The following is a 57671-nucleotide window of genomic DNA, read 5'->3' on the forward strand; positions in this document are numbered from 1 at the left end:
CAAACAATCTGGGTATACTGATAGTAGACATCGGGTCATCTCCTTTTGGTTGTTATCTTATTAGGAGTATTACCCGGTGTCCTTTTTTTACTCATTTTGGTCAACACTTACGGAGATGAACCTTCATTCTTAATACGCGATGGGCGAGTCCCGGACCGTCAGCCCAGTCTCCAATAGTTCGCTTGGGTCTGTGTAAAGAATAACCTGGGTGCCAATGGGTACATAGACATCCGATAGTGGAATCTGGTCGGTAACTATAGGTCCAGTGCCTACAACAGTAAAGGATAGTCCCGCTTGGATCACTTGGCTTTGGGCTTCAGATAGCGGAAGACTGACTACCTTTGGTACTTTCACTTGTTTTTCCTCTTTGCTATCCTCTAGTTTTTGCTCAACGTTCAGGTATCGAAGCATCGGCAGAGCAAAGACAGCAAAAGCGGGTGCAGCGATCACACCACCGTAGTAAGCCCCCGTGGGCTCCCACAGTACAATCAATGCGGCAAATTGGGGGTCATCCATGGGGGCAATGCCAAAAAACGAAGCGATTACCTTAGAACGGCTGTAGACGCCTCCTTCGGCAATCTGAGCAGTTCCGGTTTTTCCACCAACCCGGTATCCCGGAATATCCGCGTGACGGGCTGAGCCGTTGGCCACCGCGGAGCGGAGCATGATAGAGGCCTGACGTGCCGCTTCTACCGAGACGGGTTGCCTACGTACTTGAATATCTGTCTCCTCAATTACATTACCGTCATGATCTACAACCGTCTTCACATAGAAGGGTTTCATCAGGTTTCCGCCGTTGCTTACGGCACACATGGCGTTTAGTAGCTGTAAGGGAGTTACACTAATGCTTTGACCAAAGCCCATATTTGCCCAGGAAACCGCGGGAACATCAGGGCTAGGCGAGTACAAGATTCCAGAGGCTTCCCCTGGAAAATCAACCATGGAGAGTTCCCCAAAGCCGAAGTCTCTAATATATCGGTAAAAGCCCCTGCCTTCTTCTAGTTCGGCCAACTGCATACCTAGTTTCGCGTAGACTGGATTGCATGAGTTTTCCATTGTCTCAATGAAGTTCTGAGAACCATGGCCTGCGCTGTACCAGCATTTGATTGTCCATCCGGAGACTCGAATAAAGCCAGGATCAAAGTATCTAGTCTCAAGAGTGGTAATACCTGCATCCAAGGCAGCAGCAGCAGTCACTGCTTTGAATGTTGAACCAGGTTCATAATTATCGGTAATAGCTACATTTCTTCTGTTTCGATCCGGGTATTTCCAGTAACTTGCAGCATCGAAGGATGGGTAGATCGCTGTGGCAAGGATCTCCCCGGTGTTGGGCTCCATCACAAGGATCAATCCTTGTTTTGACCCAGTCTCTTGGGTAACCCGAGCAATTTCCGATTGGGCCATCAACTGAATGTTTCGATCAATCGTGAGATAGATATCATACCCGTCGATGGGTTTGATGTAGCTATGCACACCATGAGGGATTTCCCTTCCCATGGAATCTCGCTCTACTAGAACGGCGCCCGGTCGGCCCCGTAAGAGTGTGTCGTATTGCAGCTCGATCCCCTCTAATCCCTGGTTATCAATGCCAACAATACCGAGTACCTGGGGAGCAATTGTACCATCTGGATAATACCGTACGGGATTTTCCACAATCCCAATTCCGGGTAAGTCGAGACTTCGAACGGACAAGACTTCTTCATCGCTAACACGTTTCTTGAGCCATTCGGCAGCGGTTCTGGCCTTCAATCGCTCAAGCACGAAGTCGTAATCTAATTCGAGTACATCGGCTAAAAGGCGAGCGCTTTTCTCCGGTTCTTCTACTTCCACAGGTATGGCATACACCGACGAGGCACTAATGCTTTTGGCTAGGACATAGCCGTTACGATCATAGATTGTGCCTCTTTTGGCATCTACCGGAATTGGTCGCAGACGTTGCTTTAGTCCTTCAGCTTGAAAAAACTGATACTGTAGGAGCTGGACATATAGCAGTCGACACACCGCTATGGAAAAGAAGAGGAAAATGGCACAAAACAGCCAAATGATCCGCTTCCTGCTAACTAGGAGTATATCTTGATACAAGAACGGTTCCTCCCACTACGGTTTACTTCCAAACAAACTAAGTACCCAGCCAATGATCCTGGTTACAACATTAGATGTACCTACGCCGTGTTTTGCCACCACCGTAATTGAGCCGATTGGCTCATCATCTCGATAGAAGACTAGCTTGCCAAAGGGATGTCCTGGATCTATTGGAGCTTTCGGTGCGGGGTCGAGTTCTAGTTTCGTCACCAAGGGCGGCCCTTCGTAACCAGGGGGGATATGCGCTTTAAAGGGGGATCCAGCCACCAAGGGCACACCTTTGCGTGCACCACCACTGATGATCCCCTGACCCACTTCTTCACCCTTTCTGATCACTAACTGCAGATTCTCAAATCCATAGTTTAGAAGACCCCTCGTCTCTTGGAAGCGGGTTTCTCGATTGGCCGCACCTAGTACTACCGTGACAAGACGCCATCCGTCAAGACTGGCGGATGCTACCAGACTGTGCCCGGCAGGGGTTGTAAAGCCAGTCTTGCCCCCTTCAGTACCAGGATACTGACCTAGAAGAGGATTAGAATTGGCAATTTCAATCCCTAGGGATTTGACATAATATTTTTCTGTTCTCACTACCTTGGCAAACACGGGGTTCTGCATCGCGACTCTAAATAACTGTGCCAAGTCGTAGGCTGTTGAGTAGTTTCCCTCCCAACTCGGCTTAAGTCCTGTGGCATCAGCAAAACTTGTGTTTTGCAGACCTAGCTCAGCGGCCCGTTTGGTCATCATTTCCGCAAAGGCATCCTCCGAACCAGCCTGATAAACCGCCAGCATGTATGCCGCATCATTGGCAGAGATCAAAGCAGCCGCGTACAAGAGCTCCTCAACAGTATATTTCTGGCCTTTCTTAACACCTAGTTCCGTTCCTTCCAAGGTTTGGGCACCGGCATCAGCAGTAACGACGTCTGTAAGGGAAATCCTTCCTGCTTGAACGTTTTCTGCTGTAATGAGCAGAGTCATCGTCTTGGTGAGGCTAGCAATAGAACGTTTCTCCCAGGCGTTTTTCCCATAGAGCATCACGCCGGTCTGACCATCTACGAGTACAACTGCCGCAGATGAAATGCTAGGTTCTTGTGCCTTCACCACGTCCGTTCCAAGGCATAATGGTGCAATAAGACACCACAGGAGGAGACATGCTATGTTTTTCAGCACATTGCATCACCTGCGATTAGCTTTTTGTAGATCATATTGTATCAGTAGGGCCTTTATGCCCCAAAGTTAACATCTCCAACTACTACGCATACACTGATTAGGTAAAGGGGGCTTTAGTCTATGCGCGCCAAGCTTCTACATACACAGGAACGGGAGTTATTCAATGCCTTTGTCCGATCCCAGAATGGTAGTTTCCTGCAGTCTTTTGAATGGGGAGAGTTGAAGCAGTTTACCGGTTGGCAGCCACTTAGACTGGTCTTGGAGGATGGAGGACAAATCCACGCCGGCATATCCATACTTATCCTGCCACTGCCGATGGGGCGAAGCATCCTCTATGCTCCCCATGGCCCAATAATCCCCAACTGTAATCAGAGACTACTGCATCTGTTGCTGCAGGAGATCGAACCCATTGCAAGGGAGAATAGGGCTATCTTCCTCAAAATTGACCCACCTATTCCTTCCACACAGACTCAGTATCGTAAAGCGCTGCTGGAAGCGGGTTTGAGGCTTGTGGATAAGGGGAAAAACTTCGAAAATGTTCAGCCCAAGTACGTCTTCCGCTTGGGTATTGAAAAAAGCGAAGAGGAGCTCCTAAATGATATGAAGTCCAAAACCCGCTATAACATCCGATATGCCCTACGAAAGGGTGTGAAGGTGCGGTGCTCAATGGACAAGAGGGAGCTTGAGGGCTTCTACACTCTCCTCCTTGAGACCTGCAAGAGAGACGGCTTCTCCGTTCGCTCCTTTGCATATTTTTCTCGGATGTGGGACATTTTTGTCCCCCGAAATATGGCCCGATTATTCCTTGCTCACTATGAAGGTCAACTCCTATCCGCAACACTGCTGTTTCTCTTTGGCAAACAAGCCTGGTATGTCTACGGTGCATCCAGTAATGAGCACCGCAATCTACAACCAAATTACGCCATCCAATGGGAGATGATCCGCTATGCTAAGCAGAAAGGATGTACCGTTTATGACTTTCGTGGCATTAGCGGTGATCTAGATCCGGAAAACCCCCTCTACGGACTATATCGTTTCAAAGAGGGGTTTAACCCTACCCTCGTTGAATACATCGGGGAGTTCGATCTGCCATACAATGTCCTGCTATGGCAGCTATATAACAAAGGAGAACCTTTGCTCCGACAAATGATGTTAACCAAGGAACCTTTGAAACAAAGGATAAAGGGACTTCTCTTCCCAAGGAGCAGTTCCTAATGTACCCATTGCCACCAGTCTGGGTTGAAGTAGATACAGATAAGCTACGAAGCAACTTTTCCAAGGTAAAGGCCACCGTTGCCACACCTATCGCAGCGGTGGTAAAGAACAATGCCTACGGCCACGGACTAATAAGAACCAGCCAGTTCTTTGCTAAATGGGGCGCCAATATGCTTGCCGTAAACAGCCTCGAAGAGGCCCGCGCACTCCGTAAAAGCGGTATTAACAAACCAATCCTAGTCCTTTGCCCAGGGCTACCCTTTCAAGCGGAACAGGTGGCGTTGCTCGGTCTTACTCAGACCCTATGTACCTTACCTATGGCTAAGGCATTGATTCAGGCGGGAGATAAGTATAATCGGCGCATCAAGGTGCATCTGAAAATCGATGTCGGCATGGGCAGAATAGGTCTTAGACCCGATGAGGCCATTGAGTTTGTAAGACAGACCCGCTTGCTTGATCCTAAGGGTATCCTGGTGTGGGATGGTATCTACACCCACTTCCCCTGCGCGAGCAATCTATCGAAGACAAGAAAACAGTTGAGTCTTTTTCTAGGGACCGTTGAAACCCTACGGAACCGTGATTCAGTGTTTACATATGTTCATGCAGCTAATAGTACAGCGGCTATGGTCCTCCCTGAGAGCAGATTGGAACTTGCCCGCATTGGCAATGCCCTGTATGGCCAGTGTACCGCAAGCTCCACAGAGAACACATGGTGCCTGAAGGCCTATGTATCCACTGTAAAACACCTATATAGGGGGGATACCCTCGGCTATGCAAGCACCTATAAGGCCACAGACACTGTAGCTATCGGTACCATTCCCATTGGATATGGGGACGGCCTGTTGCTAGAACCCCAAGGCTCTCCTCTTCAAGAAACACTAAAGGGACTCAATACCTGGCTTGCATCCATAGCCCGTAAAATTCTTCGTAGGGATCACCCCATGATCCACTACCGTGGCAAGCCCACCCGTTTTCTGGGCCGTACATCCATGGGAATGGCCACAATACAAGTACCCATGGATACAACCGCTACCATGCAAGATCCGGTGGAAATATATCAACGGTTCACTTCGATTCCTCCGCATATACCCCGGGTGTTTATGGGAAATGGTCGTCCCCTATGTGCGGAGATATCCTACCGGACCTATCCAATTGTCCTTAAAGAAGGCCATTGCTACTTAGTTGACTCTCATATCCTCCCCAGGCTTCGCATATGATGCCATAGACAGCTTGTGCGGGAGATGAACACCTTGATTAACATTATCTGGCTGATTTTAATTGTCCTTGGTGTAATTACTACAGCATACAAGGGCAACATAGAATCGATTACTTTAATCACCGTAGAAGCTTCCACTAATGCGGTCACCATCGCCTTTCAGCTGATTGGGCTAGTCGCTTTTTGGTCCGGTATGGCAAGAATCGCAGAGGAGGCAGGTCTTACCACCGCTTTAGCAAAACTAATGGGCCCTGTAATCCGCTGGCTGTTTCCGAGCATCCCCAAGGATCATCCCGCGCTTGCCGCGATTGCCATGAGTATGAGCGCTAACTTACTAGGGCTGGGTAACGCTTGTACTCCATTGGGTATCAAAGCTATGTCCGAATTACATACGTTAAACCCCGATCCAGAACAGGCCACCGCCGCAATGTGCACCTTTGTGGCTATTACGGCTTCAAGTCTAACGATTCTGCCCACCACCATTATTTCCCTCCGCGCGGCCATGGGCTCTATGAAGCCTGGGGCAATCATTGGACCTACCATGATTGCAACCTCCACATCAACCTTAGTCGCTATTGTCGCTGATCGTCTCATGGGGAGGTATCTACGATGATCGTTAAGCTGATGGGACTCATCTCAACCTGGACAATTCCCGTAATTCTCCTTGGTCTTCCCCTCTACGGCCAATACAAGGGAGTTAAGGTCTATGAAGCCTTTATTGAGGGCGCCAAAGAAGGCTACCAAACAGCTGTGCGCATTATTCCCTATCTGATAGCCATGTTTGTGGCGATCCGGATCTTCCAAGATTCCGGAGCTTTGCAGTTGATCTTGGCGCCCCTCCTTAGACCCATAGTCAGGTTCATGCAGATCCCTACAGAGGTGGTACCCTTGGCAATAGTAAGAACCCTATCCGGCTCGGGTGCCTATGCTCTCCTTTCGGAGTTGCTTCGTAGATTCGGGCCGGATTCGTTTACCGGAAGCCTTGCTTCAATCATGCAGGGTAGCACGGAAACCACTTTTTACGTATTGACAGTATATTTTGGTGCCGTTGGGGTAAAAGCGACCCGTCACACCCTTTCTGTAAGTCTGCTCGCGGATCTAGCTGGTTTTCTTGCCGCGGTTGTGGTCACCCACCTGCTCTTTAGTACCCAATGACCCGGTCCTCTTGCATATCCAAAAGTGCTCCGAAACGCTCATAGGATGATTTCAGCCTAGGCATTATTTCCCCAAGACTTGCGACCTTCTCTGGTTTGCGCAACTGCATGAATTCCCCGAGCCAGAAATCAATCTCACTATACACCCGACGCAACTCCTGTTTCTCATCGTTGTTCCTCGCCTCAAGGACCATCAGTTTTTCCCTCAACAGTTGGTTTTCCTCCTTGAGTTTCTCAAACTCATTGAGCACTTGAGCCCGGTTATGGAATAAATTGCACACATTAGCGAGTCCCCGGGTAAACTCGCCTAGCAGTTGCTTCACAGTGCTGTTTAGGCTAGCCATTTCTGCTTCAAGCACCTTAATCCTTTGATCCAATTCAAAGGAACGGCTGGGAAATTCCTGGAGAGCTTCCAGAAGGTCATCGCTGCTCTGCTCAGATTTACCCATGGTTGTTGAAACCATCCCATGTTGCTTCAGCAATGACTCGTAATGATTCTGGCACATTTCTGGTGTTGTCCCTGGGATTTTGCTCGCTAGAGTCTGCCAATCCATACCTTGTTTGGCCCACCGCCATAGATTCATCTCCGCCTCACTATTCCAGGTGAAGTCGGGGTTAGCTTTGCCAAGAAGCTTACGCACAGCACCTTTTTTGTCTTCCTGTTGTTTCATCTGCTTTCTATATACTTTCGGATCGATTTCATACTGTTTCAGCAATGCATAAAAACGTTGTGCAACAGCAGCTTTGCTTCTTCCTAGTTGCTTAATGAGATCATCTCTTTGTTTGAGGTTCCACCACGATTCTAGAATCAGCTCATCTTCAACTTCCGTATATTTGCGATTCATCCTGTTTTCCAATTCCATGCTCATACACACGCCCTCCATTCCAAATATTTCGGTCGCTCCCGTAACACAAGAGTTTCCCGTCATAGCGCTTTCTATACACCGACTGCACTGTTAGTATATGCAGCGGCAATTATTCCTGATAACCATGTATAATCCGCGCCCAAACTGCACATACTATGTATTAATCAGTATTAATGAAAGGAGCTTAAGGCTAATGAAACCGGACAAGGCGCAATCCCGCATTAATATGCTGCAGCAGGCAATCATATCTATTAAGCAGGATCCCAACCAAAATGAGCGGTTTAAGGAAAGAGGTCTGCGCGTTTTAGAGAAGGCCTATGAACAGGCACTAAGAGAGCTAGATGCCCGGTAGCCTACTCACCACCGAGCATAGAAAACATGTATTGGTCTCCTTCTTGTTACCCAAGCCCGGGGATTCACCCTTTGCTTGCTCCTGATCTGGTTGATTGGTAGAATAGAAGAAGTGTGAGCATAATAATACCAATCATCACCCACCTGTCTGGAGGAACTTGACACCATTGAACAACGTGATTTACTTAGATAATAGTGCCACCACAAGGGTTAGTTCTAAGGCTTTGCAGGCTGTGATCTCCGCCTTAGAGGTTGACTATGGAAACCCCTCATCGCCCCACGGGCTAGGCAGTAAAGCCGGTTCAATGCTTTCTGAAACTCGCCGCATATTAGCCTCAGCCATGGATTGCGCAGCAGATGAGGTGTTTTTCACCTCCGGTGGTACAGAAGCTAACAATCTGTGCATCAAGGGAGCGGCCCTTGCGCGCCGTCGCTTTGGTCAGCACATAATCACCAGCAAGATAGAGCACGCATCAGTGCTTGAATCTTGTAGATTCCTCGAGGATCTCGGGTTTACCGTTACATATCTTGATGTAGACCAAAACGGTCTTGTCGATTTAGACCAGCTCAAAGACGTTCTTACCGAGGGCACAACCTTAATAAGCATCATGTGGGTGAATAACGAGACCGGGGTCATCCAACCCCTAGAGGATATCTGCAAGATCCTAGAGCAAGTCGAGCCTGGGCCTTTACTGCATGTTGACGGTGTGCAGGCCCTTGGTAAGATAAGATTAAACGAGCTAGGTCCGGCCATTGATCTGCTCTCGATTAGCGGGCATAAGATCCATGCTCCCAAGGGAGTTGGTGCCGCAAAGATTAGGAAGGGGCTGAATCTAATACCCCTTCTCCATGGTGGCGGCCAGGAAGCGAAGCTACGTTCTGGAACGGAAAACGTACCGAGTATCCATGCCTTTGGTGTCGCTGCAGTAGAAGCCCTAGGGGATCTGGAGGAGAACAACCAAAGGATCCTGCGCATGCGAAACCGTTTGGTTGATCATCTGCAGGAGATCCCAAGGTGTAGGATTAATACTCCGTTAGAGCTATCCGTTCCCCATATTCTTAACGTTTCATTTGTTGGCATCCCAGGGGAAATGCTGATCCATCACTTAGAAGCCAAGGGACTCTACATTAGTACCGGTGCTGCCTGCAGCTCCCGAAAAGCTGAGGGAAGCCACGTTCTTAGAGCTTTGGGTATGAAGGATGATGTTATTACAGGCTCATGTCGGATTAGCCTAAGCCGATATAATACTGAAAATGAAATGGACAAGGCCGCGCAGATTATTGCGGATACGGTAAAGGAACTATCATACTTTGTATAGTTTTGTGGGGGATGCTTAACTATGGAAGAACTAATTATGATCCGCTATGGTGAAATAAGCTTGAAAGGTGGTAACCGGCGTTTTTTTGAAGATAAGCTGGTTGCTAATATCCGATCTGCAATTGCTGATCTAGGGGATGTAGACGTTTATAAAACGTACGGTAGAATCTTTGTCCGAGGGGTTAGGCAAGTCAGTACCGCCATTCGTAGATTCCAGGGGGTCTTCGGGATTGTCTCCATTAGTCCCGTATTACAGGTCTCTAAAGAGGTAGACACCATTAAAACAGTTGGTCTGGAGCTAATCAAGAGACTTGACCCGGCCCCAGGCACCACCTTCCGTGTTGATGCCCGTCGTTCGGACAAATCCTTTCCCCTAACTTCGATCGAAATCAACCAAGAAGTAGCATCAACAATTCTGCCTCAATTTGAGGATCTTGTGGTGGACTTATCCAATCCCGAGCTGCGACTTAGCATTGAAATCCGAGAAAAGTCCGCATATATTTTCGTGGAAAGCTATCCGGGAATGGGCGGTCTACCCGTAGGCGTAACAGGAAAGGGCCTACTGCTCCTTTCTGGAGGCATAGACAGCCCAGTTGCTGGTTGGATGGTCATGAAACGAGGCGTTAGGGTCGACGCATTGCATTTCCACAGTTTCCCCTTTACCGGAGAAAAGTCGAAGGAAAAGGTCATTAATCTGGCCAATATTCTAGCTGACTATAACCAAGGCATGCGACTGTGGATCGCACCCTTTACCGAAATCCAAAAGACCATCCATGCCCATTGCCGGCCAGCTCTTCGGATTACCATCATGCGTCGCATGATGATTCGTATCGCTGATCGCCTCGCCCAAAGGATCGGTGCGCTAATTCTAGTTACCGGCGAGAGCATTGGACAGGTGGCAAGCCAGACTCTAGAAAGCATGACCACCATCAGTGCCGTCACCCCGAAGCAGATTATACGACCTTTGGCCGCCTTCGATAAACAAGAGATCATCACCCGGGCCAAAGAGATCGGGACCTACGAAACCTCGATCCAGCCCTATGAGGACTGCTGTACTGTTTTCGTCCCGAAACATCCTAGCACCAGACCGAGCATTGAGGAGGCCGAAGGGGCCGAGGCCGGTATTGACTGGGATTCCTTACTCGATAAGTGCCTTGCCGATATGGAGGTCATTGCCATTCCTTAAGCCACCTACAGCTTAAGGTAGATCAAATTCGTCGTCCTCCCAGAAAGCAGGAATTTGCTCTTTAGACTCATCCTTCTCCGCTGCGGTTTGGTCCTTGGCTTCGGAGAAGGCTTCGACGAAAGCCTCATCTACCATGCGTTTACGCTCCTCCAACTTCTGGAGGAGCTGTTCTCCTGAGAAACCTTCCGCCTCCAATTCCTTGATTAGATCTTCAATTATCCCCCGATAGGCATGGGCGGTTCTAACTGGTTCAATAATCAGCCGGCCTCCTTCAATATAGCAGCTGGCGTTTACTCCAAACCCTAAAGCATCATGAAAGTCCTTAGGGATCGTAAACTGCCGCTTCGATGTAATCTTTACGTACCGAACCGAATCCATGGCATAACCTCCTTAGGAGCCTCTGAAACCTTTGAGCCTATCATAAGATAATTGTCTTAAATTCACAAGTATAGCTTTTATTCCAAGAGGCTAACACGACCTTGAGGTCCGCGTACGGACACTCACCTCACCTGCATATACCGGTACAAGGTTACCGCCAGGCTCCTGCACCACCAAAGCCCCATCTTCAGCGATGTCAATAGCCCTTCCGACTAATTCACCCCGGGGGTTTTGGACCACCACGTCTTGGCCTAACGTGGAGCATTTTTCCTTGCATTGGGCCAGAACCGGAGCAAAGCCATCCCTTAGGAAGTGCTCATAGGTATGCTCCAAACTGGAGAGTACCCTCTGCAAGAGCTCGACTCGATCAGTCCTCTTCTCCAGACTAATTAATAGACTAGTTGCCGTCTCTTGCACTTCCGGGGGCAATTGGGATCTGTCTACGTTAACATTAATGCCAAACCCTACAATAACTGCTTTAACTAGGTCGGGCTCTGCATCAACCTCCACGAGAATACCACAGCATTTTCGGCCATCGATCAGCAGATCGTTTGGCCACTTGATGGTACTTCCTTCAATCACTTCTTGAAGGGCAACAGCGGTCATTAGCGAAATCTGCGGTACCCATTGCAGGGGTATCTGGGGTCGGAGAAGAACAGAGCAGTAAATCCCCGCATGGGCCGGGGAAACCCAGGATTTGCCCCGGCGCCCCCTCCCGGCGGTCTGCTCTTCACAGAGCACAACTAGCCCCTCTAGTCCGTTGTTTCTAGCAAGCTCTTTACATTTCTTGTTGGTAGAATCCAGTATGGGTTCATAGCAGAAATCCCGACCGATTATCTGTGTTTCTAATCCCCGGCGGACCTCCCAGGGGTAAAGCCTATCTGGTTTTTTCACCAACTGATATCCCCGACTTGGCACCGCATCAATAACGTAACCATCTTCACGGAGTTGCTCCATCCATTTCCAGATGGCACTGCGGGTAATACCCATTTCGGACCGTAAACTTGCTCCACTAACATAAGAACCAGGGTTTGCTTCCAATATGTCCAGAAGTCTTTCCTTCACGTTGTCACTTCCACCATTGCTATTTTTGCAACACTAGCTTTTTTGTATTATAATTAGTTTTAGACATCAAGGACTCACCTACCTTCTTTTCAGACTAGAGGAGGAATTTCTATGCAAAGACAGAGAACTTCTTTCTACGTTGTGATTGGATTGGTATGTTTTCTTCTTGGGGGACTCGCAGTATCGGTGCTGATTAAACAGCCCCTATTAGCCGATGTAGCCCAACCTGATAGCTTAGTACAGAACTATGATAGTATCGACGATAGTCCGAGAACGTCGGTGCCACTTTGGAGCGATACCTTTGCTAATATCGCTCAACAGGTCAGTCCGGCTGTAGTGTATATCAGTACTGAATTTCCCGAAGAACAACGTCAGCAAAGTATCTTCGACAATTTCTGGATGCCCTTCTTCTCCATTCCCGAGCTGAAGACACAACGAGCACCTCGCCTTGGAACCGGATTTATTATTAATGACGAGGGCTACATCTTGACTAACCAGCATGTAGTTGGGGACAAAGGGGACAAACAGACTATTACCGTGACTTTGTCCACCCCCGAATTCCAAGGACAACTTCCTGCAGTATTAGTCGGCTCAGATTGGACACTGGATCTTGCGGTCATCAAGATTGAGAAGCCAGAGGCACTAGACAAACTACCTTCAATCCCCTTAGGGGACTCTTCCGATACACGACAAGGAGACTGGGTCATGGCTATCGGCAATCCCTACGGTGATGCCCTCGATCATACGCTTACCGTCGGGGTCATTAGCGCTAAGGGTCGCAGCATCCAAATCCAAGATACAGAGACAAACAAGGTGCGAACTTACAGAGAGCTGATGCAGACCGACGCATCGATTAACCCAGGTAACAGTGGCGGTCCCTTGATCAATGTATGGGGTGAAGTCATTGGCATTAACACGGCCATTCATAGTGCCGCCCAGGGGATCGGTTTCGCTATTCCGGTTAACAAAGCCAAGGATGTCCTAGACATGCTAATTACTGACGGGAAGGTAACTAGGGCTTGGCTTGGAGTAACCCTCGTGAATATTACCCAAGAAATTGCGGATTGGGCCAGCCTTACTGATACCGATGGGGTCATGGTCTTCGATGTGGTACGGGGTAGCCCGGCGGCAAAAGCTGGCCTTCAAGTGTATGATATCATCCGTCGAATAGATGATATCCCGATTACCTCGGATCAGGATTTGGTTGATACGATTGCTAAAATGAAACCCGGAGATAAAATCATGGTTGCCATTGTACGTCAGGGAAAGGGAATGCTCATTCCAGTAACTCTGGAGGAGACACAATAGAAGAAATCCTTGTCTGTGGGAGGAGTATCCTTCCCACAGACAGGATCTATCGACTAGAAGGACTAGCGTGGGCTCACATAATGATAGTTCTTCTTTGTAAGCACTAAGCAGTTCACCCAGCGGCCCCATTTCCGGCAAAGGTACGCGCCATATAAGATGCAACTAGTATTATGCATTGACACCTCTCAGCGATGCTCCAAGCGCATTGAGATTACGAGGCCTACCCCTAAGATTGTTCCCCACAAATAGTGATTAAGCAACTGCCGTGCCCCAGTATGATCCCCTTGTTTAACTGACGGCCCATCCCCTCGTACCGGTAACCAACACTTGCGGTCCTGCTTCCCGTTTGCAGTCATGTATATCCTAAAAGGGAACCCGAAAGTCTCTTCACCCTTCTATGGGCGCTAGGGCTTTAGCCTTCCTCCTGGTGCCAGGACGGAACGGTTATAGACAAAGCAGCGGAGCGGTAGTATAATAAGCATACAATACGAGTATTATTATCCTATCACAAGAGGTGGTGCACATGATAAATATTAGGCCGTCTGCGGCTATACGGAAAAACTATAATGAGATCTCCGAGCTGTGCAAACGTACTGGAGAACCAGTTTATCTGACCAAAAACGGCGTTGGCGATCTCGTCGTGATGGATGTGGAGGCATTCGCCCGACTTGAAAGTATGCTGAAACTCAAAGAGAAACTACTGCAATCGGAAATTGACATCCAAAGGGAACGGACCTACTCCGTAGAGGAAACCGCCGTCGCTATGCGTAAGGCTATCTCGGAGGTTACCAATGTCACAACAGAGTAAGCCTTACACGGTGAAAATCACAGAAACCGCGTGGGAGATGCTCATTTCTCATACTCGGTTTTTTGCTAACGTCAGCACGCCGGCTGCAAACAGGCTGATTGAAGCCTTTGTTGAAGTGACTGACAACCTTGCCACGATGCCGGAGCGCAACCCATGGCTAGAACATGATTCGATTCCTTTTCGGAAGTACCGGAGACTGCTATTTCGCAAGCATTATATGGTCCTTTATCAGATACGGGAAAACGTTGTCTATGTAACGGCAGTGGTAGATTGCCGGGGAGATTATTGCTGGCTGCTATGACGCCGCCCGACTGTCAGAGCACGGCGGAATACCTCCGCCCGATCCCTTGGTTTGCTCTGCTCCTTGCCTCGCGTTCTTCAGCTCTCTCAAAGTTGTTCTTGGTTTTCAAGCCAAAGGATAGCCCCCCTTTACTCTATTACCATTGCAGTATCTAGCAATACCTCCGACCCTAATCTAACACTGCTAGTCTTTTTGCGGATCGCGTCTTTTCCTCTATCGCGGTCACCTGGGTTGGTGATTCGTGGGTTTGAAAATAATGGTCCTCGTATGCGGCGTGACTCAGGAAGTCCTAGGTGGCAGCGAACCTTCGTCCGTCCAACTTAAGCGCACTGTGTCAATAGGCCCATTGGGAATCCCAATGGGCCTATTAATTCGAGGAGATTAATTTACAATATCAATTCAGGGTCTTTGCTGCTACGCACAATCTCAACTTCAACGGAGCTCATTAAGCCTCCCACAGGCGGTTGTGGTTTGCGGACCCTCACCACTACACCATCTACACTCAAAGCTCCTAAGACCGTATCAGCGATAGACTCGGCCAGGGCCTCCAGAAGGTTATATTCCCCTTCTTCAACCAACTCCTTCACAATCGTGTAGATGTCGACGTAGTTGACGGATAACTCAGGATCATCGGTCCTTCCCGTGTTCTGTAGATCTAAATCGAGCTCTAGATCTACCTCCACCCTTTGCCCTAATTCCCTTTCTGCGGCAAAGGCTCCATGATAACCGTAGAAAACCATGTTGTTTAGCCTAATTCGATCGCTGGCCATACTACTCCTCCTTGAAGTGTAGTCGCAGCAGGACTAGTCTTCCCGAAATCCTGTCCCTTATGCTTTATTCTGCCTCAATTGCCGGAGAATGCTTCCTTTGAATCACTGGGGTTTGGTCTTTTGTTCCCCCACTAATCTTGGTAGCAGAGGGTTCCTGAACCGGGCTTGGTTGGGATTTGTCTTCGGGTATATTGGCACCATGCTCCATCGCCAATTCAAACTCCTGGCAATTTAGCGTCTCCCGTTCGAGCAATGCTTCCACAACATTATCCAGTTCCCGCTTGTGGGAGGTTAGAACCTCACCTGCGCGCTTATGGGCTCCTTCAACAAAACCTCTGACTTCCTGGTCAATTTGGGCTGCTACATTCTCACTGTAATCTCGGTCCCTGCCGAGATCCCGTCCAAGGAAAACCTGAGTCCCATCGGATCTACCAAAGGTTAGAGGACCAAGCTTCTCGCTCATACCCCATTCTGTCACCATTTTCCGGGCAAGTTTGGTACTCCGTTCAAGGTCATTCTGTGCGCCGGTGCTTACCTCACCATCAAAGGCGAGTTCTTCAGCGGCCCTTCCACCTAGTAATACCGCTAAGTCATCTAAGAGTTCCGACTTGGTAGTAACGTACCTTTCTTCCACCGGCAAGGTAGCCGTATGACCTCCAGTTCTCCCCCGCCCAATAATCGTGACTTTATACAGTGGATCGGCGTGGGGTAGACAATGGGCTAGCAACGCGTGACCAGCTTCGTGATAGGCAAAGACTAGCTTGTCCTTTTCACTGAGGACCCGTTTGCGATTCTCGGGACCCATCATCACTCGGTCCGTTGCCTCTTCGCATTCAGCCATGGTTACCTTCCGCAAACCCCGCCGGGCAGCAAGAATAGCGGCCTCGTTCATTAGGTTCTCCAGATCTGCCCCAGAAAAGTAGGGAGTGCGTTTAGCCAGCACCTTCAGATCGACATCCTCAGCCAGTGGTTTCCCGCGGGCATGAATTCTTAGAATCTCTTCTCTACCCCGGACATCAGGTACATCCGCTACCACCCGTCGATCAAATCGGCCTGGCCGCAGAAGTGCCGGATCGAGAACATCGGGACGGTTAGTTGCCGCCATAATGATAATCCCCGTATTGGACTCAAAACCATCCATTTCAACAAGGAGTTGGTTTAGTGTTTGCTCTCTTTCATCGTGGCCTCCGCCAAGACCCGCGCCTCGCTGTCTTCCCACAGCATCAAGCTCATCAATGAAAACGATGCAGGGACTATTTTTCTTAGCGGTATCAAATAGGTCTCGTACACGGGAGGCTCCGACACCAACGAACATCTCCACAAAGTCTGATCCACTAATACTAAAGAAGGGAACCCCAGCCTCACCAGCTACAGCTCTAGCTAGAAGCGTTTTACCCGTGCCGGGAGGACCAACAAGTAGCACCCCTTTGGGAATTTTGGCGCCCAAATCCACGAATTTCTTGGGTTGCCTTAAGAATTCGACAATTTCCAGTAGTTCTTGTTTGGCTTCATCCAAGCCAGCAACATCATTAAATGTCACCCGGCTTTTCTCTTCGGAATACATCTTAGCGCGACTCTTCCCAAAGGACATGGCCTTGTTACCGCTGCCTTGCATCTGATTAATCAGAAACAGCCACAACACCACAACGACTACGATGGTGAATACCGTTGGGAGAAACGACCACCACCAGGCCCGGTCCTTCTCCGCTTCAGCACTGACGGATATTCCTAATTCATATAATCTGTCGGCCAGATTTAGGGTGCCGTAGGGAATCTCCGCATAGATAACAGAGCCATCATGTAATTTCCCTTCTATGCGCTGCCCACCAATCATTCTCGCCGACTCTAATTGTCCTCTGTTAGCGTAGTCCATAAATTCTGTATAGACTACCTCTCGGGGACTAGCACTATCCCGGTAGAACATATTCACCATAAAAACAGCTACAATTGCAATTAAGAGGTAGACACTCAAACCTCTTAGAAACCTGTTCAAAAAATACCCTCCTTTCGGTGTTGACACCGGAACAAATGGGTAATGGAGGAGCTCATAAGCATAGTTCTCCTTATTCTTTGACATTATACCATAGGGGTTAGGTGATTACAATTGAAAATCGTGGACTTAAGCGCCCCATATCAGGGCTACACTAGTTGATGAAAGATCAGTGTTTACGCTGGCGTGGGGCCCCGCAAGAATAGTCTAGCATGAAACTGGGATGATTCATATACTTTGCCCCGTGTTTTCTAGTTGAAGTCTGAGAACTTTCGAGGTCCCCTTAGTTATTTTCACTCGCTCTGCAATGGTAAACCCCGGTATCCATACAACGCCCCGTTCATCACAGACTAGGGGAACTACATCACGCAGACTAAGGGGAATCTTTGCGTCAATGAAGATATCCTTAAGTTTTCGAGTACCAGGGTTGCCCAGAAGCTGCGCCCGGTCACCTTCTTTCCTTCCTCTTACAAGCAGCGAACCGTGACAACGATCAAGATCAATATGTTCCATAAGATGCACATGATCGCATTTGCCAAGGAGATAAGAAACTAGTGCCTCTCGGCTACCTTCTTTGGCGAGGCGAAGATCAGCGGGAAACTCATCCAGTATCGTCGCTGACACCTTCAGTCTAACGTCATCTAGGCGACACTCACCGGGGCAGTGAAGCAGGCAACTATGGATCGTCCTCTTCTTGCCGATACCCTGTCCTCTAGATAACCTAAGCCAAGCATCACTTGTTTGAACTCTACACCCGTTTGGCCAATCGATTCGTGTATCCTCACTTAAGTGCATGAGTAAATCCTCAACATGCTCAAAGGTCAATCCCCTTGTGTATCCTGTGAGTTCCCGGTATGCCTTACGAAGAAGCCTCCTTTGTACTGCTATGGGTAAATCCCGAAACTTGGCCATTGGAAAGGAGATCCTATTGCGATCCACAATCGCAAGCTGGCGGTAATACCGCGTCATCAAAGCGGCCATCACTGCTTCCTCGTGGTAGGTGATGCTAGCTAATTGGGCAAGGGAATGCGTGATCCTTGGATTGTACCCTTTTAACAGGGGCAAGAGTTCAAGGCGAATCTTATTCCTTAAGTAGATAGGTTGTCGATTCGTAGCATCTTCGTAATATGAGAGATTCCTCTCCGCGGCATAGGACAGAATATCCTCTCGGGTACAGTCGATAAGCGGACGAATATACTCGCCCCGTACCGGAGGGATTCCCGCGATACCTAAAGACCCAGTACCTCTTAAAAGGTTGATCAACACCGTTTCTGCTTGATCATCGGCATGATGTCCTAGAGCCACCCTTTGGGCATTAACCCCATTTAAGAGTTCTTTGAAAAAACCATACCGGGCTCTTCGTCCAGCTTGCTCGATGGATTGTTTCGCCGTCGCAGCAAGGTGCGCCACGTCCACTTCCCGATAGCTAAAGGGAATGCCATACTGTACAGCAAGTCTGCGCACATAGGCGCATTCCTCCCCGGCTTCCTCCCGCAGAAGATGATTGAGATGGGCCACATGTAAATCGAGGTTCCATCTATCTTTGAGGCGAACCAAAATATCCAGTAGGACCACCGAATCAGGACCGCCGGACACGGCTACGATGACTCGATCGTTAGGCTGCAACATATGATAACGCGAGATTGTTTGATCCACCTGTCGCACTAAGTCCATAGGGCACCTCAATGTCATATCCTAAGTTGATTATAGCATATCCAAAGAAGGAGTCACCGCTATTGACCCAGCCGGACATACAGAGGAATATCTTCACTAGGTAAATGATGTTTCGGCGTACATCGGGTAATCCTACTCACTACTATGGTCACATCGTCAGGTAGTTCCTCACCGACAATCTTCCTGATTTCCTCCAGGACTTTTCTTGCAATCTTGCCTGGGTCATTGGTCTTGATGTGGGCTAAGAGTTCCGCCACCCATTGTTCGGATGCAGCGATGTCATTTTGCGGATCGATTACACCATCGGTGATCATTACAAGAATATCACCATGCTCTAGTGTTCGAGTTTGACTGTGAATCTCTATATCGGGGAAGATACCAACAGGTAACGAGTTCGCACGGACTATTTCCACCTCGTCTTTTCTGACAATGAAACTTGGAGTAGAACCAATCTTAATAAACTCAGCCTGCCCTGTATACATATCAATTAGGGCAAGATCTATAGTGGCAAAGGTCTCTTTTGCGGATCGCAATAATAACACCGAGTTTACTGTCTGCAAAGCGAACTCCTTGTCGAACCCGTTTTCGAGCATTTTCCCCAACATATTTATAGTAGCCTTACTCTCCTTAGCAGCCTCAGGACCAATTCCCATTCCATCGCTGACCAGAAGGGCTATCTGACCATTGGGCAATGACAGCTTTGTCCATTCATCACCACTGACCGTATCCTTAGGAACATTTACAGCGATGGTCTCCAGACTGAATTCCCTGACAGGCAAAAATGTACATCGACATCTTGCCTCATTCACACAGCCCCGCTGCCAAACAGCATAGGATTCACCGGTAATCTGATTGATTAGGCCCGGGATCCTGTTGCTGCACAGATTCTGCCCATGGCAAAGTCTTTCTCGCTCCAAAGTGATCCTTCGTACTCCCCCTTCGTCGGTGACTAATACCTCAGTGGGAAGCAGACCGTGTAGGGTAAGTTGCTCCTTGAGGACCCTTTGAATGCCCATATCTGTACAGGCTCCTACCTCGAATTGTGCCGCCACTTCTTTAATGATACTGGATACACCAATAAGCTGCCTGCGCACAATCCCTCTGCTTTCGTTAACCCGCTGACCCCAGTAGTTGCTGATCCGGAGTCTTTCGACGGCTTCTTTTAGGGTGGAAGTAAGTTTGTGCGAATGGAGACAACACTTCTGTAGCCGCGGCGGCAGATCCCGAAAGGTGAAGTCATTCCTATTTTCAAAAGACGCTAGTAGCTCCACAAAGTCCCAGTAGGTTTGATAGAAGTTGGTCTCCCAGCAGTTGCGATAGCTAACACAAGAACAACAGGCCTTCTCCGAAATGTATTCACAGATCCTATTGAGTTTTGATTGCCTACTTTGCTCACTATCCCCATCGTCGGTAAAAGTAGAAGCAAGTTCCTCAAAGACCCGGGACATTCCAGACAGCTTATCGGTGAAACACTCCTTCAAAGCCAAGGTAGCCTCTGTAACGTTAACTTGCTGGTACTGAACAGGAAGAAAGCGTTGCATGCTATCTAAAGCCTTCCTGGGAATGAGGAGGAAAATGAGGCCAGCAATCAGACTGGCTGCCATTTCATCAATTAGAAGTGGAGCCAAGCAAAGATAGAGAATAGCTTGGCTTGTCAAAAACCCGAATACCATCCATCCCCGGGCTTTGTGTCGAAAAAGGCCAGCAATTGTCCCCGGAAAACCCAACGAACCGAGCAACAGGGTTGGAGTTGACAGTGGCAACATCAATCCAATTCCCACCGTCGTACCAAGTGCCGCGGCAGAGCCGGCTCCCCCAACGTAGGCAGCGGTCAAAATTGCTAAACCACTGATGACATAGACAATCTGAAACCCAAGGACCCGTACAGTACCGATGCCAATAATGGCTCCTAATCCGACTAGTGAAAGGCTAATAAACTCCTTGGAGGAAAAAGGTAGGGACTTACTCTTCAAGACTCCTACACCCGGAGCAAACAGTACACAACAAACCCCGGCCAGAGAGCCATAGATACTGATCGAAAGTAATACATAAGGTGGAGCACCGTTGGCCAGTGCCGGGATCCCTTTAAAGAGAATCGCTAGCACTGCAACACAGAAGGCATACTGCCCAATCTTCCCTTCCCAAGTCGCCTTAAGGACAACAACGCAAACCCATAGAAGGATCAACAAAACCAAGTACATGGGCATCAACATAGGCTCGATAAAAGCCAACACCCCCGCCACCCAACACATTATCCCCAGATTCAGAAGCGGATCCCGGAGCAGAAGACACGCCGCGGCAAAGCCAATCCCTAAAGGACGTAACCCGGGCATCAACTCTACTTGGGTTAGCAGAGCAACAAGAAGATAATAAGGCAACTTATCAAGGGCAAACAAAGCAGCGACGATCATTCTAATGTTTTTGGCAGCACTTGTATCCTGATATCTACGGGTGTTGCTTCGAGCTTGACGTTTATTACCGAGGGGAATACAATACGAACTGGCGTCGGATTGGTCGATCATCTTCAACATCCTTTCGATCCTTTGACTGTACGGACAAGCTACCAAGTTTAACCTTAACATAGGCACTGTCAATATGTTTGTCGACATGTGCCAGATATGATTCCCCATAATCCGACATTGATCCACCACGTTCATAACAACGTCAAACTTTGAAGGATTTTGGGGTTCTTTAGACCTTCACGGTCCCTCCCGGACTGTAGTCATTTACCACACTTGTTGGGTGAAGACTACCCTCTTCTCCAATGTTTCGCAACTTTGCACGGCACTTTTACTTTCCTTAGGCACAAGTTTGTCATCGCGCCTTGGTGGATTCATTACCTCTTTATCGCGGATGGAATGGCCGTCTCCTTCCCATTAACCTCCATATGCGGCAATCGGTATGAATTTCGATCTGTTTTGGAGGATTCCGTACTGCTTTCAAAGAAAATAAGAAGCACAACATCGAAACAAGAGAAACAACCATGCTACTATTCTGAACAAATATTCTTTTTTGTCTGGGGTTTGTTGGGAGGAGCAGAATATAGAAGGATTACGGCGCAAGCTGTAGAATACTGTATAATAACCAAATTGGGGTTAGCCCAAGAAAACCTTACAGGAGGTATTTATATGCGAAAGCTACAAGTATTGCTACTTACAGCGGTGGCAGTCCTTGTGCTGTTAGCTGTACCAGCACTGGCTGCCGTCGAGTATTCGACCAAAGGCCCAAATGCAGACGAAATCTACTTCATCATTATTACAGAAGATGAAGCCAGATTAAGGGCACTGCAGCTTGGGGAAATTCACATTTACCCAGGTCTCACAACACCAGAGACTATCGACACAATCTATGCAGATCTGAATATGGACATTACCTTTGATCTAGGATTTCACATGTTCTATACTGCACTAAACATGCGCAAGAAACCTCTAGATGACAAGGTAGTTCGACAAGCCTTGGCCCATGTGGTGGCCCGGGACAGGATCATCAACACCTTGTTTGCCGGATACATGCTGCCCTTAGAGAGCTTTGTACCCCAGTCCTCTCCTTTCCATCACGATGATGTAAAACACTATGAATATAGTCCGAGGAAGGCTGCGGCCATGTTGGATGCTGCCGGATATACGATGGGACCAGGGGGCATCCGGATCGATCCAGCGACCAATAAACCAATGGAAGAAATCGAGTTTCTTACGCCAACCTTTGAAATTGCTCCTTCCTCCGCTCAGATCGGTCAGCTGATCTGTGATGAGGCTAGAGCAATCGGTATCCCGGCAAAACACGTTCCTTTGGATTTCAACATTATGCTAGATCGACTGGATATTTTCGATTTTGACGCTTACTGCCTAGCCTGGGGACTAGACCGGGATCCGACTTTTCTATATCACTTCTTCCACTCCTCTATGGATGTAAAGAGTGGCAACAATACGCCTGGAATTAGGGATCCAGAACTTGATCAGCTGCTAGACACTCTCTATTACGCGGCAACCTATGATGAGGCTATGGAAGCGTCCAAGGAAGCTCAGGAGATGCTGTCCGACTTGTTACCCTATATCACACTTTATTCCCGTCCTTACATCGATGCCTTCCGCACCGATAAGGTTAAGGGCTACGTACCGATGTTAGGTTATGGTGCTGCTAACTATAGTAATAACTGGACTACGCTGAATATAGCTCCGGTAACTGATCAACCGATTCGTTGGTTACTACCAGAGGATGTCAAAACTCTAAACCCCACCGTCGCAAATAGCGCCTATGATTGGGAGATTCTAGGACGTACCACCGACAGTCTTATGGCCGTTGATCCCGAGACTATGGAAGATATCCCCTGGGTAGCGACTGGCTGGGAGATTGAAACCTGGAAACCAAATAGAGCTGAACTAGATCCTGAGTGTTTTGCTAACGTAGATGACGAGGCTACTAAAATTACCTTCCATCTACGGGACGATGTGAAGTTTAACGATGGTATGCCCTTTACCGCCAAAGACGTTAAGTTCTCCATCGACTACTACATTAAGCATAAGCTACAGGAACAGTACCAATATTTGGTAGACGTAGTTAAGGTTGAGACTCCCGATGACTATACGGTAGTAGTGTACATGTCCACTCTAAGTTACTGGCATCTTGGCAATTTGAACCGGTATTGGCTACCTGAACACATTTGGAAGAACGTTGAGGATCCAGAGCACTTCCAACCGTGGCTAGAGCCCCATCCAACTGTAGAAGGATTAACACAGCTTGTGGGTATCGGACCTTTCATGCTTGAATCCTTTGAGCCTGGTCAGTACATCCACATGGTGAGGAATCCATACTACTGGGCTGCTCAATAACAAAGACAGAAAAGGGGCCCGCGGGCCCCTTTTCCCTGCTGGAAGGTGGATTCACGTGCATTTTATACGATACATTCTAAAACGTCTGGTATATGCGGCAATCATTCTGTTCTTCATTCTGTCCTTCAATTTTTTGATCTTCCGCGTGATGCCGGGAAATCCGGTGGGGACCTTACAGTCACCCAACATGACACCGGAAATGAAACAGCTAGTCGCAGAACAGTACGGATTGGACAAACCCCTAAAGGATCAGTATTTTATCTACATCAAGAATCTGCTTAAGTTCGAGTTTGGTTATTCGTTCCAAACCCGTCGCCCTGTCAAAGACGAAATTCTTGAGCGACTTCCAAATACCTTATTGCTTTTAGGAACATCAACCCTTCTTTCTATGATTCTCGGCATACTAATGGGGATCTTTGCCGCAGCCCGCCGGGGTTCAGTTGCAGAGCATTTAACCATCGGGTCAGGCCTATTGGCTTACTCGGTCCCTACTTTTTTCTTACAGCTTTTGCTACTGTTGGCCTTTGCCTTTTTCTGGCCGATCTTTCCGATCAGGGGTACCATGAGTATACCTCCACCCACTGGCTTTTTCCCGCTGCTTGTAGACAGACTGCACCATCTTGCTCTTCCTGCGCTTAGCTTGACGATTATCGGAGCAGGATCGTGGGCTTTGTATACAAGAAACGCCATGAGTGATGCGTTATGCCAAGACTATATTCTTACTGCAAAAGCCAAAGGTCTTGCGCCTAGAAGGATATTATATCACCACGCCTTTCGTAGTATCTTGCCGCCTATTGTTACACTTTTCTTCTTGTCCTTACCCGGTATCATCGGCGGTGCAGTTGTAACCGAGTCAATTTTCTCTTGGCCCGGGGTCGGCAGATACTTGCTTTCGGCCACACTAGAAGCAAACTACCCCGCGGCACAAGGTGCTTTCTATCTTATTGCCCTTGCAACATTGATCTCCAACCTTGTGGCTGATTTAGCGTATGGTCTTGTAGATCCCCGCATTAGGGTCGGACAGGGGGGTCATTGATGACATTTCGTTCCTTTGCTAAACAATATCGCCAAAGCCGTCCAGGAATGGTTGGACTTGGTATTTTACTGTTTTTTGTTGTGATCGCCATATTTGCACCATTGCTTACTAGTTATGATCCACTAAAAGATATGAATCTAGCAAATAGGATGGCCATGCCCGCATGGTTTCGCATCTTTCCTAAATATCGTGATGCCCTGCAGGGAACAGCCTTTCATATTACGGCTGATGAATGGGATGTAAAGACTATAGAAGGGGAAATAGAAACCGCGTTTAGTGAACAGGAGGGAGATGACTACCTGCAGCTAAATTTCCCAGAAGGTGCAGGGAAAGTCTTGTTAACCCATACTTTTGGGTACCCTTCTGATACCGCAACCGTCTTTGAAATTGGCCTAATCTATGGTATTTCCCAGTTGGACTCGGGCAATGCTGCCCTCTCTTTTTCCATTGTTGATCCTAACGGCAAAACGTATTCCCCGTGGAAATCGCAGAATCATCGGTCCACCATGGAAGTGCGGAAATTTAGCATTGATTCTAGAGATATGCGGGTGAAAACAGCCTTAGGCTTAGGACCCTTTGGCGATGCAGCAAAAACCGTCTTCACATCAAGTGGAGAGTATAGTCTGAATATATTGATGGAGAAAACTCCAGAAAGTGGCCCGGTTACCATTGATCTTGGTAAGATGACCTTTGTGGTCCCCGGTGAGGTACACGGAGTATTGGGAGTTGATCATCTAGGTTGTGATCTGTGGAGCCAGTTGGCCTACGGTACCCGCTTTGCCCTTTTGATCGGTCTTTCCGCTGCATTTATCGCGGTAGTAGTTGGGACAACCATTGGGATTATTAGCGGATATGTAGGCGGGTTCATCGACGAGATCCTGATGAGACTGGCTGATATCATGCTCAGTGTTCCCCTGTTACCGATTTTGATTATCCTGGCCGCCTTCTTTGGCAAAAGCATCTGGAATACAGTAATCTTGATTGCTGTATTTGCATGGATGGGTACAGCCCGGATGGTTCGTTCCCAAACCCTTAGTCTGCGAGAGCAAACCTTCGTCGAAGCAGCCCGGGCTGCCGGAGCGTCCCAAACGTATATCATGTGGCATCATATTATGCCTAACGTACTGCCCCTGGTATTTGCATCTTTGGTACTGTTAATTCCAAGTGCCATTCTCTTCGAGTCTACTCTCAGTTTCTTAGGCTTTGGAGATCCTAGCACGCCAACCTGGGGAAATATGCTCCAAAACGCTCAGAACTTCGGCGCCTTTACTCGTCTAGCCTGGTGGTGGATACTTCCACCGGGGCTTGCCATTACACTATTGGCTATGGCCTTTGTCCTTATTGGCAATACCCTCAATGAAATTCTAGACCCCAGGCATCAAGAGAGGTGATTTGACGATGGCACTGCTTGAAGTAAATGACTTGAAAATGCACTACGATACCCGCCAGGGTGTTGTTAAAGCGATAGACGGCCTCACGTTTAGCCTTCCCGTACAGGGAACCTTAGGCATTGCCGGGGAGTCTGGATGTGGCAAGAGTAGCCTAGGGCTTAGTATTCTGCGGCTTCTGCCCCCTAATGCTCGCTTTGTAAGCGGTTCGATTCGATTTGATGGCCAGGAACTACTGGAGATGCCCGAGCCTGAGTTGCGCACCCAAATACGCTGGAAGCGCATCTCCATGGTGTTCCAAGGGGCAATGAATGCCCTAAACCCCGTATTAAAGGTTGGTGACCAAATTAGTGAAGCCATTATCCACACCGAGGGAGCACCGCCAAAGGAAGCCCACGATAGAACCATTGAGCTTCTTGAAATGGTTGGGATCAGCGCCAAAAGGGCTAGGGAATATCCCCATGAATTTAGTGGCGGCATGAAGCAACGGGCTGTAATTGCTATGGCCCTGGCCTGTCGACCGGATCTGATTATTGCTGATGAGCCCACCACTGCGTTGGACACATTGGTACGGGCCCAGGTAATGCAGACGTTAATCGATCTGCGAACAAGGTTTTCTCTGGCCATGATTCTCATCTCTCATGATTTGCCCATTATCGCTAAGACCTGTGACCAAGTAATGATCATGTATGCGGGCAAGATCATGGAAACCGGTGATACGGTATCTGTTTTCACCAAGCCACTACATCCGTATACCCAGGGTCTGATCACGGCTGTGCCCCACATTCGGGCGGAGCAAACAACAATTAAAGCTATCCCGGGGCATCCCCCAGATCTGCTGAACCCTCCATCGGGTTGTGTGTTCCATCCTCGATGTCCACTGGCGGATGATGAGTGTAGGAAGACGGTTCCCACACTGCGGTCCTTTGGCAAGCAAATGGTAGCATGCCATCAGCTAACCCCAAAGACAGCTGCGGAGGTGGTTTAAATGCAGGCCAAACCTATTATTGAAGCCAATCAGCTAATGAAACATTTTCCCGGTCGCGGCGGACAGGCACTACAGCGGAAAATGGTTAGAGCCGTGGATAATATTGATCTGCAAATTTTCCCCGGTGAAATTGTGGGGTTAGTCGGTGAGTCCGGCTGTGGTAAGACGACTACCGGACGATTACTACTCCGTTTGATTGAACCCACCAGTGGGGAGGTATTGTATAAGGGCGAAGACATTACGGGGCTACGGGGAAAAGACCTAAAGCTGATGCGCCGGAAACTGCAGATCATCTTTCAGGATCCCTATACGTCTTTAAATCCTCGGATGACCATTTCTCAGATCATAACCGAACCATTGAAAATTCAGGGGTTAATAGATAGCAGCGCCAATGCTACCAAGACAGTTACCTCTGTGCTAAAAGAAGTAGGGCTGACTCCGACGGATCAGTATTTATATCGCTATCCCCACGAGCTATCTGGCGGCCAGCGCCAAAGGGTGGCTATTGCCCGAGCTTTGGTGGTAAACCCCGACTTTATTGTGGCCGATGAACCGGTCTCAATGCTGGATATCTCCATCCGGGGTGGTATCCTAAATCTAATGCTAGACCTATCTAGGAAAAGGAATGTTTCCTTTTTATACATTACCCATGATCTAGCTACAGCTCGTCATATCTGTGACCGAATTGCCGTGATGTATTTAGGGCAGATAGTGGAACACGCCTCGGCGGATCTGCTAATTAATGATTCACTGCATCCTTATACTAAAGCATTAATCAACGCGGTCTTAGACCCTGACCCAACTGACCGGGAGATTCGGATTGACCTAGCCGGGGAAGTCCCTGATGCTACAAACCCACCGGCGGGCTGCCGCCTGCATCCAAGATGTCCCCATGCGACGGAACGATGTCACAGTGAAATTCCGCCTCTTAGGGAAGCAAAACCCGGACATTGGGTAGCATGTCACCTTGCTTGATTAATAGCTAACTCACTTGGTCTTTTAAGGATAGCGTAGTAGGCTTGGCTCTGCTGCGCTATCTCTTTTCGTTTTTTTCCAGGCTCTTGATGCTAAACGCTACTCTATTGCTCCTACGAACTTTTTGCGTTTACTTATTGACATCCCTTAGCAAACGTGATACCTTGTACATAGGAATGTTAGGTGTGCCTTACTTTCGAGTTAGGCGAAGGCCAAGGCATTCTAATTCCTCAAGGATTTGGTTCCTTAGCCAAGACTCTAAATGAGGTGACCGACAATGCCAGGCCCCATTTCGCCGTCATTAGAAGATTACCTAGAAGCTATTCTTGCGGTGGCGGATCCAAAGGAAGGAGCACGCACCACAGACATAGCGGCTAAACTACAAGTGTCTAAAGCAAGCGTCAACCAGGCGATGAGTCTATTGGCAAACCACGGTCTAGTGCAACAGGAGAAATACGGACCGGTTTACCTCACGAAGCAAGGACATACCAAGGCCTGTCTTGTCTATCGTCGTCATCAGGCGATTAAATCCTTTCTAGTGGCGGTACTCGGTGTGAGTGAAGATACCGCTGAAGAAGACGCATGCAAGATTGAGCATGTACTTAGTAAAGAAAGTATGGATTGCCTTTTGGATTTCATGGAAAGAAAGGACAACGACAGCTAGTACTGTCAGCGATAGCTGTTATTCTATACTGTATGAACGCCAATGTGCGTGAAAGGAGGTGTGGCGACTACCTCGCTTTGAGGTTTTGATCGCCAAGACACAATGAGTAAAAATCTTCCTACATCTTTAGATACACTCAGCCCCGGAAGTGGTGGTACTATTTCTACCCTCACCTGTTGTGGGCCCTTGCGGCGAAAGCTCATGGATATGGGGCTTACTCCCGGGACACAGGTAGTCGTTGAAGGAGTTGCTCCCCTCAAGGATCCGATTATTGTCTGTGCAAGGGGATGTCGCTTGGGGCTACGCAAAGAGGAAGCAGCTTCCATTGTAGTTACGGACCAGTCGCTGGTTTATCCCGACAGGGGTTGTGGAAGAAGGCATCGTTTCAGAGGGGCCCATCGAAGAGGAGGCAAGTGGTCCTCCTAAGTACCTCTTTTTTTTGCCCGATAAGTTAGGCCCGATTAACTTTCGTTCTGACAAGGAGGATTAATGAATCATGGAAAAGGTGAGTCACAAACCGGTAATCGCCATTGCGGGTAACCCAAATTCGGGGAAGACAGCCCTATTTAATGCGATCACAGGGGCAAGGCAGCATGTAGGCAACTGGCCCGGTGTAACTGTAGAAAAGAAGGTCGGAACTATCATAAAGGATAATGTTCCCTTAGCTATTGTGGACCTGCCGGGGGCCTATTCCTTCAGTTCCCACGCCTTGGATGAGACCATTGCACGAGATTTCATCCTCTGGGAGCACCCCGATGCAGTTATCAACGTGGTAGATGCCACCAACCTGGAGAGAAATCTTTATCTCACTCTTCAAATGTTAGAAATGGGTGCACCCTTAGTGATCGCGCTGAACATGTTCGATGAAGCTGAGAGCCTGGGTTTGCACATTGACCCGGACAAGCTCTCTAAGTCTCTCGGCGTCAAGGTCATACCCACCGTTGCCGTTCAGAAAAAAGGCGTCGCCCCGTTAATCTCATCAGTGCTTACGTTAGTAAACAGTAACACACCGGCTACAAAGGCACTGGAGATAGAGTATGATCCTGCTATAGAGAAGGAAATCTCAGCCCTAGAAGAACTACTATCGAAGCTAGTAGAAGAGAAGGTCAACTCATCTTTGCGTTGGCTGGCTATCAAGCTTTTGGAGAATGACCCGAGTATACAGCAGAAACTAACGGCAGAGGTGATTACCCATTTACATGAGCCGGTTCAGCAAGCTCAAACCCGCATATACGAAAAATCCGGTAGCGAGGCTGTCGATCTTATTTCGGAGAAGCGTTATCAGCTGGCAGCAAGTATTGCCAAAGATGTGACAGGGACACCCCAGGACCTGGAACACCCTTCTTATCGGATTGATCGAGTTGCGCTTCATCCCTGGCTTGCCTACCCGATCTTTTTCGGCATAATCTGGTTGATGTTTCAGGCGACTTTTACTTTGAGCGCACCAATTGCTGACTGGTTGGAGGGATGCATGGATACCCTCGGGCAATGGGCCTTTAGTGGCCTATCCGCGATCAATGCTCCCGGGATACTCATTAATTTCATTGTGGATGGTGTCATTGCAGGTCTGGGCGCCCTGTTTACCTTTGCGCCACCGATCTTCTTTTTGTTCTTAATCATCTCACTCCTCGAAGATGTTGGCTATATGGCAAGAGCCGCAGTACTATCTGATAGGTTGATGCGAGCAGTGGGACTACATGGTAAGGCGTTCATTCCTATGATCCTGGGCTTTGGATGCAATGTCACCGGTATTCTGGCTACACGCAGCCTAGATAATCCCAAGGATCGCTTAGTTTCGATCTTGGTTAATCCTCTCATTTCCTGTTCCGCCCGTCTGCCGGTCTACGTGTTGTTTGCCACCGCGTTCTTCCCCCGCCGGCAAGGGCTTGTTGTGTTCTCCTTATACGCCTTAGGAATTGTTCTGGCCGCGGGCATGGCCAAGCTACTTAGCTTTTTTATTAAGTCCGACGGTTCTTCGACCTTTGTTATTGAGCTTCCACCCTATCGGTTACCCAGAATGTCAGGTGTGTTGATTCAAACCTGGGAAAGGGGAAAACAGTTCCTCCAAAAGGCGGGGACGGTGATTTTTCTCTCGGTGGTTATCGTCTGGGTACTATCCAACCTACCTCCACAGGTAACACCCGGTGGCCCAGACTCAGCTATTGGTAGAATTGGTGGCATAATAGCTCCCATTCTGCGACCAGCAGGCTTCGGCACTTGGCAGGCAGCGACAGCCCTTCTGTTTGGCGCCATTGCCAAAGAGCTTATTGTGGGCACACTAGGAGTATTGTATGGTGCTAGTGGAACAGGGCTTGTTGGCGCCATTCAGGCCAATTGGACACCCCTGTCCGCCTATGCCTTCCTAGTAATGTCCCTAGTTTATGTTCCCTGCGTTGCCACCATCAGTGCCATCCGGCAGGAGACTGGCTCCCGTTTCTGGACCGCATTTGCAGTTATATACACCCTGGTATTGGGCTGGTTGTTGGCTGTCTTGGTTTATCAAATTGGTGGGCTGTTCGGGTTTGCGTAGGTATATGAAGGGGAGCTATGCTTAGCACAGCTCCCCTTTCATCTTAAGCTTTAAGCTGCTCTTGTAGAAAGCCTACTGCCTTGCGAATGTCGGCTTCAGGATTACTGCCAACTTCCCGCTCAATGGTCAAATAACCAGTAAAGCCTGTCTCACTTAGCGCCTTTAGGTAAGCAGGAAAGTCTACCTGACCCTCACCTAACGGTGTCTCTAGGAAGTAGTCTTCCAAGCGTAAATCCTCGATACCGCCCTCGGCAAAGTGATGGTAAATCACCCGGGGCTCCGTCTGCTTTTTCATAATGCCATCCTTGGCATGGGTATGAACAATGTAGTCCTGTAATGTGTAAACAGCTTTGACCGGATCATCCCCTGTGACCATCACAAGATTAGCCGGATCAAGATTGACAGCAATACCCTTACCAGGAATCGCGTCGAGGAACTTCTTCAGCGTTGTTGCCTTTTCAGGACCAGTCTCAATCGCAAAGTGTGCCCCAATGGAGTTAGCGTATTCCGCCAACTCACTACATGCTAGATGCAGAACCTGCCACGTAGCATCATTCTCGTTATCTGGGATCACACCCACATGGGTGGTAACGACATTAGTACCCAATTCTACTGCTAGGTCCATAATCCGTTTTGAACGTTCAATCTTCTTTGGGTTGTCCGCTTCCCGGGCAAACCCGTGTCCACCTAAGTCACCACATATTGCAGAGATCTCCAACCCTAGGTCGGCTACATAGTTACGTAGTTCCTTTCTTGCCTTGGCGGACATGTTTTCCGGTGCCATTTCCCCCGAGACAGCATACATCTGCACCCCTGCCGCGCCGACCTCCTTGGCCTTACGTAGACCGTCTTTTACACCCAATCGAAATGAATCTACGATTACCCCTATTTTCAACTGGAACGCCTCCTCTGGTTACACCTTGGCAAGAGCCCATCTTCCCAGTCTGCTCCTTTATTGTATCATAAAGGAAGTCCTACATGGAAACTGGTTTTCCTGTCTTGACAGACTCAATAGCAGCCAACACAACCCCTAGGCTACGGCGCGCCTGTTGTGGAGGTACCATCTCAATGGGAAGATCCTGGGCAACACAGTCGAGGAAGTACTCAATCTCGATTTCGTAGGCGTCCCTGCCATCTACAGGGATTACTTCAACCTCTTGACCGGGACGGTATACCTTAATTGCCCGCGTCACTTCATCCCGGGCCTCGATATTAACGCCAGCCCGCGCGGAGAACTCCAGACATCCCTTTTCGCAATAAATGGTCATCTCTGTGGTAAAGGGATAGCCTGTAGGCATTAACCAGCCACCGCCAATAGAGACATTGGCGCCATTCTTGTATCTCACTGAGGTGTCAATGAGGCCAACACCCTTTTCATCCTCTACACCCACGGCAGAGACCTGCTCCGGATCGCCAAAAAGCCAAGTCACATAGTCTACATCGTGGATATGCATATCCAAAGCGCCACCACCACTTAGCTTGGGATCAAGGAGCCAGTGATTCCAACTGTACATCGGGGTCTGGGAGAAGCGACAACCCGTTGCAAATAGCGGCTTTCCGAGGCTACCCTCTTGGATCAGTTCATACATTTTGTTATACTCGGGCCAAAACCGCACAACCTGGGCCACCATTAACTTAACCCCGGCTTTTTCAGCGGCTTCGATCATGGCGTCAGCTTCCTCTAGACTCACAGCCATGGGCTTTTCACATAGTACATGCAGTCCCCGCTCACAGGCAGCAACGGTATGTTCCGCATGTAGAAAAGTAGGTAAGCAAACATCAACTATATCCACATCGGCTTCGTTAATCAGCGACATGGCATCGTTATATACCTTGGCGCCAAAACCCTTAGCAATCTTCTCTGCCTTCTCGGGGACTACGTCGGCTACAGCCACCACCTGAGCCTTATCCTGTAAGTTCTTGTATCCACTCGCATGAGTGGATGCGATCATCCCTGCTCCTAGAATACCAACCTTTAACATTCTCAACGTCCTCCCTTATAATTGAAAAATCTTATTCATGGCCGCGCATGCATCATGGGCTAGTTGTCCGCCATCATATTTATAGGGCGGTAAGACCTCTGCTGTTACGTAGCCGGTATAACCGATGTCCTTTAAGGCTTTCATCACCTCAGGCCACGGCACATCTCCTTCGAGGAGATTGACAAATCCATCGGCATTACCAATAGATTTGCGATAGTCTTTAATGTGCACCCGTTTGATCCGGTCCCCTAGTATCCTGATCCAATCCTGGGGATATCCAGCGAATAGAACGTTGCCCGCATCAAAATAGGCTCCTACGTAAGGACTGTCTATTTCATCAATAAACCGGGCCATCTCCAGAGGACTTAGAAGAAACTTGTTCCATACATTTTCCAAACCAATGCTTACCTTGAAATCCTCAGCGACCGGCGCCAGCTCCTTAAGAGCTGCTAGGGATCTCTCATACACGACATCGTAAGGTACTACTTCGCTGGCCGGATTGAAAAATACATCAACAGCACCGGGCACCACCAGTATGCAGTCTGTCCCAAGCCAATGCGCTGCCTGGAGCATCCCCTTGACAATGTCCTTCGCCTTTTGCCGCGTGGTGGCATCATCCGAAGTTAGGGAATAGGTCCAGAACAATCCGCTGGCTAAGGAAGCTATTTCAAGGCCTGCCTTCTCAACAGTCTCTTTGACTTGTAGAGCATCCTTCTCGGTGCCTTTCAGCGAAAGGGGACCCACTTCATTAAAGGAAAGCTCAATGGCATCATATCCGGCATCCTTCGTCGTCTGGCAGATCTGCTCCAAGGTCCAATCTTCCGGGAACATCCAAATACTGATACTTTTCTTCATAACTGTCTCCTCCTTAAAGATGATTAAATGACTCCCACAAAAATGCTGCAGCAGCACCCATCACAGAATGGTACTTCCCAAAACTAGCTGGTACAATTCTCACATTGCGCACGTTGTTTTTCATTACATGGGGCAGGGTCGCTTCATGTAGAACCTCAATAAACTCAGGACCAATTGGGTCTAGTTCCCCGGCAACAAAGATCATTTCCGGGTCAAGCAGGTTTACGGCATAGCCGATAGCTTTGCCAATGTACTCCGCGCCTTCTCGCAGTACCTGCCATGCACCCTCGTCCGCCGCGGTTAAGGCCTCAACATATAGATCAATGAATCGCTCGGGAAGGGGTTGCCCCTGCCACCAATATCGGGCCATGACACCCAGACTGGCCACTACCTCCAGACAGCCTCTCTGGCCACACTGACACTGGTTCCCCTGCTCCTTAACCGTAATATGGCCCAACTCCCCGGCCATCCAGCCAGAGCCCCTTAGGGGTCTCCCATTTAGCCACAACCCTGCCCCAATACCTTCTCCCACCAATACATACATTGCATCATCAACATTGCCACCGTCACCAAACCATAGTTCCCCAAACAAACCGGCTAGACAGTCCCTCTCGGCGACCACGGGCAGCCCAAACTCATGTTCTAAGATTCCCGCAAGAGGCACCCGTTCCCAGCCCAGGGCAAAGGAAACCAGAATCTCTTTGTTAGTATAGTCAAACAGGCCTGGGATACTTAGGCCAATTCCCAGAAGCTGATCAGTGGTCACACCCTCCTCTTCAATCGCCTTTTTAAGATAGTCGATGACTTCCTGAAGCAAGACAGAACTCCCGTTTCGCTGCCACAGGACCTCTTTGTAGGACCTAACCTCGGCATCCAAGCCCACAATAGCCACGGCCATCCCTTGGCCATTTAGGTGAGCAGCGACAACGTATCTGTCCTTTCGGACCTGCAGGAGCGCCGGCCGTCTACCACCGCTGGAGGCCTCAAACCCTTCCTCGATAACCAGTCCAAGTTCATAAAGATCGTTTACAATCTTTCCAACAGCTGCCCGGGTTAATCCGGTGCGCTTAGCCAGATCCGGGCGTGTTAGAGGACCGTATCGGCGAATTTCTTCCATAATTACCTTACGATTGTGCGATCCGACCGATTCAGTTCGCTGTCCCTTAGTTTTTTCCATCCTTAAGCCCACCCATCTTTGCAAACAACCTTTACGAAGTACCTATTCTACAATGGACTACCATTTACCTGCTAGACTGCACAAAATATTTTCTGGGACTAGAACAGAGTGTTAGTGACCATTGGAAATCTTTAGATCAAGGCTAATATCTAAGGCACAGACTGAATGGGTTAGGGCCCCCACAGAGATCACATCAACCCCCGTGGCCGCGATATCCACGATGTTCTGTTCATTGACACTGCCTGAAGCCTCAACGATCGCCCGTCCATCAATTAGCTTGACCATATCCTTCATGAGAGGCGGTGACATATTATCCAGCATGATGATATCCGCGCCGGCAGCCAGTGCTTCCGTGACCTGCTCAGGTTGTTTTGTTTCCACTTCTATCTTGGCGGTAAATGGGACCTTTCCCCGAACGGCCCGAACCGCCTCGGTGATGCTCCCCGCAGCTACAATATGATTATCTTTGATCATCACCGCATCATCCAAGCCCAACCGATGATTTCCTCCCCCACCAACCCGTACCGCATACTTCTGCAACAGCCGCAATCCTGGAAGGGTCTTGCGCGTTTCCACCAAATGACAGGGATAATCTGCGATGAGAGCCTTCAACCGAGCTGTCTGGCTACTGATCCCCGATAGGTGCTGGATGAAATTCAGCACAACCCGCTCCCCCATTAAGATTGCCCAGGCCGGTCCTTGGATCTGTGAAATCACATCGCCCTGGGTTATGGACTGCCCATCTACAACCAGATTCTTGACTTGTATCGTTGGGGTGAGGGTGGAAAACACCGTTTGGGGAATCACTTCACCGCAAAAGACACCATCATCCTTTGCCCATAGAATGGCGGTACCCCACGCATCTGGAGCTACTATCGACTCGGTGGTAATGTCTCCCCTTCCTATATCTTCCCGTAGGGCACTGTCCACTAAGGGTTTGATCTTGTACATTAACGCTCCTTCTAACAACGTAGGCAATCCCCTTTCTTACCCAACATCGGTGAACACCGGTGCTTCTAGACCTTTTTGTAAAATAATATGCTTGCGCCACACATCCTGCGCCTGTGGCGTATCTGTCCGAAAATGGGCGCCCCGACTCTCTGTCCGGGTGAGGGCTGCTTTGGTAATTAGCTTGCCCATCAGTAATATGTTTCGAAGCTCTAGGGCCTCTTTGTACCAGACCCCTTGGGTTACTTCTTCGACTTGGGAAGTCAGGTCACCAAGGGTTATTTCAGCTTTTGCCAGGGATTTGTTACACCGGACAATGCCCACTAGATCCCATAGGGTCTTCTGAATTCTCTCCTTTAGAGTCCTTAAAACCTCACCGTCGATGGATCGTGTACCGGACAATGTTGTAAGAGAGCGGGCAAACTCATTACTTAAGCAGGGCAGGGGATTACTTGATCCATAACTTACTGCTGCCTCGGCAGCTCTTCTGCCAAAGACTACCGTCTCCAACAGTGAATTGCTGGCCAAGCGGTTGGCACCGTGGACACCGGTACAGGCCACCTCACCACAGGCGAAAAGTGCTGGAATTGACGTTGCTCCTGCCAAATCCGTCTGGACACCACCCATGATGTAATGGGCGGCCGGCGATACGGGAATGTAATCCTTGTCCATAGAAAGACCCCGTTCCTGGCAACGAGCCCAGATGGTAGGAAACCTCCTCTGCAGTTGGTCCGCTCCCAGGCTTGTGGCATCGAGGTACACATGGGACGCTTTGGTCTTCTCCATTTCCCACCAGATGGCCTGGGCCACAACATCTCGAGGAGCCAGATCTGCTAGAGGATGACGTTCCCTCATGAAGGGTTCACCGTGTATGTTTCGCAGAATAGCACCTTCGCCCCGAACCGCTTCGGACACCAAAAACCGTGGGTGATCGGCTGTGGCTAACAGCACCGTTGGATGAAACTGGATAAACTCCATATCTTTCAGCTTAGCCCCCGCCCGATAGGCCAAGGCCATACCATCACCAGTTGCCGCTTCGGGATTGGATGTTTCAGAGTAAACCCGGCCGGCACCACCCGAGGCCAAAATGACAGCTCGAGCAAGGAATACTTCCAGCTGGTGATTGGGATTAACAACTAGAGCCCCTTGACAACGTCCCTTTTCAACTAAGAGTTCGGCTACATTGTGATACTCCTTGATGGCGATACTCGAGTGGCTTTTCGTTAACAGGGCCAGCCTCTCACTGATCGCTTTCCCAGTGGAATCACCCAATGCGTGGAGGATTCGCCCCCTACTATGAGCTGCCTCTCTAGTTAAGGCGATATGCCCATCCACCCGATCAAATTCCACACCCCACTCAATAAGCTCCCTGACTCGCTTTGGTCCTTCTTCAACCAGTACCCTTACTGCGGCCTCATCGCACAACCCAGCCCCAGCCCGTAGAGTGTCTTGCTCATGTAATTCGGGAGAGTCAGGCTTGGCTAAAGCCGCGGCCATGCCCCCTTGGGCGAAGTAACTGTTGCTGTCTTCTAGGCTGCACTTGGTCAGTAATACCACTTTGCCATGTTCTGCAAGGTTAAGGGCAGCAAAAAGGCCCGCGATACCGGAGCCAATAACCAAATAATCCGTATAATGGAACCCTTGAACCATTGGATTTCGCCTTCTCTGCTTAAATTGCCAACATTCTTTCCACTGCGGCCAACGCTTTGAGTCGAATCTCCTCGTCAACACGCACCTGAGGGGCATTGGATTCTAAGGCATCCAAAACCATCTGTATACTAGAGATCTTCTTCATATTAGGACATACAAGACCAGGACTTAGAATGAAGAATACCTTCCCCGGATTCTCCTTCATCAAGCGATGTAAAAGTCCCATCTCAGTACCAATGATGAACTTCTGAGCTGAGGAATTCTTGACATACCGTAGTATTCCCGTCGTACTGGCTACTTCGTCCGCTAAGTCCACTACCTCGGCCGGACACTCAGGATGTACGACTACCACGGCATCGGGATGGGCTTCCTTAGCCCGATGGACCTCTTCGGCCCGCACCCTGTGGTGTGTAATACAATAGCCATTCCAAGGAATAATCTCTTTTTCTGTGTGTCTTGCCACCCAGCTGGCCAGATTCTGATCGGGAACAAATAATACCCGGTCCTCTTTAAGGGAGTTAACTACATCAACGGCATTAGCTGAAGTACAGCAGATATCACTCTCGGCCTTAACTTCTGCTGATGAATTAACGTAGCAGACTACCGCTGCATCGGGATACTCTTTTTTCTTGGCCACCAAAGACTGGGCATCCGCCATCTCCGCCAAGGGACAGCCCGCATCCTTAGCCGGAAGCAGAACGGTCTTATCCGGATTGACAATAGCCGCTGTTTCCGCCATGAAATCTACTCCGCAGAACACGATAACATCGGCATCGTTTTGGCTTGCTAACCGAGCAAGCTCCAACGAATCCCCTGTTACATCTGCAATATCTTGGATTTCAGGGAGCTGGTAATTATGGGCGAGGATGATCGCATTTCGTTCTTTTTTCAGGCGCACAATTCGCTCCTCAATTGTAACTATGGATGACATTACCCTACCCCCAATTTGAAGGCGCGCCGTAGACCAGACGCATGTTTTAGTAAATGATATCATATGTATAACAAACAAGCAATAAGTTGGAATCAGCAAAAGAAGAAGCCAGCAAAGGATGTCAAGTTAGCCGGGAGCTTACTCCATATAGGTATAGTCGCGTCAATTTCTCAGTCAATTCGTCAAGGGGTTCATCGGGTTCGCCATGTAGCGCTGAAGCATGGATCATATTTACCAATAGTCGGCCAGCCAACTTAAGGTCATCAAATTGCACATCCCCCCGGGTTTGCCCCTTCTCTAGGATCTGCTCCGCAACACTAACAACACGCAAGAAGCGTCTGCGGATCAGTTCCTTTCGTCTGATTTTCTCCCTGCCGGCCCCAGGGTCCCCCACCATGGTTCGCCACAGCTGGGAATTCTCCACAAGAAACTCCAGGTAGATCCTGATAAAATCGCTTATTGAAGTGGGCAGGGAAGTATCCCTACCCACTAGACCTTCTAGCTTGCGACAGAGCTTATCCTGTTGATTCTCTATCACCGCGTGAAATAAGCCTTCCTTACAGGAGAAATAGTTGTATACTGTCCCCTTTCCCGTGGCGGCTAGATTCACGATTTCATCAACGGTGGCCCGATGATAACCCTTTTCGCTAAAAACAACGAAGGCTGCCTCGAGAATCTCTTCCTTTTTCGTACGCACTCATATCCCCTCAGGTCTTACCATAGTGCCAAACTGTTTGTCGTGCAGCTGACGATACAGTCCACCTTGGGCTAGAAGCTCCTTGTGTTTCCCCATTTCCGCTATCTGTCCATCTTGGATAACCACAATTCGGTCTGCATTTTCAATGGTGGACAACCGATGGGCGATAATGACAGCCGTTCGGTCCTTTAATAGTACTTCTAGTGCCCGTTGGATTAAACCTTCTGTATATAGATCCACACTGGATGTGGCCTCATCCAAAATGAGGATTTCCGGCTGGCCAATCAAGGCCCGGGCAAAGGCCAAAAGCTGTCTTTGACCAACGGAGAGATTCGAACCCCGCTCGGTCAACACCGTCTGAAACCCGTCTTCTAACTCATCAATAAAGGGAACGGCTGCTACTTGTTCAGCGGCCCAGCGCACTTCTTCATCTGTGGCATCGGGCTTCCCGTACCGGATATTCTCCATGATTGTTGCGGAGAACAAGAAGGTATCCTGAAGCACAATACTAACCAGCTTGCGCCAGGAGGCAAGCTCAATCTCCCTAAGGTCTACCCCGTCCACGGTAATCCTGCCTGAGCTAGGATCATAAAAACGGCAAAGCAGGTTAATCATTGTTGTTTTGCCCGCACCCGTAGGACCAACCAGGGCAATGGTCTCACCCCTAGGGATAGTTAGGTTAATATCTTTAAGGACTGGCTCCTCGGGGTTATAGGCGAAACTCACATGCTCATAAACAACCCGGTCCTCAATCGTTTCCTTCGGAACAGAGGCTGGGCTGTCTTGAACCTCCGGTTCGATATCCATAATCCCAAAAACCCGCTCCACAGCAGCACCTGCTGACTGCAGCTGAGTATAGATCTGGCTAATACTTCTTACCGGACCGAAGAAGCGCCCGATATATGATAAAAAGGCGGCTAAGGTACCCACAGTCAATGCTCCAGACATCACCTGGGTACCCCCATACCAAAGGGCTAGGGCCGTACCAACCATACCAATTAGTTCTAAGATGGGCATAAACATGGCAAACAAGTCCACGGCCCGGACATTGGCTTGCATGTTCTCCATGTTCGTTTCATCAAATTGCTTAATGCTTTGTTGTTCCCGATTAAAGGCTTGGGTTACTTTCACCCCGGAAATTGATTCCTGCAAATTAGCGTTGACTAAAGCTGCCTTTCCCCGCACCTGGCGATGGGCCTGCAGAATCCTTCCTCTAAACGCAATCGCGGTCAAAAGCATCACTGGCATAATGCTAAAAGTCACCAAAGCCAAGGTTGTGTGCATCCGTAACATGATGATCGCAATAAAGAATAGTGTCACAACATCACTAATCACGGTGATGATGCCTGAGCTTAACAGCTCACTCAGGGTATTCACATCGTTCAGTACCCGGGACATGATCTCCCCGACTTTGCGCTTATCGAAAAAGGACAAGGAAAGCTCCTGCAAATGCGTGAACAGATCTTTTCGTAAGTCCGCAAGGGATCTTTGACCGGATAGAGCCATCCACATGGATTGCCAATAGGAGGCAAGCCAAGCGGCAAGGAAGGTACCAATGTACAGCAATGCTGTTTTGCTCAGGCCAACAACGTCCCCGTCTGCGATATTCTTATCTATGGCCACCCGCAGAAGCAAAGGTTGGGCTAGGCTAATCCCTACCCCGGCAAACATCATTAAGGTCGCCCCTAGAAGCAAATGCTTATATGGAAGCACATAGCGGAATAACCGTTTAAACATCTGGGGATCCAGGGGCCTTCTTTCATCTTCGATACTGGCGTGTCTATGCATACCCATGCGCATAACCGGTTCCCCCCCCATTCTCCTCTTCCATGGAGCCAAACTGCATGCGGTAAATATCCTGATAGGGCCCCTCCTGAGCGATTAGCTCTGTATGTGTACCTCTTTGGACCACAATACCCTTATCCAGCACCACAATGATATCGGCATTCTTCACCGTAGAAAGCCGCTGAGCAATAACAAAGGTGGTCCTTCCTTGAATCAGGTTCTCGATGGCTTGTTGGATCAGGTATTCAGTCTCAGTATCCACGCTAGATAGGGAATCATCAAGGATTAGAACCGCCGGATCCATTAAAAGCGCCCTGGCAATTGACAAACGTTGTTTTTGCCCACCGGATAAATTAAGTCCCCGTTCGCCAACGACGGTATCATACCCATCTGGCAAAGACATGATAAAATCATGGATCTGGGCCGCTTTGGCCGCTTCTTTGATCTCTTTTTGACTGGCATTTGCCCTACCAAAAGATATATTATCTCGGATTGTAGTGGAAAACAGGAAAGTCTCCTGCATCACCATTCCGATATTGCTACGCAGATCCGCCAGACGAATCTTCCGGATATCTGTTCCGTCAAAACGAACAACGCCCCGGTCAGGATCATAGAAGCGGGGAACTAGATTGATGACAGTGGTTTTCCCTGAACCTGTCCCACCAAGGAGTGCTACCGTTTGCCCCGGCTCTACTTTCAGATTCAGCCCCCGTAATACCGGTGCAGCTTCATCGTAACCGAACCAAACCTGCTCAAATTCGATAGCCCCCTGGGGGTTCTTTAGGGGTAGAGCATCGGGGTCGTCATTGATGGTAGAGGATGTATCCAGGACCTCAAAAATCCTCGTACCTGCGGCGATCGAACGCTGGAGCATATTCCACTGCCAGCCAAGCATACGCACAGGCATGATTAACATCATCAACAGGGAATTAAAGGCCACCAGATCCCCGATACTTAAACTACCGAGGATGATCTGTCTACCACCGTACCAGATCAAGATGGCTGTACTTAAGGCGGTAATGGTATTCATTAGGGGAATATGAAAGGCTGTAATCTTGGTCATTCTAACGTTGCAGTCAAGATACGCCTGATTCTCCTCGTTAAACTTCTCCACCTCAGTGGCTTCCCGGCCAAAGGCCTTTACCACTCGAATTCCCGTGATATTCTCCTGCAAAACGGTATTAAGCTTAGCAATTTGCTCCTGGATAACTCGAAACTGTGGCCTGATTAGCTTACCAAAACGCATCACCGTCCAAAACAAAAGCGGAATAGTGACCATGCAAAGAAGTGTCAGCTGCCAGTGCATAGAAAGGAGCATAACTAGCACCGCAGTAAACACGAAGATGTTATTGACCAACCTAGTAAACCCGACACCTAGAAACATCCGCAGTGTCTCCACATCAGAGGTTACCCGAGACATCAGTTGACCAGTCTGTGCCTTGTCATAAAAGGAGAAGGGTAAGTTTACCATGTGGGAGTACATATCGTTTCTTAACCGATAAATCACACCCTGACCAATCCGCCCTGCTATGGCATTTTCTAAAAAGACCAAAAGGGCATTGATCACGCTGATGCCCACAATCAGCAAAATCCCGGTCATCAGAGCTTGCTCAGTTCCTGAGCCACTAGAGATCACATCAACAATATGACCAGTCATGCGCGGTACTAAAATCCCCAATCCAGCCGACGCCACCATGCAGATAAGGACAACCAAGACGTACAACCACATTGGTTTTAGGTACCTCATTATTCGAAACAGTACAACCAAGGAAATATCCACCTCCAAGCCTGGACTGACTAGTCAGTCCACCCTGCATACAGTATTAGCAAACTACCTAATACTGTTCGACACCGGGTAGTCGGATTCCTGCTATCCTAGTTTCAGGCCGAGGGCAAATCCGACCACAAAGCTGCCTGCTACAGGAATAAATCCACCAAAGTTGGCCGCCCATCGCTGCAACACTACCCCAATTCCCCCGGAACTGGCTAAGAAGGCGTTATAGGACGCCTCGATATTGCCCCAATGAATTGTGATGACATCCATCCGTTCCAGGGCCACACCAGTTAATACCAAAACCCCAAGTAATATCAGGAGTATTTTCAACGTTTTTTTCGCCAAAAACCCAATGGCCAATCCCAGTAAAACCCCAAGACTCAGCTGACCCCCAATAATACCCCAGTCAATTTCGCCAGACACGGAAAGCACCTCCTGCTCGTCCAGTTCTTCTGATTTTATATTTCATCAGAAGCGGCCCTCTTCCTCCTTAAACTAACAAAACCTGCATTTGCACTCACTCTTTAAGTCCAATCAAAAGTTCAATCTCCTGGGCGTAACCTCGGTAATCATCCTGGGGGGTTTCCAAGAGCCAAGGTAGTGCGGCGATCTTTGGAGCTTTGATCAAATTGGCAAAGGCTTCTAAACCCATTTCCCCTTGACCAATATTTGCATGACGATCTTGCTTGCTACCGCAGGGGTAAGCAGAATCATTAATGTGTATCATTCTCACTTTATCAAACCCCACCGTTTGCTGCACATCATGAACCAAGGCGTCTACCCCTTCCTTGGTTCGCAGGTCATATCCTGCTGCGAATAGATGGCACGAATCTAAACATATACCTACATGCTCTGGATACTTTATCATATTCAATACAGCCCCAAGGTGCGCAAGATGCCCTCCAATCTCAGAACCCCGACCGGACATGGTTTCAAGTAGGAGCATTGTGGTGCCATCGTAGTCTGCAAAGGCTTGATCGATAGCCGCAGCCAGTCTTTTGATACCTGCAGACTCACCGGTCCCAAGATGGGCCCCGGGGTGGGTAACCAAGTATTCTACGCCCACCTCAGAAAAGCGACGCAGATCCTCCTTCAGGACTCGGCATGCAAATTCAAACAAGTCCTCCTTGGGAGTAGCTAGGTTAACCGTATAGGGCAAATGACCCACAATATCTTTTTGATCATGTTTGGCCTTCTCCCGTTGGAACAGCGCGATCTCCTCGGCGGGAATGGTTCGTGCACTGCCACCCCGGGGATTTCGCGTAAAGAACTGGAAAGTGTTAGCACCAATCTTAAGGGCCATGTCGATCGCCTTATCTAGACCCTTAGCTATGGATAAATGCGCTCCGATACGCAATAAGACCCCTCCTTCTTGCTACCTTCCCTCTTAAGGCTAGGTACTCTATGCTTTCGCCACGGGGTGCGGTTTTCCTGTGGTGAAAGCCCTATCCCCTCGTTTCAGTGAAGGAAAGCGGCATTGCTGCCCACTGTACAATCATGCTATAATTTGGATGTAAAGATGCATATCCGGGTATACTTTTTACCTTAAGGTAGGATACTCATAATATAGAAGAGGATAGATAACTATGGGAATGGAACAATGGCGGCAGGAACTACTCCATGAAATCAAAACCAAGGCTTATCGCGAGGGACAGTTTCGCTTAGCTTCCGGCCAAATGAGCGACTATTATATCGATTGTCGAAAGGTTACCCTATCTCCGGCAGGATGGCTAATTGGCAAAATCATCTTGGACATGGTTAAGGACACCAGGATCGACGCGGTGGGTGGTCTGACCCTGGGGGCAGATCCCATCATTGGAGCTGTAACAGCTCTTTCATACGAGACCCCACACCCTATTGACGGATTCATTGTGCGCAAACAAGCTAAAGATCATGGTACTGGCTCCTTGATTGAAGGGCCACTGCAAAAGGGTGCTCAGGTCCTCATCGTTGATGATGTTTTAACTAAGGGCGGTTCGGTTCTAAGTGCTATTAAAACCGTTGAGGATGCAGGATGTACGGTAGCCAAAGTGATCGTCATCGTCAACCGAAGACAGGGCGGCGATGAACTCCTCTTAGAAAAGGGATATAACTTCACTCCTATCTTTCAGATTGAGGAAATCAGAGGCTAGCACAGGCACCGGGTGGATAAATCGCCACCCGGTTTTTCTGTTTCTTGGCCTGGTACAAAGCCCGATCTGCCCTTGCAAAAAGCCGCGGATACCAGTTGTCCCCCACAGCGTGCATCCCGGCCACGCCCATGCTTGCGGTTAGCTTAGGGCCCTTTGCCCCACTCTCATCCTCAATCTGTCTGCGGATCCGTTCCGCCACTTGATAGGCCTGCTGGGAACTTGTCCTTGGAAGCAGAATGGCAAATTCATCGCCCCCTAGGCGCGCCGCTACATCTTGGGAACGAATACTTTCTTGGATGATCTCGGCCACTTCTTGAAGTATTATATCTCCATGTTGATGGCCATTAACATCGTTGCAGACTTTAAAGTTGTCTAGATCAAGTAAGATGAGGCTGAAATAGCAGCGATGATACTTCGGTAGCTCAATAAAGGATTCAATGAACCTGCGATTTGCAATTCCCGTGAGCGGATCCCGTCCTACCAAAAGGATCAGTCTTTGCAGCATGGAACCAAGATACCCAATGATACTTAAGAACATAAACAACGGTAGGACCAAGCTGAATGGATGTAGTAATCCTCGGGTCACCGCGATGAGCAAAACCAGAAGAATCAATCCGAGAAATCCACACCCAGTATACAAATACAACCGTCCAAAACTAGGCATACCTCTCCCCTCCTATCGACCATTGTCGACAGACTTACGGGAGATTATACATCAACCTTTCTTCGTTTTCCGGGTGATCGTCCACAGCTCGTTCATATAACTATGGACTGCGACGATTTCACAGAAGAAATTGCGGATTACTAGCATGCCTCTGCGATGAAGCCAATCGATCAGTCTGCCGGTTGTTGGTCGGCTCGGCCAATTCCCGATAAATAACAGTTTGGCCAGAATAAAACATAGGGGCATATTCATCGTGGCCAACGCAGTACTGGTATTGGGGTGTTTCTGGTAGTAGAGCACCGCCATCCGGGCCCGAGCCTTCTCCTTCTCAATCCGTCCTGGTAGTTTATCCGGAGTTAGTTCCGTGGTAAGGTGATAGGTAATGGCCCGTCCTTCCTTCTCACCTTTGAGGCCCAGCTTGCGCAAACGGGCCCCTAATTCAAGGTCCTCCCAGCCATACTCAGTAAACCTAGGATCAAAAAGGCCTGCCTTAAGCAACCATTTCCGCTCCACTGAAGCATTGCCCGTAGCAAGAAAGGCCCGGGAGAAGTCTAGAAGCTTGCGGTTCTCCTCAATAGGATAGCGATGATCTAAGGTATGAATAAATACACCGGTCACCACTAGTTTCTCCCCGGTATGGGCATCAAAATGAGCCTGGACAAAACCAGGGGAACAAACCATATCACTATCCAAAAAGATAATCAGGGGGGAACGACTCTTTAATATACCGAGATTGCGTAAGGGACCCGGATTCCTTGGGTAGGTTGTCCGTTTACGATGGACCCGATATAGAACAATTGGGTAATTTGCAGGAAAGTCCTTGATCATACGGGTTGTACCATCTAATGAGCCATCATCGACAATGATCACTTCAAAGGGTACATTAGTAGTCTGATCATTTAGCGACTTCAAGACCAGCTGTAAAGTATGTCGCCGATTATATGTAGGAATGACAATACTTACCCCTGGCTCCTTTTGTGTATGCAATTGGTTTTCCCATCGATAAACCGGATGGGGAAAACATTCCTCCACAAACACTACCTCCCAAGTACATCACAAGTCCCTATTCCGCAGACCTCCGGCACCGTCGGTACAGTTTTTAAAGATACTTTGACTTCCTGTCTAGTACCGTTTCACCACTCTGCCTTTGTTCATCATATTGCTTACGTTTCATTGCAGATTCTTTGGCGGCATTGATCCCCACAGCTGTATGGTATGCATCGTAGATGCCAAACAGCCACAGAATCGGAGTAGTCACAAATCCAATAGTCATGCTTACAGACCACCAAGAGATAGCATACAGAATCAGCAGCCCAATTCCCTTGGAGACATCACCGTTGTAAATTTGCCCCACCCCGGTGCAGATCGCAGAAAACAAGGCTGCTTTCTTCGGATTCCTGTAATCCTTATCCTCCTGTATCTAGCCTCACTCCAGACTATCTGCGTCCGCCGGTGCCTTATATCCTTGTACCAATACTATTCGCTACAAATATGATTAATCCTTGCCCCGGTTACAATATTAGGGAAGGAATCCACCCGGATGCTACCGAAATTATCCTCCGACGGTACCTTTTGGCTGAGTTATAGGTGCTTACACGGATACCGGATACCCGAGGACATCCTTGCCAACACTACAACCGTCGTTCAAAATGTAAGTAAAGGGAGAGACCCAAATGCTAACGGATATCGAGATTGCGCAACAGGCTAGATTATTGCCCATAAAACAGATAACAGAGCAGTTGAACATTTCCAGTGATGAGTTTGAGCCCTTTGGCCATTACAAAGCAAAGGTTAGCCTGAATGTCTATCAGAGACTGAAAGATAAACCTAACGGAAAACTCATCTATACTACGGCAATTACCGCAACACCAGCCGGGGAAGGTAAGACCTGTACCGCGATCGGGCTGACCCAGGGATTAGGCAAACTAGGAAAAAACGTTGCGGTTTGTCTGCGGGAGCCCTCCTTAGGCCCGACTTTTGGAATAAAAGGTGGTGCTGCTGGTGGCGGATACAGCCAGGTTATTCCCATGGAGGATATTAACCTGCATTTCACCGGCGATCTCCATGCTATCGGTACCGCTCATAACCTTCTGTCCGCGGTCCTGGAAAACCATATTTACCAGGGCAATGACCTTGCCATCAATCCCAAGAAAGTGATCTGGCCCCGGGTTATGGACATGAATGATCGCCAGCTGCGCAACATTATTGTAGGCCTTGGCGGCGAAAAGGATGGAGTCACCATGCCCGGCCGCTTTGACATCACCGTTGCTTCGGAGATTATGGCTATTCTTTGCTTAGCCTCGGACCTAGAGGATCTAAAGGAGCGCATGGGCAGGATCTTGGTTGGATTTACCTACGACAATACACCGGTGTATGCCCGGGATCTTAAGTGCGTCGGGGCCATGGCAACCCTCTTGAAGGATGCCTTAAAACCAAACCTCGTCCAAACCCTTGAAGGACAGCCAGCCTTTGTCCATGGCGGTCCATTTGCTAATATTGCCCATGGGAATAACAGCGTTATCGCGACAAGGACGGCATTAAAACTGGCCGATTATGTAGTCACCGAAGGGGGCTTTGCTGCGGATTTGGGTGCAGAGAAGTTCTTTGATATTGTGCACGGCTACTCAGGGCTTACCCCCGATGTTGCAGTATTAGTAGCCTCAGTACGGGCCTTGAATATGCATGGTGGGATGCCCTTGGAAGCCGCGGCTCAAACAGATCTTAGTGCCTTAGAAACCGGGCTGGCCAATCTAGATAAACATATTGATAACCTAACTCGATTTGGCCTTCCCGTTGTAGTTGCCCTCAACCAGTTTCCGACAGATACGAACGAAGAATTGGAGCTAGTCATGGACTATTGCCAGAAGAAGAGCGTTCGTGTGGCCCGATCCCAGGTCGTGGCCAAGGGTGGTGCCGGAGGAATTGAACTGGCTGAAGCAGTATTGGATGCCCTAGAGTACGAAACCGCTGATTTTCGACCATTATACGATTGGGACCAGCCCATTAAGATGAAGATGGAGATCATCGCTAAAGAGATCTACGGTGCAGACCAAGTAACCTATACGGACCAGGCTGAGGCAGCAGTGGCTCGCTACACAGAGCTTGGCTATGATAAGTTGCCCCTGTGTGTTGCTAAAACCCAGCATTCCTTAAGCGATAACCCAGCGTTAAAGGGCGCACCCAGAAATTTCACCTTAACCGTAAGGGACCTAAGGCCCTCCCTAGGAGCAGGCTTTCTGGTGCCCATTACAGGCCAAGTTTTGACTATGCCGGGATTGCCAAAGAAACCCGCTGCAGAAAACGTAGACATTTTCCCAGACGGAACCATCACTGGTCTATTCTAGAAGGAAAGGATGAAGGCTATGTCCGCCCAAGAGACAACACTGATTTTTATCAAACCAGAAGCTGTTAAACGGGGGTTGGTAGGGGAAATTTTATCCCGCTTTGAACGACGGGGTATTGTGATTAAGCATCTGCAGATGCATTTAATTACCGAGGATGAGGCCACTGCCCACTATGCCCACCATCGAGACAAGCCGTTTTTCGGCGAACTGCTGGAGGCGATTACCGCAGGTCCTGTGGTTTTCGCTGTTTTGCAAGGACCAAGAGTGATCAGCATCGTCCGAAAAATGGTTGGGGCCACAGATCCAGCGGAAGCGCTCCCCGGGACCATTCGCGGAGACTTCGGTTTAGTTCTTAGCGATAATGTTATCCACGCCTCAGACAGTCCAAAGACCGCCCAAGAGGAAATCGCCCGGTTTTTCCCCGAGCTTTAGTAACCTTAATAGTTGGAATGGGCACTCCACCCATTCCAACACATACCAAAGGATGGTGTGAGCAATGTCCACGGAGACCGGGTGGTGACCGTAGAGGCCTCGAAGGTGCAACACAGTCCATGGTTATGGCCGCGGCTGCTTCAGCTGAGCTTCGGTTCGAGCACCATTTGGCAACAGCGATGATGGCCAAGGCACAGGCGGATGAAGTTGAGCCCCTTCCGGCAACAGACTGGGACCTAAGACCAGGTCAAGGCGTATTTTCCTTCAACCGGGGACAGCTGCAAGCAGCGGTGGGCAACGAAACCCTCATGGCGGAGCTGGGAGTCATGCTAAGTCCGGATCGAAAAGAACTACTCGCGTTCCGTGAATCTAAGGGTGAAACGGTTACTTTGGTCGCCATGGGAACCGAAGTCATCGGCCTAATCGGAATAGCTGACGAGCCTCGACCGGACGCTTGGGAGTCAATAGCAGCCTTGCGTAGTGGAGGTATTGATCCCATATTTATGCTCACCGGGGATAACGAACGGGCAGCCATATATATCGACGATGCTGTGGGAATACGCGAAGAAGAGATCCACGCCGGGCTGATGCCCGATGAAAAGGTAAACGTTCTGCGGACTGTGCAGGCTAATGGAACCCGAGTCGCCATGGTTGGTGATGGCATTAATGATGCTCCGGCACTTACAACCGCTGATGTGAGCATCGCCATGGGTACCCCGGCTACTAGGGCAGCGATGGAAGCCGCTGTTCTAGTGCTCATGGGCAATAGCCTACTGAGGATTCCCAAGGCAATCACCCATGCCCAAAAAAACAGTCCGGGTGGTGAAGCAGAACGTAACCCTTGCAGTAGCCGTTGTTATGTTCCTCCTGCTGAGGGTACTAGGAAACAAAGTAAACTTGGCCTTTGGAGTGGCATTACACGAAGCAAGCATTATGCGGTGACACTCAATGGCATAGGCATACGACTACTAAAAAGGCCTTCTACGCACTAGACTTTCTGGACAGTTCGACATAAGGAAGTCATTCTGTCAAAGACAGGCCGATCTATTCACCGTCGTGATGGGCACAGATCGGCCTATGTTCATCCATTTTGTGCAAGGACCATAGCAAAATCATGGCCTTAGTTTTTCAGCAAAGAACCAGCCATCCTCAATAACTCTTCCGCATTGATCGGCTTTTCCACGTAAGCATCAGCCTTGATCCATTTTCGTTCCTGCTCATTTTCCAAGTTGAAATGGATCCCTTTATCTCGGCCTAATACTGTCACGATCATGATCGGTACATCCTTACATTTGCTGTTTTTCAACTCGTGGCACAGGACAAATCCAGAGTCAGCATACTCCATCATCACATCGATGATGAATAAATCAAAGGTCTGTTCCTCCGCTATCTGTCGCGCTTCCTTCCCCGAGGTAGCTGTTACTACTTCGTATCCTGCATTCTCTAGAATACCTGCGCTAGTATCCAGAAACTCCCGATCATCATCTACCACAAGAATACGTTGAGCCATGCTTTCTCACCCTATCAGTCTTGATTTGTTGGAAGAAAACCTAAAGGTTCTCGTTCCCCGTCATCTTACTCTCACCTGACCAAGTGCGCATCTTTCTGTGAGATCCCCATGTTATGTTCCCCATTCAAAAGGATTCTCCTGCTAGTTCAATCCTAGTGTTCACGGTTCTCTCCCAGAAAAGATACATATCCTTAGACTATTCTGTTTCTCTAGCAGATCCCCCGCTTGCAGTAGTGAGTATGCAAAAGCTCATGGGACTTATCGCTACCTGGTTTCTCTAGATACTTCTCATATAACTCTAAGACCGCCGGGTTCTCATGGGAAAACCGCAACTTCGCATTTCGGTCCAAAGCATAGACTGCCTCTTGACGAAGTTTGCGGGCCTCAAGACCCTTCCCGAAGGAGACCGGTTGACCACCGCCTGCCATACATCCACCTGGACAAGCCATAATCTCAGCGAAATGATACTGTTTATTCGGCAAAGCCTCTTCCATTAGATACTTTGCCGCTCCAAGTCCATGGACTACGGCACATCGGATAGTCTGTCCACCAATGGTCAATTCCACTTCCTTGAAGTTCTCCAAACCACGTACCGGTGTAAACTCCAGGTTTTCGGGCAGCTTTCCTTCCACCAGATAGTACACTGTGCGCAGGGCTGCCTCGGCTACACCGCCGGTTGTCCCAAAGAGGGCTCCAGCTCCTGTTGAAGTACCCAAAGGATCATCGAATTCACCTAAGGGCAACTTAGCAAAATCAATCCCGGCTTGTTTAATCATTAGAGCAAGCTCCCGGGTCGTCAGCACAGCATCCACGTCTCGACCAGCTGTACCCTCCATCTCAGGACGATTAGCCTCGAACTTCTTCGCTGTACAAGGCATTACAGATACAACATAAATATCCTTAGGATCAATTAATTTGTGTTTGGCGTAGTAAGTCTTAATTACAGCCCCTTGCATCTGCTGAGGAGATTTGCACGTTGACAGATTCGGTAGGTAATCCGGATAGAAGTGTTCAATATACTTGATCCAGCCGGGGCTACATGAAGTAAGAAGGGGCAGGTTCTCTCCGGACTGGAGCCGCTCAATTAATTCTGTTCCTTCTTCCATAATGGTTAGGTCCGCGCTGAACTGAGTATCGAATATCGCATCAAATCCTAGCTTCCGCAAAGCTGTGACCATCTGTCCTGATACGTTGGTCCCATAGGGAAATCCGAATTCCTCACCAAGGGCAACCCGTACTGCCGGCGCCACCTGTACTACCACGTGTTTAGTCAAATTCCTCAGGGCAGCTTCAACTTGGTCAATGGAGCGCTTCTCCCTTAAGGCACCCGTGGGACAGACCAAGGTACACTGACCACAGTTTACACAGGAGGTATTATGCAGATCATCGGCAAAAGCTGGTAGAACAATGGTATCAAATCCCCGCCCAGCAAAATCAATAGCTCCGACGGTTTGAATCTCTTTGCATACCCGCACACAACGGCCGCATAGGATACATTTGTCCGGATCCCGTTCGATACTTGGGCTAGTTCTATCCATATGGTAATGGCGTTTTCGTCCGACGAATTTCCGCTCCGTAATGCCATACTGACCTGCTAGTTCCTGCAGCTGACACTTGCCGTTCTTAGGACAGTATAGACAGTCATCGGGGTGATTAGCCAAAAGCAACTCGATGATATGGCGGCGTGCCTGTTGCACCCGAGGAGCGTGGGTGGAAACTTCCATTCCCTCTGAAACCGGATAGGCACAGGAAGGCACCAGCCCCCGCATGCCTTTGACTTCAACACAGCAAATCCGACAGCTTCCCGAGGGTGCTAGTTCCTCCATATGACAAAGCGTAGGGATATCTATGTCCAATGTCCTAGCTGCCTCTAAAATGGTGGTACCTGCGGGTACCTCCACTTGTTCCCCATTTATTTGCAGTTTAACCATATCCATTTTCTAACCTCTCCCATCCTAGCCGCCTAGCTAGACTTAATTGCCTCAAAGGGACAAAACTGGATACAAGCCCCACACCGAATACATTTATCCTCTACAATAACGTGTGCATGCCCCTTCTCCCCTACGATGGCATTTTGCGGACACCGTTTGGCACAGAGGCCACATCCCCTACACTTATCCGCTTCGATAGTATAGGTAAGCAAGCTACGACACTGACCAGCAGGACATCTCCGCTCAAAAACGTGGGCATCGTACTCATCCCGGAAATAACGTAGGGTTGACAATACTGGATTAGGAGCAGTCTGACCTAGACCACAAGCAGCCGTATCCTTGATGGTCTCGGCTAGTTTTTCTAATTCCACTACACTTTGGAAGCGGAGTAGTGTATCATCCTCGGTCTCATCGGCCCGAGCTGATACGATACGGTCCATGGTCTCTTTCATCCGTGCTGTTCCTTCTCTGCAGGGAATACACTTGCCGCAGGATTCATTACAGGTAAAACTGATGAAGAAACGGGCAAAATCCACCATGCAAGTATGATGATCTACAACCACCAGTCCACCGGAACCCATCATCGCACCGGCCTTAATAAGAGACTCATAATCCACCGGGGTATCCAAGAGCTCCTTGGGCAAACACCCTCCCGAAGGACCACCGATCTGGACCGCCTTGTACTCTCCACCGTTAATAATTCCCCCACCGATATCAAAGACAATCTCTCGAATACTGGTGCCCATAGGTACTTCGATTAAGCCAGTATTATTAATTTTCCCTGTTAATGCAAAGACCTTAGTTCCCTTGCTTTTCTCAGTTCCAATACTAGCAAACCAATCAGCACCTTTGGACAGAATCGTCGGCACATTGGCAAAGGTCTCCACGTTGTTAATGCAGGTAGGCTTACCCCAAAGCCCTTTGCTTGCAGGATAAGGTGGTCGCGGTCTGGGCATACCCCTTTTACCTTCGATTGAAGCCAGCAGGGCTGTCTCCTCGCCACAAACAAAAGCCCCGGCACCTGTCTTGATTTTCAGATGGAAGTTAAAGCCACTGCCTAGGATGTTATCTCCGATTAGTGCTAGTTCTTCCATGCGCGCTAGCGAGTTCTTCAGTTTCTGAATCGCCAAGGGATACTCAGCCCGTACATAGATGTATCCTTCTGAAGCGCCCATGGCATAGGCACCAATCAGGATGCCTTCCAACACACGATATGGATCACCTTCTAACAGACTCCGGTCCATAAAGGCCCCAGGATCGCCTTCGTCTGCATTACAAACCAGGTACTTTTTGTCTGCAGTCTCCGCCGCGGCAAAGCCCCATTTGCGCCCCGTAGGAAAACCGCCACCTCCACGACCCCGTAATCCCGATGCGGTTACTGTCCCAATCACATCTGCCGGACTCATCTCTCCTAAGGCCTTAGATAACGCCACAAACCCACCACGATTGACATATTCGTCCAGCGAATCAGGGTTGATTAGTCCACAATTAGCCAAAGCCACCCGTTTTTGCTTCTTTAAAACGGGCAAGTCATAAATCAGGGGAAGCTCGTACTCCTTCAAGCCTTCCTGTTCCTCGCCCATGTAGGGAAAACGGCCAATGACCATCTCTGTAGGAATCACATCGTTTTCAAGATACTCAACTAGGTGTTTGACTTTGTCCTCGGTTACCGACCCAAAGGAAACTCGGGGGCGATTTGGTTTTTGAATATCAACAATGACCTCTCGATGACATAAGCCAATACAACCGACCTGCTTAAACTCTACATCAAGACCTGACGCTTCGGTCAACTCATGGAGTTTAGCCCAAACCTTATCCGCACCTGATGCCAAACCGCAAGTACCCATACCAACAGTCACAACCGGTCGAATCAAGGCCAATCCATCAAGAACCGCCTTTATTTCCACTCTTTTCGCTTTACAGTCCGCATCATCGTGGCATAAAGGCCCCTCCAAACGGCAGCGTATAAAATCTCGACAAGGGTTCTCCTTTGAGTGTGTACAACGATCACAGCATTTAGACATTAGTGTGCGCATCTTTCTACCCCTTTTTCCTGTACAGATTGAGCATCTTCAGTACAGATTTTGGCGTCAGCTTGCCATGGAATTCTCCGTTGACCATCACAACAGGCGCCATACTGCATGCACCCAGACAGGCTACTGTTTCGAGCGTAAATAATCCATCCTCCGTGGTTTCTCCAGGATGTATATCCAATTCTGATTCCAGAGTCTGCAAGATTTCAGCAGCCCCACGCACATGACATGCGGTACCACAGCAAACACTGATTGTGTACTTACCTAGCGGCTTAAATCGAAACTGATTGTAAAAGGTCGCAACACCATAAACCTCAGCCGTTGATAGCCCTGTGTGCTTTGCTGCCGCCACGAGGGCTTTTCGCGGCAAGTACCCATACTTTTCTTGAACCTCTTGTAGCATCGGGATCAGATTCGCCGACTCTTTGCTGGGATACTTGCTTAGGATCTCCGTAATCCGCGGATCGGTGGTCACCCCACCGCATTGACACTGAGTAGTACTCACCAAGATTCCTCCCCTTCATCTCCCACCATTAACAGGATTTTTGACTTTCAAAAAACTGAGCTGTCCTGCATGTCACCCGTAGCCAGCTCGCCTATGTTGTATTCAACAGAAATAGAGGAAAGCGTTCTTTGTGCTTGTGAACACATTCACAAAGAAAAGCCACAACACGAGTAATCTATCTCTCTCCCACGTTTGAGTATACTATAAAGGATTTTTTCAGTCAACTGATTTTCGAGCCTAGGGATGTTTCCATCCCTCATAGGAAGATCCAAAACATAGCCCTCGACGGAACGCTGATCTATCGCACAAGGGGTTTCCATCCCTCATAGGAAGATCCAAAACATCCAGTCGGTACAGTGGACCGGGTACGTCTTCTCGAGTTTCCATCCCTCATAGGAAGATCCAAAACCTGGACCGCCTTTATGACGCTTACGAGTGACCCGGGTTTCCATCCCTCATAGGAAGATCCAAAACACCTAACCTCTTTCACACGTTACGCACCCCCTTACATGTTTCCATCCCTCATAGGAAGATCCAAAACGTGGCGGAAATTGACATATTAGGACTGAATAAAGCAGTTTCCATCCCTCATAGGAAGATCCAAAACTCGAAGGTGGCGCTAACCTTTGCCAACTCCGCATTAAGTTTCCATCCCTCATAGGAAGATCCAAAACACCATCGGGCCCCAGAACACCACCGGACCATTTGTGTTTCCATCCCTCATAGGAAGATCCAAAACAGGAGACACCAAGAAGATTAACGTGTACAGGGCTACGTTTCCATCCCTCATAGGAAGATCCAAAACATTATTTGTGTTCGAAACACTGGGCCGGTGGGAATACGTTTCCATCCCTCATAGGAAGATCCAAAACTACCATCGGGCCCCAGAACACCACCGTGCCATTTGGGTTTCCATCCCTCATAGGAAGATCCAAAACTGCTTTGTCGCCATTATCCGCACCTGTCCCGTGGAAGTTTCCATCCCTCATAGGAAGATCCAAAACTCCAGGCCGTCCTCGCGGAGGAGGAGTGGAGGTAGTTTCCATCCCTCATAGGAAGATCCAAAACGGTTCACCAATCCGATCCTAGTGCAGCGAGAAACGTTTCCATCCCTCATAGGAAGATCCAAAACCCGTACGATGACTGTGATGTGGTGGCGTTGCTTGACGTTTCCATCCCTCATAGGAAGATCCAAAACGTTTCGTAGTTCGATTCTTGATCTTGTGGCTTTCATCGTTTCCATCCCTCATAGGAAGATCCAAAACGCCGCCGGGTCGATGCGGTCCCTCGACCTGGCCTTGTCGTTTCCATCCCTCATAGGAAGATCCAAAACTTTGCGTCTTGCCTTGTCACTGCATTTCCCATCGCCGTTTCCATCCCTCATAGGAAGATCCAAAACGTGGCTTCCCTTAAGGCATTAGAACCCTTGATATGTTTCCATCCCTCATAGGAAGATCCAAAACTTCCCCTTGGCAAAAAGCTTATTAAGGTGTTGAAGGTTTCCATCCCTCATAGGAAGATCCAAAACAGGGAACAGCGTAGAAATAGCCTCAATGTTGCCACGTTTCCATCCCTCATAGGAAGATCCAAAACAAGACAGCCCAACGTTTGCCCCACCTCGATGCATGGGTTTCCATCCCTCATAGGAAGATCCAAAACGATGATGAGGACGGGGGAAGATTATACAAATTAATGTTTCCATCCCTCATAGGAAGATCCAAAACGTAGCTTCCCTTGCTTCATTAAATCCCTTGCATACTGTTTCCATCCCTCATAGGAAGATCCAAAACGGCTCCCCCGTTGCGTCATGGGGTGACCTACAGCAGTTTCCATCCCTCATAGGAAGATCCAAAACCACGAAGCTAGCTGATGACCTGGGCTATATTGAGAAGTTTCCATCCCTCATAGGAAGATCCAAAACCATCATTCTCGATCGCTATTGTTCGTGCCCAATTCGGTTTCCATCCCTCATAGGAAGATCCAAAACTCCCAAAACTCCGATTCTATTTGAATGAGGCACTGAAGTTTCCATCCCTCATAGGAAGATCCAAAACGGTGCGAC

The 57671-nt window shown here is 48.9% G+C and carries 49 protein-coding genes, 1 pseudogene and 1 CRISPR repeat array (1 of these 51 running past the window's edge); of the genes and pseudogenes, 22 read left to right on the forward strand and 28 right to left on the reverse strand.

Annotated elements, in window-relative coordinates:
• Positions 1 to 129 precede the first annotated feature (129 nt).
• Both M0Q40_04940 and M0Q40_04945 read right to left on the reverse strand, forming a co-directional pair.
• Positions 130 to 2082, reverse strand: a complete 1953-nt coding sequence (locus M0Q40_04940; protein ID MCK9221958.1) for a penicillin-binding transpeptidase domain-containing protein — start codon at positions 2080 to 2082, stop codon at positions 130 to 132.
• Between the two features lie 15 nt (positions 2083 to 2097).
• Positions 2098 to 3180, reverse strand: a complete 1083-nt coding sequence (locus tag M0Q40_04945) for a D-alanyl-D-alanine carboxypeptidase (protein MCK9221959.1) — start codon at positions 3178 to 3180, stop codon at positions 2098 to 2100.
• A gap of 189 nt (positions 3181 to 3369) precedes the next feature.
• Here M0Q40_04945 and M0Q40_04950 point away from each other — a divergent pair, with 189 nt between their 5' ends.
• From M0Q40_04950 to M0Q40_04965, 4 genes are read left to right on the forward strand one after another with little or no spacing between them, the layout of a single operon-like run.
• Positions 3370 to 4464: a peptidoglycan bridge formation glycyltransferase FemA/FemB family protein gene (locus tag M0Q40_04950; GenBank protein ID MCK9221960.1), complete on the forward strand. Its 1095-nt coding sequence runs from the start codon at positions 3370 to 3372 to the stop codon at positions 4462 to 4464.
• On the forward strand, positions 4464 to 5681 hold the full coding sequence (gene alr, locus M0Q40_04955) for an alanine racemase (GenBank protein ID MCK9221961.1): 1218 nt from the start codon (positions 4464 to 4466) through the stop codon (positions 5679 to 5681). Before M0Q40_04950 ends, alr begins: the two co-directional genes overlap by 1 nt.
• 33 nt (positions 5682 to 5714) lie before the next feature.
• A complete protein-coding gene (locus M0Q40_04960; GenBank protein MCK9221962.1) occupies positions 5715 to 6293 on the forward strand; it encodes a spore maturation protein in 579 nt (192 codons plus the stop codon).
• Positions 6290 to 6835 carry a spore maturation protein gene (locus tag M0Q40_04965; GenBank protein MCK9221963.1) on the forward strand — a complete coding sequence of 182 codons (546 nt, stop codon included), beginning with the start codon at positions 6290 to 6292 and terminating at the stop codon, positions 6833 to 6835. The genes M0Q40_04960 and M0Q40_04965 overlap by 4 nt, the downstream gene beginning before the upstream one ends.
• Here the strand turns inward: M0Q40_04965 and M0Q40_04970 are convergent.
• A complete protein-coding gene (locus M0Q40_04970; protein MCK9221964.1) occupies positions 6822 to 7703 on the reverse strand; it encodes a hypothetical protein in 882 nt (293 codons plus the stop codon). The genes M0Q40_04965 and M0Q40_04970 overlap by 14 nt on opposite strands.
• A gap of 190 nt (positions 7704 to 7893) precedes the next feature.
• On the opposite strand from M0Q40_04970, the gene M0Q40_04975 reads away from it, so the two are divergent.
• The 3 genes from M0Q40_04975 to thiI all read left to right on the forward strand — a co-directional run bounded on the left by M0Q40_04975 (position 7894) and on the right by thiI (position 10555).
• Complete coding sequence (locus M0Q40_04975) at positions 7894 to 8052, forward strand: hypothetical protein (GenBank protein ID MCK9221965.1); 159 nt, start codon at positions 7894 to 7896, stop codon at positions 8050 to 8052.
• A 175-nt stretch (positions 8053 to 8227) separates the two neighbouring features.
• On the forward strand, positions 8228 to 9370 hold the full coding sequence (locus M0Q40_04980) for a cysteine desulfurase (GenBank protein ID MCK9221966.1): 1143 nt from the start codon (positions 8228 to 8230) through the stop codon (positions 9368 to 9370).
• A gap of 21 nt (positions 9371 to 9391) precedes the next feature.
• Positions 9392 to 10555 carry a tRNA 4-thiouridine(8) synthase ThiI gene (gene thiI, locus M0Q40_04985; GenBank protein ID MCK9221967.1) on the forward strand — a complete coding sequence of 388 codons (1164 nt, stop codon included), beginning with the start codon at positions 9392 to 9394 and terminating at the stop codon, positions 10553 to 10555.
• Between the two features lie 12 nt (positions 10556 to 10567).
• Here thiI and M0Q40_04990 read toward each other — a convergent pair whose 3' ends face one another.
• The gene (locus M0Q40_04990) at positions 10568 to 10933 is read right to left on the reverse strand and encodes an AbrB/MazE/SpoVT family DNA-binding domain-containing protein (GenBank protein ID MCK9221968.1); all 366 of its coding nucleotides are present in this window, start codon (positions 10931 to 10933) and stop codon (positions 10568 to 10570) included.
• Positions 10934 to 11023: 90 nt separating this feature from the next.
• Positions 11024 to 11998 carry a biotin--[acetyl-CoA-carboxylase] ligase gene (locus M0Q40_04995; protein ID MCK9221969.1) on the reverse strand — a complete coding sequence of 325 codons (975 nt, stop codon included), beginning with the start codon at positions 11996 to 11998 and terminating at the stop codon, positions 11024 to 11026.
• A gap of 111 nt (positions 11999 to 12109) precedes the next feature.
• On the opposite strand from M0Q40_04995, the gene M0Q40_05000 reads away from it, so the two are divergent.
• The 3 genes from M0Q40_05000 to M0Q40_05010 all read left to right on the forward strand — a co-directional run bounded on the left by M0Q40_05000 (position 12110) and on the right by M0Q40_05010 (position 14415).
• A complete protein-coding gene (locus tag M0Q40_05000) occupies positions 12110 to 13306 on the forward strand; it encodes a trypsin-like peptidase domain-containing protein (protein ID MCK9221970.1) in 1197 nt (398 codons plus the stop codon).
• A gap of 523 nt (positions 13307 to 13829) precedes the next feature.
• Entirely contained in the window at positions 13830 to 14114 is a 285-nt protein-coding gene (locus M0Q40_05005) for a type II toxin-antitoxin system Phd/YefM family antitoxin (protein MCK9221971.1), read from the forward strand.
• A complete protein-coding gene (locus M0Q40_05010) occupies positions 14098 to 14415 on the forward strand; it encodes a type II toxin-antitoxin system RelE/ParE family toxin (protein ID MCK9221972.1) in 318 nt (105 codons plus the stop codon). The genes M0Q40_05005 and M0Q40_05010 overlap by 17 nt, the downstream gene beginning before the upstream one ends.
• Before the next feature lie 386 nt (positions 14416 to 14801).
• Here the strand turns inward: M0Q40_05010 and folB are convergent, their stop codons facing one another.
• The 4 genes from folB to spoIIE all read right to left on the reverse strand — a co-directional run bounded on the left by folB (position 14802) and on the right by spoIIE (position 21371).
• Positions 14802 to 15185 (reverse strand): dihydroneopterin aldolase, encoded by a 384-nt coding sequence (gene folB, locus M0Q40_05015; protein ID MCK9221973.1) that lies wholly within the window; start codon positions 15183 to 15185, stop codon positions 14802 to 14804.
• Positions 15186 to 15249: 64 nt separating this feature from the next.
• Positions 15250 to 17178: an ATP-dependent zinc metalloprotease FtsH gene (gene ftsH, locus M0Q40_05020; GenBank protein ID MCK9221974.1), complete on the reverse strand. Its 1929-nt coding sequence runs from the start codon at positions 17176 to 17178 to the stop codon at positions 15250 to 15252.
• Positions 17179 to 17403: 225 nt separating this feature from the next.
• On the reverse strand, positions 17404 to 18849 hold the full coding sequence (gene tilS / locus M0Q40_05025) for a tRNA lysidine(34) synthetase TilS (GenBank protein MCK9221975.1): 1446 nt from the start codon (positions 18847 to 18849) through the stop codon (positions 17404 to 17406).
• Between the two features lie 59 nt (positions 18850 to 18908).
• Positions 18909 to 21371 (reverse strand): stage II sporulation protein E, encoded by a 2463-nt coding sequence (spoIIE, locus tag M0Q40_05030; GenBank protein MCK9221976.1) that lies wholly within the window; start codon positions 21369 to 21371, stop codon positions 18909 to 18911.
• A 606-nt stretch (positions 21372 to 21977) separates the two neighbouring features.
• Here spoIIE and M0Q40_05035 point away from each other — a divergent pair.
• From M0Q40_05035 to feoB, 8 genes and pseudogenes are all read left to right on the forward strand, one after another.
• Entirely contained in the window at positions 21978 to 23678 is a 1701-nt protein-coding gene (locus M0Q40_05035; protein ID MCK9221977.1) for an ABC transporter substrate-binding protein, read from the forward strand.
• Positions 23679 to 23733: 55 nt separating this feature from the next.
• Positions 23734 to 24714 carry an ABC transporter permease gene (locus M0Q40_05040; GenBank protein MCK9221978.1) on the forward strand — a complete coding sequence of 327 codons (981 nt, stop codon included), beginning with the start codon at positions 23734 to 23736 and terminating at the stop codon, positions 24712 to 24714.
• Entirely contained in the window at positions 24714 to 26105 is a 1392-nt protein-coding gene (locus M0Q40_05045; protein MCK9221979.1) for an ABC transporter permease, read from the forward strand. The genes M0Q40_05040 and M0Q40_05045 overlap by 1 nt, the downstream gene beginning before the upstream one ends.
• Before the next feature lie 7 nt (positions 26106 to 26112).
• Positions 26113 to 27090, forward strand: coding sequence for an ABC transporter ATP-binding protein (locus M0Q40_05050; protein ID MCK9221980.1), 978 nt, complete (start codon positions 26113 to 26115; stop codon positions 27088 to 27090).
• A complete protein-coding gene (locus M0Q40_05055) occupies positions 27091 to 28065 on the forward strand; it encodes an ABC transporter ATP-binding protein (GenBank protein ID MCK9221981.1) in 975 nt (324 codons plus the stop codon). It abuts the gene before it with no gap.
• A 277-nt stretch (positions 28066 to 28342) separates the two neighbouring features.
• Entirely contained in the window at positions 28343 to 28729 is a 387-nt protein-coding gene (locus M0Q40_05060; GenBank protein MCK9221982.1) for a metal-dependent transcriptional regulator, read from the forward strand.
• 102 nt (positions 28730 to 28831) lie between these two features.
• Positions 28832 to 29047: pseudogene (locus M0Q40_05065) on the forward strand (ferrous iron transport protein A).
• 178 nt (positions 29048 to 29225) lie between these two features.
• Positions 29226 to 31259: a ferrous iron transport protein B gene (gene feoB, locus M0Q40_05070; protein ID MCK9221983.1), complete on the forward strand. Its 2034-nt coding sequence runs from the start codon at positions 29226 to 29228 to the stop codon at positions 31257 to 31259.
• A gap of 43 nt (positions 31260 to 31302) precedes the next feature.
• Here feoB and M0Q40_05075 read toward each other — a convergent pair whose 3' ends face one another.
• The 12 genes from M0Q40_05075 to M0Q40_05130 all read right to left on the reverse strand — a co-directional run bounded on the left by M0Q40_05075 (position 31303) and on the right by M0Q40_05130 (position 44415).
• Positions 31303 to 32154 (reverse strand): sugar phosphate isomerase/epimerase, encoded by an 852-nt coding sequence (locus tag M0Q40_05075; protein ID MCK9221984.1) that lies wholly within the window; start codon positions 32152 to 32154, stop codon positions 31303 to 31305.
• Positions 32155 to 32233: 79 nt separating this feature from the next.
• Positions 32234 to 33241, reverse strand: coding sequence for a Gfo/Idh/MocA family oxidoreductase (locus M0Q40_05080; protein MCK9221985.1), 1008 nt, complete (start codon positions 33239 to 33241; stop codon positions 32234 to 32236).
• A 15-nt stretch (positions 33242 to 33256) separates the two neighbouring features.
• Positions 33257 to 34096 carry a sugar phosphate isomerase/epimerase gene (locus M0Q40_05085; protein MCK9221986.1) on the reverse strand — a complete coding sequence of 280 codons (840 nt, stop codon included), beginning with the start codon at positions 34094 to 34096 and terminating at the stop codon, positions 33257 to 33259.
• A gap of 13 nt (positions 34097 to 34109) precedes the next feature.
• A complete protein-coding gene (locus tag M0Q40_05090) occupies positions 34110 to 35273 on the reverse strand; it encodes an ROK family transcriptional regulator (GenBank protein MCK9221987.1) in 1164 nt (387 codons plus the stop codon).
• Positions 35274 to 35384: 111 nt separating this feature from the next.
• Positions 35385 to 36224, reverse strand: a complete 840-nt coding sequence (nadC, locus tag M0Q40_05095; GenBank protein ID MCK9221988.1) for a carboxylating nicotinate-nucleotide diphosphorylase — start codon at positions 36222 to 36224, stop codon at positions 35385 to 35387.
• 36 nt (positions 36225 to 36260) lie between these two features.
• Entirely contained in the window at positions 36261 to 37871 is a 1611-nt protein-coding gene (gene nadB, locus M0Q40_05100) for an L-aspartate oxidase (GenBank protein MCK9221989.1), read from the reverse strand.
• A gap of 19 nt (positions 37872 to 37890) precedes the next feature.
• Positions 37891 to 38802: a quinolinate synthase NadA gene (gene nadA / locus M0Q40_05105; GenBank protein MCK9221990.1), complete on the reverse strand. Its 912-nt coding sequence runs from the start codon at positions 38800 to 38802 to the stop codon at positions 37891 to 37893.
• 121 nt (positions 38803 to 38923) lie between these two features.
• Positions 38924 to 39499 carry a TetR/AcrR family transcriptional regulator gene (locus M0Q40_05110; protein ID MCK9221991.1) on the reverse strand — a complete coding sequence of 192 codons (576 nt, stop codon included), beginning with the start codon at positions 39497 to 39499 and terminating at the stop codon, positions 38924 to 38926.
• Positions 39500 to 41299, reverse strand: a complete 1800-nt coding sequence (locus M0Q40_05115) for an ABC transporter ATP-binding protein/permease (protein MCK9221992.1) — start codon at positions 41297 to 41299, stop codon at positions 39500 to 39502. It abuts the gene before it with no gap.
• Complete coding sequence (locus M0Q40_05120; protein ID MCK9221993.1) at positions 41280 to 43013, reverse strand: ABC transporter ATP-binding protein/permease; 1734 nt, start codon at positions 43011 to 43013, stop codon at positions 41280 to 41282. The genes M0Q40_05115 and M0Q40_05120 overlap by 20 nt, the downstream gene beginning before the upstream one ends.
• 141 nt (positions 43014 to 43154) lie before the next feature.
• Positions 43155 to 43481, reverse strand: a complete 327-nt coding sequence (locus M0Q40_05125; GenBank protein MCK9221994.1) for an FUN14 domain-containing protein — start codon at positions 43479 to 43481, stop codon at positions 43155 to 43157.
• Between the two features lie 94 nt (positions 43482 to 43575).
• Positions 43576 to 44415 (reverse strand): deoxyribonuclease IV, encoded by an 840-nt coding sequence (locus tag M0Q40_05130; GenBank protein ID MCK9221995.1) that lies wholly within the window; start codon positions 44413 to 44415, stop codon positions 43576 to 43578.
• A 229-nt stretch (positions 44416 to 44644) separates the two neighbouring features.
• Between M0Q40_05130 and pyrE the strand changes: the two genes are divergently transcribed.
• Positions 44645 to 45190: an orotate phosphoribosyltransferase gene (gene pyrE, locus M0Q40_05135; GenBank protein ID MCK9221996.1), complete on the forward strand. Its 546-nt coding sequence runs from the start codon at positions 44645 to 44647 to the stop codon at positions 45188 to 45190.
• Here pyrE and M0Q40_05140 read toward each other — a convergent pair.
• The 3 genes from M0Q40_05140 to M0Q40_05150 form a co-directional block, all read right to left on the reverse strand.
• Entirely contained in the window at positions 45180 to 45854 is a 675-nt protein-coding gene (locus M0Q40_05140; GenBank protein ID MCK9221997.1) for a GGDEF domain-containing protein, read from the reverse strand. The genes pyrE and M0Q40_05140 overlap by 11 nt on opposite strands.
• A gap of 51 nt (positions 45855 to 45905) precedes the next feature.
• The gene (locus tag M0Q40_05145; GenBank protein ID MCK9221998.1) at positions 45906 to 46886 is read right to left on the reverse strand and encodes a glycosyltransferase; all 981 of its coding nucleotides are present in this window, start codon (positions 46884 to 46886) and stop codon (positions 45906 to 45908) included.
• A gap of 67 nt (positions 46887 to 46953) precedes the next feature.
• The gene (locus M0Q40_05150; GenBank protein MCK9221999.1) at positions 46954 to 47232 is read right to left on the reverse strand and encodes a hypothetical protein; all 279 of its coding nucleotides are present in this window, start codon (positions 47230 to 47232) and stop codon (positions 46954 to 46956) included.
• 295 nt (positions 47233 to 47527) lie between these two features.
• On the opposite strand from M0Q40_05150, the gene M0Q40_05155 reads away from it, so the two are divergent.
• The 3 genes from M0Q40_05155 (at position 47528) to M0Q40_05165 (ending at position 50622) form a co-directional block, all read left to right on the forward strand.
• Complete coding sequence (locus M0Q40_05155; protein ID MCK9222000.1) at positions 47528 to 49198, forward strand: formate--tetrahydrofolate ligase; 1671 nt, start codon at positions 47528 to 47530, stop codon at positions 49196 to 49198.
• 18 nt (positions 49199 to 49216) lie between these two features.
• Entirely contained in the window at positions 49217 to 49630 is a 414-nt protein-coding gene (ndk, locus tag M0Q40_05160; GenBank protein ID MCK9222001.1) for a nucleoside-diphosphate kinase, read from the forward strand.
• A gap of 119 nt (positions 49631 to 49749) precedes the next feature.
• Positions 49750 to 50622, forward strand: coding sequence for an HAD-IC family P-type ATPase (locus M0Q40_05165; GenBank protein ID MCK9222002.1), 873 nt, complete (start codon positions 49750 to 49752; stop codon positions 50620 to 50622).
• Between the two features lie 128 nt (positions 50623 to 50750).
• On the opposite strand, the gene M0Q40_05170 is transcribed toward M0Q40_05165, so the two are convergent.
• From M0Q40_05170 to nuoE, 4 genes are all read right to left on the reverse strand, one after another.
• Positions 50751 to 51140, reverse strand: a complete 390-nt coding sequence (locus M0Q40_05170) for a response regulator (GenBank protein ID MCK9222003.1) — start codon at positions 51138 to 51140, stop codon at positions 50751 to 50753.
• Between the two features lie 209 nt (positions 51141 to 51349).
• Positions 51350 to 53077: an NADH-dependent [FeFe] hydrogenase, group A6 gene (locus M0Q40_05175; GenBank protein ID MCK9222004.1), complete on the reverse strand. Its 1728-nt coding sequence runs from the start codon at positions 53075 to 53077 to the stop codon at positions 51350 to 51352.
• Between the two features lie 26 nt (positions 53078 to 53103).
• Complete coding sequence (locus M0Q40_05180; protein MCK9222005.1) at positions 53104 to 55107, reverse strand: NADH-quinone oxidoreductase subunit NuoF; 2004 nt, start codon at positions 55105 to 55107, stop codon at positions 53104 to 53106.
• Positions 55108 to 55111: 4 nt separating this feature from the next.
• Entirely contained in the window at positions 55112 to 55507 is a 396-nt protein-coding gene (nuoE, locus tag M0Q40_05185; protein ID MCK9222006.1) for an NADH-quinone oxidoreductase subunit NuoE, read from the reverse strand.
• A gap of 347 nt (positions 55508 to 55854) precedes the next feature.
• Positions 55855 to 57671: a CRISPR direct-repeat array (repeat unit 30 nt; unit sequence GTTTCCATCCCTCATAGGAAGATCCAAAAC); it runs 584 nt beyond the window's last position.

Source organism: Limnochordia bacterium (assembly GCA_023230925.1).
Classification (GTDB): Bacteria; Bacillota; Limnochordia; order DUMW01; family DUMW01; genus JALNWK01.

Excerpts from the sequence above, each read along its gene's own strand:
- M0Q40_04950 (MCK9221960.1), top strand. The coding sequence starts at position 3,370 with ATGCGCGCCAAGCTTCTACATACACAGGAACGGGAGTTATTCAATGCC.
- alr (MCK9221961.1), top strand. The coding sequence starts at position 4,464 with ATGTACCCATTGCCACCAGTCTGGGTTGAAGTAGATACAGATAAGCTA.
- M0Q40_04965 (MCK9221963.1), top strand. The coding sequence starts at position 6,290 with ATGATCGTTAAGCTGATGGGACTCATCTCAACCTGGACAATTCCCGTA.
- M0Q40_04970 (MCK9221964.1), bottom strand. The coding sequence starts at position 7,703 with ATGAGCATGGAATTGGAAAACAGGATGAATCGCAAATATACGGAAGTT.
- M0Q40_04975 (MCK9221965.1), top strand. The coding sequence starts at position 7,894 with ATGAAACCGGACAAGGCGCAATCCCGCATTAATATGCTGCAGCAGGCA.
- thiI (MCK9221967.1), top strand. The coding sequence starts at position 9,392 with ATGGAAGAACTAATTATGATCCGCTATGGTGAAATAAGCTTGAAAGGT.
- M0Q40_04990 (MCK9221968.1), bottom strand. The coding sequence starts at position 10,933 with ATGGATTCGGTTCGGTACGTAAAGATTACATCGAAGCGGCAGTTTACG.
- M0Q40_05000 (MCK9221970.1), top strand. The coding sequence starts at position 12,110 with ATGCAAAGACAGAGAACTTCTTTCTACGTTGTGATTGGATTGGTATGT.
- M0Q40_05005 (MCK9221971.1), top strand. The coding sequence starts at position 13,830 with ATGATAAATATTAGGCCGTCTGCGGCTATACGGAAAAACTATAATGAG.
- M0Q40_05010 (MCK9221972.1), top strand. The coding sequence starts at position 14,098 with ATGTCACAACAGAGTAAGCCTTACACGGTGAAAATCACAGAAACCGCG.
- folB (MCK9221973.1), bottom strand. The coding sequence starts at position 15,185 with ATGGCCAGCGATCGAATTAGGCTAAACAACATGGTTTTCTACGGTTAT.
- tilS (MCK9221975.1), bottom strand. The coding sequence starts at position 18,849 with ATGGACTTAGTGCGACAGGTGGATCAAACAATCTCGCGTTATCATATG.
- spoIIE (MCK9221976.1), bottom strand. The coding sequence starts at position 21,371 with ATGATCGACCAATCCGACGCCAGTTCGTATTGTATTCCCCTCGGTAAT.
- M0Q40_05035 (MCK9221977.1), top strand. The coding sequence starts at position 21,978 with ATGCGAAAGCTACAAGTATTGCTACTTACAGCGGTGGCAGTCCTTGTG.
- M0Q40_05045 (MCK9221979.1), top strand. The coding sequence starts at position 24,714 with ATGACATTTCGTTCCTTTGCTAAACAATATCGCCAAAGCCGTCCAGGA.
- M0Q40_05050 (MCK9221980.1), top strand. The coding sequence starts at position 26,113 with ATGGCACTGCTTGAAGTAAATGACTTGAAAATGCACTACGATACCCGC.
- M0Q40_05055 (MCK9221981.1), top strand. The coding sequence starts at position 27,091 with ATGCAGGCCAAACCTATTATTGAAGCCAATCAGCTAATGAAACATTTT.
- M0Q40_05060 (MCK9221982.1), top strand. The coding sequence starts at position 28,343 with ATGCCAGGCCCCATTTCGCCGTCATTAGAAGATTACCTAGAAGCTATT.
- feoB (MCK9221983.1), top strand. The coding sequence starts at position 29,226 with ATGGAAAAGGTGAGTCACAAACCGGTAATCGCCATTGCGGGTAACCCA.
- M0Q40_05080 (MCK9221985.1), bottom strand. The coding sequence starts at position 33,241 with ATGTTAAAGGTTGGTATTCTAGGAGCAGGGATGATCGCATCCACTCAT.
- M0Q40_05085 (MCK9221986.1), bottom strand. The coding sequence starts at position 34,096 with ATGAAGAAAAGTATCAGTATTTGGATGTTCCCGGAAGATTGGACCTTG.
- M0Q40_05090 (MCK9221987.1), bottom strand. The coding sequence starts at position 35,273 with ATGGAAAAAACTAAGGGACAGCGAACTGAATCGGTCGGATCGCACAAT.
- nadC (MCK9221988.1), bottom strand. The coding sequence starts at position 36,224 with ATGTACAAGATCAAACCCTTAGTGGACAGTGCCCTACGGGAAGATATA.
- nadB (MCK9221989.1), bottom strand. The coding sequence starts at position 37,871 with ATGGTTCAAGGGTTCCATTATACGGATTATTTGGTTATTGGCTCCGGT.
- nadA (MCK9221990.1), bottom strand. The coding sequence starts at position 38,802 with ATGTCATCCATAGTTACAATTGAGGAGCGAATTGTGCGCCTGAAAAAA.
- M0Q40_05115 (MCK9221992.1), bottom strand. The coding sequence starts at position 41,299 with ATGCGCATGGGTATGCATAGACACGCCAGTATCGAAGATGAAAGAAGG.
- M0Q40_05120 (MCK9221993.1), bottom strand. The coding sequence starts at position 43,013 with ATGTGGTTGTACGTCTTGGTTGTCCTTATCTGCATGGTGGCGTCGGCT.
- pyrE (MCK9221996.1), top strand. The coding sequence starts at position 44,645 with ATGGGAATGGAACAATGGCGGCAGGAACTACTCCATGAAATCAAAACC.
- M0Q40_05140 (MCK9221997.1), bottom strand. The coding sequence starts at position 45,854 with ATGCCTAGTTTTGGACGGTTGTATTTGTATACTGGGTGTGGATTTCTC.
- M0Q40_05155 (MCK9222000.1), top strand. The coding sequence starts at position 47,528 with ATGCTAACGGATATCGAGATTGCGCAACAGGCTAGATTATTGCCCATA.
- ndk (MCK9222001.1), top strand. The coding sequence starts at position 49,217 with ATGTCCGCCCAAGAGACAACACTGATTTTTATCAAACCAGAAGCTGTT.
- M0Q40_05165 (MCK9222002.1), top strand. The coding sequence starts at position 49,750 with ATGGTTATGGCCGCGGCTGCTTCAGCTGAGCTTCGGTTCGAGCACCAT.
- M0Q40_05170 (MCK9222003.1), bottom strand. The coding sequence starts at position 51,140 with ATGGCTCAACGTATTCTTGTGGTAGATGATGATCGGGAGTTTCTGGAT.
- M0Q40_05175 (MCK9222004.1), bottom strand. The coding sequence starts at position 53,077 with ATGGATATGGTTAAACTGCAAATAAATGGGGAACAAGTGGAGGTACCC.
- M0Q40_05180 (MCK9222005.1), bottom strand. The coding sequence starts at position 55,107 with ATGCGCACACTAATGTCTAAATGCTGTGATCGTTGTACACACTCAAAG.
- nuoE (MCK9222006.1), bottom strand. The coding sequence starts at position 55,507 with ATGCTACAAGAGGTTCAAGAAAAGTATGGGTACTTGCCGCGAAAAGCC.